At 70.5% G+C, this 55,399-nt stretch carries 56 protein-coding genes and 1 pseudogene; 35 read left to right on the top strand and 22 right to left on the bottom strand.

Translation table 11 applies throughout. The features are described 5' to 3' along the window. Positions 1–5: 5 nt before the first annotated feature. The 3 genes from F0L68_RS27545 to F0L68_RS27535 all read right to left on the bottom strand — a co-directional run bounded on the left by F0L68_RS27545 (position 6) and on the right by F0L68_RS27535 (position 2,501). On the bottom strand, positions 6–671 hold the full coding sequence (locus tag F0L68_RS27545) for a YcnI family copper-binding membrane protein (RefSeq protein ID WP_223199169.1): 666 nt from the start codon (positions 669–671) through the stop codon (positions 6–8). A gap of 132 nt (positions 672–803) precedes the next feature. Next, positions 804–1,337 (bottom strand): hypothetical protein, encoded by a 534-nt coding sequence (locus F0L68_RS27540; RefSeq protein ID WP_149852732.1) that lies wholly within the window; start codon positions 1,335–1,337, stop codon positions 804–806. A gap of 99 nt (positions 1,338–1,436) precedes the next feature. Further along, positions 1,437–2,501 carry an FAD-dependent monooxygenase gene (locus tag F0L68_RS27535; RefSeq protein ID WP_149852731.1) on the bottom strand — a complete coding sequence of 355 codons (1,065 nt, stop codon included), beginning with the start codon at positions 2,499–2,501 and terminating at the stop codon, positions 1,437–1,439. A gap of 63 nt (positions 2,502–2,564) precedes the next feature. Between F0L68_RS27535 and F0L68_RS27530 the strand changes: the two genes are divergently transcribed. Next, the gene (locus F0L68_RS27530) at positions 2,565–3,122 is read left to right on the top strand and encodes a TetR/AcrR family transcriptional regulator (RefSeq protein ID WP_149852730.1); all 558 of its coding nucleotides are present in this window, start codon (positions 2,565–2,567) and stop codon (positions 3,120–3,122) included. A 74-nt stretch (positions 3,123–3,196) separates the two neighbouring features. On the opposite strand, the gene F0L68_RS27525 is transcribed toward F0L68_RS27530, so the two are convergent. Then, on the bottom strand, positions 3,197–3,958 hold the full coding sequence (locus F0L68_RS27525) for a globin domain-containing protein (RefSeq protein ID WP_149852729.1): 762 nt from the start codon (positions 3,956–3,958) through the stop codon (positions 3,197–3,199). Between the two features lie 149 nt (positions 3,959–4,107). On the opposite strand from F0L68_RS27525, the gene F0L68_RS27520 reads away from it, so the two are divergent. Then, positions 4,108–4,716: a TetR/AcrR family transcriptional regulator gene (locus tag F0L68_RS27520; RefSeq protein ID WP_149852728.1), complete on the top strand. Its 609-nt coding sequence runs from the start codon at positions 4,108–4,110 to the stop codon at positions 4,714–4,716. A 23-nt stretch (positions 4,717–4,739) separates the two neighbouring features. On the opposite strand, the gene F0L68_RS27515 is transcribed toward F0L68_RS27520, so the two are convergent. Together F0L68_RS27515 and F0L68_RS27510 are read right to left on the bottom strand one after the other, a co-directional pair. Beyond that, positions 4,740–5,411, bottom strand: a complete 672-nt coding sequence (locus tag F0L68_RS27515; RefSeq protein WP_149852727.1) for an alpha/beta fold hydrolase — start codon at positions 5,409–5,411, stop codon at positions 4,740–4,742. A gap of 36 nt (positions 5,412–5,447) precedes the next feature. Further along, positions 5,448–6,848 (bottom strand): FAD-binding oxidoreductase, encoded by a 1,401-nt coding sequence (locus F0L68_RS27510; protein WP_149852726.1) that lies wholly within the window; start codon positions 6,846–6,848, stop codon positions 5,448–5,450. Positions 6,849–6,911: 63 nt separating this feature from the next. Between F0L68_RS27510 and F0L68_RS27505 the strand changes: the two genes are divergently transcribed. The 6 genes from F0L68_RS27505 to F0L68_RS27480 all read left to right on the top strand — a co-directional run bounded on the left by F0L68_RS27505 (position 6,912) and on the right by F0L68_RS27480 (position 13,085). After that, entirely contained in the window at positions 6,912–7,877 is a 966-nt protein-coding gene (locus tag F0L68_RS27505) for a helix-turn-helix transcriptional regulator (RefSeq protein WP_149852725.1), read from the top strand. A 105-nt stretch (positions 7,878–7,982) separates the two neighbouring features. Continuing rightward, positions 7,983–9,179 (top strand): serine hydrolase domain-containing protein, encoded by a 1,197-nt coding sequence (locus F0L68_RS27500; protein ID WP_149852724.1) that lies wholly within the window; start codon positions 7,983–7,985, stop codon positions 9,177–9,179. A 125-nt stretch (positions 9,180–9,304) separates the two neighbouring features. After that, on the top strand, positions 9,305–9,733 hold the full coding sequence (locus F0L68_RS27495; RefSeq protein WP_149852723.1) for a YciI family protein: 429 nt from the start codon (positions 9,305–9,307) through the stop codon (positions 9,731–9,733). Between the two features lie 38 nt (positions 9,734–9,771). Further along, a complete protein-coding gene (locus tag F0L68_RS27490) occupies positions 9,772–11,040 on the top strand; it encodes an RNA polymerase sigma factor (protein WP_149852722.1) in 1,269 nt (422 codons plus the stop codon). 275 nt (positions 11,041–11,315) lie between these two features. Beyond that, positions 11,316–12,647, top strand: a complete 1,332-nt coding sequence (locus F0L68_RS27485) for an MFS transporter (protein WP_149852721.1) — start codon at positions 11,316–11,318, stop codon at positions 12,645–12,647. Between the two features lie 99 nt (positions 12,648–12,746). Then, complete coding sequence (locus F0L68_RS27480; RefSeq protein ID WP_149852720.1) at positions 12,747–13,085, top strand: hypothetical protein; 339 nt, start codon at positions 12,747–12,749, stop codon at positions 13,083–13,085. Between the two features lie 44 nt (positions 13,086–13,129). Here F0L68_RS27480 and F0L68_RS27475 read toward each other — a convergent pair whose 3' ends face one another. Next, a complete protein-coding gene (locus tag F0L68_RS27475; protein ID WP_188316863.1) occupies positions 13,130–14,383 on the bottom strand; it encodes an alpha/beta hydrolase family protein in 1,254 nt (417 codons plus the stop codon). A gap of 71 nt (positions 14,384–14,454) precedes the next feature. Between F0L68_RS27475 and F0L68_RS27470 the strand changes: the two genes are divergently transcribed. Together F0L68_RS27470 and F0L68_RS27465 are read left to right on the top strand one after the other, a co-directional pair. Beyond that, positions 14,455–14,754 carry a PadR family transcriptional regulator gene (locus F0L68_RS27470; protein ID WP_149852718.1) on the top strand — a complete coding sequence of 100 codons (300 nt, stop codon included), beginning with the start codon at positions 14,455–14,457 and terminating at the stop codon, positions 14,752–14,754. Then, positions 14,751–15,530 (top strand): hypothetical protein, encoded by a 780-nt coding sequence (locus tag F0L68_RS27465; RefSeq protein WP_149852717.1) that lies wholly within the window; start codon positions 14,751–14,753, stop codon positions 15,528–15,530. The genes F0L68_RS27470 and F0L68_RS27465 overlap by 4 nt, the downstream gene beginning before the upstream one ends. A 133-nt stretch (positions 15,531–15,663) precedes the next feature. On the opposite strand, the gene F0L68_RS27460 is transcribed toward F0L68_RS27465, so the two are convergent. Together F0L68_RS27460 and F0L68_RS27455 are read right to left on the bottom strand one after the other, a co-directional pair. After that, a complete protein-coding gene (locus tag F0L68_RS27460; protein WP_149852716.1) occupies positions 15,664–16,080 on the bottom strand; it encodes a roadblock/LC7 domain-containing protein in 417 nt (138 codons plus the stop codon). A gap of 37 nt (positions 16,081–16,117) precedes the next feature. After that, on the bottom strand, positions 16,118–19,012 hold the full coding sequence (locus tag F0L68_RS27455) for a sensor histidine kinase (RefSeq protein ID WP_188316862.1): 2,895 nt from the start codon (positions 19,010–19,012) through the stop codon (positions 16,118–16,120). Between the two features lie 635 nt (positions 19,013–19,647). Between F0L68_RS27455 and F0L68_RS27450 the strand changes: the two genes are divergently transcribed. From F0L68_RS27450 to F0L68_RS27440, 3 genes are read left to right on the top strand one after another with little or no spacing between them, the layout of a single operon-like run. After that, positions 19,648–20,685: an ABC transporter substrate-binding protein gene (locus tag F0L68_RS27450; protein ID WP_188316861.1), complete on the top strand. Its 1,038-nt coding sequence runs from the start codon at positions 19,648–19,650 to the stop codon at positions 20,683–20,685. A 3-nt stretch (positions 20,686–20,688) separates the two neighbouring features. Further along, complete coding sequence (locus tag F0L68_RS27445) at positions 20,689–21,459, top strand: ABC transporter permease (protein WP_149852713.1); 771 nt, start codon at positions 20,689–20,691, stop codon at positions 21,457–21,459. Continuing rightward, positions 21,456–22,274 carry an ABC transporter permease gene (locus F0L68_RS27440; RefSeq protein WP_149852712.1) on the top strand — a complete coding sequence of 273 codons (819 nt, stop codon included), beginning with the start codon at positions 21,456–21,458 and terminating at the stop codon, positions 22,272–22,274. Before F0L68_RS27445 ends, F0L68_RS27440 begins: the two co-directional genes overlap by 4 nt. On the opposite strand, the gene F0L68_RS27435 is transcribed toward F0L68_RS27440, so the two are convergent. Then, positions 22,264–23,694 (bottom strand): amidase, encoded by a 1,431-nt coding sequence (locus tag F0L68_RS27435; protein WP_149852711.1) that lies wholly within the window; start codon positions 23,692–23,694, stop codon positions 22,264–22,266. The two genes, F0L68_RS27440 and F0L68_RS27435, sit on opposite strands and share 11 nt — an antisense overlap. Before the next feature lie 457 nt (positions 23,695–24,151). Further along, positions 24,152–24,454, bottom strand: a pseudogene (locus F0L68_RS27430) (response regulator transcription factor); the annotation flags it as partial. Here F0L68_RS27430 and F0L68_RS27425 point away from each other — a divergent pair. The 3 genes from F0L68_RS27425 (at position 24,360) to F0L68_RS27415 (ending at position 25,890) form a co-directional block, all read left to right on the top strand. After that, positions 24,360–24,743 (top strand): CPBP family intramembrane glutamic endopeptidase, encoded by a 384-nt coding sequence (locus tag F0L68_RS27425; protein WP_223199187.1) that lies wholly within the window; start codon positions 24,360–24,362, stop codon positions 24,741–24,743. The pseudogene F0L68_RS27430 and the gene F0L68_RS27425 overlap by 95 nt on opposite strands. A 5-nt stretch (positions 24,744–24,748) precedes the next feature. Next, complete coding sequence (locus F0L68_RS27420) at positions 24,749–25,351, top strand: DUF7711 family protein (RefSeq protein WP_149852710.1); 603 nt, start codon at positions 24,749–24,751, stop codon at positions 25,349–25,351. 155 nt (positions 25,352–25,506) lie between these two features. Then, complete coding sequence (locus F0L68_RS27415) at positions 25,507–25,890, top strand: DUF5313 family protein (protein ID WP_188316872.1); 384 nt, start codon at positions 25,507–25,509, stop codon at positions 25,888–25,890. Between the two features lie 189 nt (positions 25,891–26,079). Here F0L68_RS27415 and F0L68_RS27410 read toward each other — a convergent pair whose 3' ends face one another. From F0L68_RS27410 to F0L68_RS42690, 4 genes are read right to left on the bottom strand one after another with little or no spacing between them, the layout of a single operon-like run. Then, positions 26,080–26,844 carry an ABC transporter permease gene (locus tag F0L68_RS27410; RefSeq protein ID WP_149852708.1) on the bottom strand — a complete coding sequence of 255 codons (765 nt, stop codon included), beginning with the start codon at positions 26,842–26,844 and terminating at the stop codon, positions 26,080–26,082. A 2-nt stretch (positions 26,845–26,846) separates the two neighbouring features. After that, on the bottom strand, positions 26,847–27,791 hold the full coding sequence (locus F0L68_RS27405; RefSeq protein ID WP_149852707.1) for an ATP-binding cassette domain-containing protein: 945 nt from the start codon (positions 27,789–27,791) through the stop codon (positions 26,847–26,849). Continuing rightward, positions 27,788–28,978: a glycosyltransferase gene (locus F0L68_RS27400; RefSeq protein WP_149852706.1), complete on the bottom strand. Its 1,191-nt coding sequence runs from the start codon at positions 28,976–28,978 to the stop codon at positions 27,788–27,790. The genes F0L68_RS27405 and F0L68_RS27400 overlap by 4 nt, the downstream gene beginning before the upstream one ends. Then, a complete protein-coding gene (locus tag F0L68_RS42690; RefSeq protein ID WP_188316860.1) occupies positions 28,975–29,136 on the bottom strand; it encodes a hypothetical protein in 162 nt (53 codons plus the stop codon). Before F0L68_RS42690 ends, F0L68_RS27400 begins: the two co-directional genes overlap by 4 nt. A gap of 531 nt (positions 29,137–29,667) precedes the next feature. Between F0L68_RS42690 and F0L68_RS27395 the strand changes: the two genes are divergently transcribed. The 9 genes from F0L68_RS27395 to F0L68_RS27355 are packed head-to-tail and all read left to right on the top strand — an operon-like array spanning position 29,668 to position 38,170. Further along, a complete protein-coding gene (locus F0L68_RS27395) occupies positions 29,668–31,032 on the top strand; it encodes a condensation domain-containing protein (protein ID WP_188316859.1) in 1,365 nt (454 codons plus the stop codon). A 39-nt stretch (positions 31,033–31,071) separates the two neighbouring features. After that, positions 31,072–32,004: a 3-oxoacyl-[acyl-carrier-protein] synthase III C-terminal domain-containing protein gene (locus F0L68_RS27390; RefSeq protein WP_149852704.1), complete on the top strand. Its 933-nt coding sequence runs from the start codon at positions 31,072–31,074 to the stop codon at positions 32,002–32,004. Between the two features lie 25 nt (positions 32,005–32,029). Then, on the top strand, positions 32,030–32,308 hold the full coding sequence (locus F0L68_RS27385) for a phosphopantetheine-binding protein (RefSeq protein ID WP_149852703.1): 279 nt from the start codon (positions 32,030–32,032) through the stop codon (positions 32,306–32,308). Between the two features lie 4 nt (positions 32,309–32,312). Then, on the top strand, positions 32,313–33,194 hold the full coding sequence (locus F0L68_RS27380; RefSeq protein ID WP_149852702.1) for a 2-hydroxy-acid oxidase: 882 nt from the start codon (positions 32,313–32,315) through the stop codon (positions 33,192–33,194). Continuing rightward, positions 33,191–33,952, top strand: coding sequence for a 4'-phosphopantetheinyl transferase family protein (locus F0L68_RS27375; RefSeq protein WP_149852701.1), 762 nt, complete (start codon positions 33,191–33,193; stop codon positions 33,950–33,952). The genes F0L68_RS27380 and F0L68_RS27375 overlap by 4 nt, the downstream gene beginning before the upstream one ends. Continuing rightward, the gene (locus F0L68_RS27370; RefSeq protein ID WP_149852700.1) at positions 33,928–34,827 is read left to right on the top strand and encodes a class-II aminoacyl-tRNA synthetase family protein; all 900 of its coding nucleotides are present in this window, start codon (positions 33,928–33,930) and stop codon (positions 34,825–34,827) included. Before F0L68_RS27375 ends, F0L68_RS27370 begins: the two co-directional genes overlap by 25 nt. Beyond that, positions 34,820–35,806 carry a thiamine pyrophosphate-dependent dehydrogenase E1 component subunit alpha gene (locus F0L68_RS27365; protein WP_223199168.1) on the top strand — a complete coding sequence of 329 codons (987 nt, stop codon included), beginning with the start codon at positions 34,820–34,822 and terminating at the stop codon, positions 35,804–35,806. The genes F0L68_RS27370 and F0L68_RS27365 overlap by 8 nt, the downstream gene beginning before the upstream one ends. Beyond that, positions 35,799–36,782 (top strand): alpha-ketoacid dehydrogenase subunit beta, encoded by a 984-nt coding sequence (locus tag F0L68_RS27360; protein ID WP_149852699.1) that lies wholly within the window; start codon positions 35,799–35,801, stop codon positions 36,780–36,782. The genes F0L68_RS27365 and F0L68_RS27360 overlap by 8 nt, the downstream gene beginning before the upstream one ends. Beyond that, positions 36,779–38,170 (top strand): condensation domain-containing protein, encoded by a 1,392-nt coding sequence (locus F0L68_RS27355; RefSeq protein ID WP_149852698.1) that lies wholly within the window; start codon positions 36,779–36,781, stop codon positions 38,168–38,170. Before F0L68_RS27360 ends, F0L68_RS27355 begins: the two co-directional genes overlap by 4 nt. A 219-nt stretch (positions 38,171–38,389) precedes the next feature. Here F0L68_RS27355 and F0L68_RS27350 read toward each other — a convergent pair whose 3' ends face one another. Further along, a complete protein-coding gene (locus F0L68_RS27350; protein ID WP_149852697.1) occupies positions 38,390–38,677 on the bottom strand; it encodes a DUF397 domain-containing protein in 288 nt (95 codons plus the stop codon). Positions 38,678–38,693: 16 nt separating this feature from the next. Further along, positions 38,694–39,533 (bottom strand): helix-turn-helix domain-containing protein, encoded by an 840-nt coding sequence (locus F0L68_RS27345; RefSeq protein ID WP_149852696.1) that lies wholly within the window; start codon positions 39,531–39,533, stop codon positions 38,694–38,696. Positions 39,534–39,659: 126 nt separating this feature from the next. On the opposite strand from F0L68_RS27345, the gene F0L68_RS27340 reads away from it, so the two are divergent. The 10 genes from F0L68_RS27340 to F0L68_RS27295 all read left to right on the top strand — a co-directional run bounded on the left by F0L68_RS27340 (position 39,660) and on the right by F0L68_RS27295 (position 49,544). After that, entirely contained in the window at positions 39,660–40,658 is a 999-nt protein-coding gene (locus F0L68_RS27340) for a sigma-70 family RNA polymerase sigma factor (RefSeq protein ID WP_149852695.1), read from the top strand. An 86-nt stretch (positions 40,659–40,744) separates the two neighbouring features. Next, a complete protein-coding gene (locus F0L68_RS27335; RefSeq protein WP_149852793.1) occupies positions 40,745–41,266 on the top strand; it encodes a pyridoxamine 5'-phosphate oxidase family protein in 522 nt (173 codons plus the stop codon). A 52-nt stretch (positions 41,267–41,318) separates the two neighbouring features. Beyond that, positions 41,319–42,011, top strand: coding sequence for an alpha/beta hydrolase (locus F0L68_RS27330; RefSeq protein ID WP_149852694.1), 693 nt, complete (start codon positions 41,319–41,321; stop codon positions 42,009–42,011). Positions 42,012–42,169: 158 nt separating this feature from the next. Further along, positions 42,170–42,694 (top strand): PadR family transcriptional regulator, encoded by a 525-nt coding sequence (locus F0L68_RS27325; protein WP_149852693.1) that lies wholly within the window; start codon positions 42,170–42,172, stop codon positions 42,692–42,694. After that, positions 42,691–43,407 (top strand): ABC transporter ATP-binding protein, encoded by a 717-nt coding sequence (locus F0L68_RS27320; protein WP_149852692.1) that lies wholly within the window; start codon positions 42,691–42,693, stop codon positions 43,405–43,407. The genes F0L68_RS27325 and F0L68_RS27320 overlap by 4 nt, the downstream gene beginning before the upstream one ends. A 131-nt stretch (positions 43,408–43,538) precedes the next feature. Then, entirely contained in the window at positions 43,539–45,827 is a 2,289-nt protein-coding gene (locus tag F0L68_RS27315; protein ID WP_149852691.1) for an FtsX-like permease family protein, read from the top strand. 51 nt (positions 45,828–45,878) lie between these two features. After that, entirely contained in the window at positions 45,879–46,364 is a 486-nt protein-coding gene (locus F0L68_RS27310) for a hypothetical protein (RefSeq protein WP_149852690.1), read from the top strand. A 130-nt stretch (positions 46,365–46,494) separates the two neighbouring features. Continuing rightward, positions 46,495–46,983, top strand: a complete 489-nt coding sequence (locus F0L68_RS27305; RefSeq protein WP_149852689.1) for a hypothetical protein — start codon at positions 46,495–46,497, stop codon at positions 46,981–46,983. A 117-nt stretch (positions 46,984–47,100) separates the two neighbouring features. Then, positions 47,101–47,466: a hypothetical protein gene (locus F0L68_RS27300; RefSeq protein WP_149852688.1), complete on the top strand. Its 366-nt coding sequence runs from the start codon at positions 47,101–47,103 to the stop codon at positions 47,464–47,466. Beyond that, a complete protein-coding gene (locus tag F0L68_RS27295) occupies positions 47,466–49,544 on the top strand; it encodes an ATP-binding protein (RefSeq protein ID WP_149852687.1) in 2,079 nt (692 codons plus the stop codon). The genes F0L68_RS27300 and F0L68_RS27295 overlap by 1 nt, the downstream gene beginning before the upstream one ends. A gap of 18 nt (positions 49,545–49,562) precedes the next feature. On the opposite strand, the gene F0L68_RS27290 is transcribed toward F0L68_RS27295, so the two are convergent. Genes F0L68_RS27290 through F0L68_RS27270 form a run of 5 tightly spaced genes read right to left on the bottom strand, consistent with a single transcriptional unit; the run spans position 49,563 to position 55,328 of the window. Continuing rightward, the gene (locus tag F0L68_RS27290; RefSeq protein ID WP_149852686.1) at positions 49,563–51,281 is read right to left on the bottom strand and encodes a condensation domain-containing protein; all 1,719 of its coding nucleotides are present in this window, start codon (positions 51,279–51,281) and stop codon (positions 49,563–49,565) included. Further along, the gene (locus tag F0L68_RS27285) at positions 51,274–52,053 is read right to left on the bottom strand and encodes a class I SAM-dependent methyltransferase (RefSeq protein ID WP_149852685.1); all 780 of its coding nucleotides are present in this window, start codon (positions 52,051–52,053) and stop codon (positions 51,274–51,276) included. Before F0L68_RS27285 ends, F0L68_RS27290 begins: the two co-directional genes overlap by 8 nt. Next, positions 52,053–52,970 (bottom strand): phytanoyl-CoA dioxygenase family protein, encoded by a 918-nt coding sequence (locus F0L68_RS27280; RefSeq protein WP_149852684.1) that lies wholly within the window; start codon positions 52,968–52,970, stop codon positions 52,053–52,055. The genes F0L68_RS27285 and F0L68_RS27280 overlap by 1 nt, the downstream gene beginning before the upstream one ends. A gap of 26 nt (positions 52,971–52,996) precedes the next feature. Beyond that, positions 52,997–54,031, bottom strand: a complete 1,035-nt coding sequence (gene hppD / locus F0L68_RS27275; protein ID WP_149852683.1) for a 4-hydroxyphenylpyruvate dioxygenase — start codon at positions 54,029–54,031, stop codon at positions 52,997–52,999. Between the two features lies 1 nt (position 54,032). After that, complete coding sequence (locus tag F0L68_RS27270) at positions 54,033–55,328, bottom strand: beta-ketoacyl-[acyl-carrier-protein] synthase family protein (protein WP_149852682.1); 1,296 nt, start codon at positions 55,326–55,328, stop codon at positions 54,033–54,035. Positions 55,329–55,399: the final 71 nt, after the last annotated feature.

The following is a 55,399-nucleotide window of genomic DNA, read 5'->3' as shown; positions in this document are numbered from 1 at the left end:
CGAGGTCACTCGCTGGCAGTGCCCGTTGGCTTGGACCGCTTGCGCAGCGCGGCGCCGAGCGCTATGCCGAGCGCGAGAACGCCGGCCGCGAGCCCGATGCCGCCCAGCCAGCGGGCGGTGGCGTCCGTGCTCGACGACGGGGCGGCTGACGGTGCGGCGGGCTTCGCGGCGCCCGCGTCGTCCTTGGCGGTCAGCTTGAGCAGCGGCGCGGGGTGCTCCGGGTCGGGCGCACCGGCCGCGGCCGGCGGAGCGTCCCACGTGACGACGTCGTCGTTGGAGTATGTCTGCTTTGCCGGCAGCAGCAGCTGGTCGGTGGTGTCGGGCATGGGACCGGCCAGCATCGAGAACCGTAGGAACTCGCCGGGTGCGATCTGCGTGCCGGGGTTCGCGGTCCAGGTGATGGTCGTGACCGCCTCGGTGACGTCGGAGTTGTTCTGGTGCACCGGTTTCGGCAACGGTGCGGTGGCGACCTTGGCGGTCCAGCCGGGGATGGGCGTGGTGCGTGCCTCGGCCACCGGGTGGTCGGCGGGGAACGTGACCTCCAGCTTCACCACTCCGGCCGTGGTTTCCTCGTTGGGCACCCGGAAGGTGATGGTGGCGTCGTCGCCCTTGGCTGCCTGGCCGGGATCGGTCTCCACGTGCGCGGAGGCGACGACGGGAACGGCCAGCATGGCTGCCGCCGCGATGCTGGCGGCAATGCCGCCGCGGACCAACGGTCGTGAACGTGTTATCGACATGGCTCCTGAATTTTCTGCTCGACGATGGTCCGGCCACGGGGTGGGGCCGGATCAGGGGACGGGCGGTCAGGAGCGGTACGGCGGTCCTCGGCGGGACTGGGTCCTGCGCAGCAGGACGGACATCTCGGTGCCACCAGCACACACCGGCACCGCGAGGGTAGGCATCGGGCGCGAGGCGGGCAGTACGGGCAGCGGGCGGGGCACTATCCGGTGCAGTGTCGCCGACACGGCGAGCAGCATCGCGTCCGCGCGATCCAGCATCGCGGCCATCGCCACGGCGGCCAGCCCATGCGCGGCCGTCATCACCACCGGCCCGGCGACCAGCGGCGCCGCGGGGTGCGACGCGCCGAGGCTTAACAGGGCGTGCGCACCGAGTTGGGTGGCACCCATTACCGCCATCGTGACGGCGGGACGCCGGCCACGCCCGGCCAACACCGTACCCACAGCAGCCACCAGCGCGGTGAACACCAACAGCGGGCCGACGTCGGGCAGGCTCCCACAGGCCACGCCGTGCGCGGTGACGGTCAACGCGGTAGACGCAGCGGCCAGCAAACACCCACGCACGACGCGGAACGCTCGCGTGGTCACTGCCGCCGACACGCCGTGAGCCTAGACGGCCGAGAAGACGTCCTATGATCAGCTGCTTTGGGAGCGTCCCGAAACCATCCCTGTAGGTTCCGGATTCCCCGTCAACAGCCCTTAGTCCGGCGGGCCGCCGACGGCCAGCGCGAGCCGCAGCGCCGCGTCGCGCAGCCGGTTGAAGCGGCGCGCGTTCGCCATCCGGTTCACCACTCGGGCCGTGCGCGCCAGTCGCTGCGTCGGCCTGCGGCGGAGCGCGTCGTAGGCGGCGAGGCCGTCGGTCACGTTCGGGTGTTCGGCCAGGCAGCGCGCAACGGTCACGCCGTCGACGAGCGCCTCGCACGCTCCTCGCCCGAGGTCGGGGGTCATCGCGTGCGCCGCGTCGCCGATGAGCGCGACCCTGCCGCGCACGTAGGACGGCAGCGGCGGGTCGAGGTAGTGCAGGTCGTGCCGCAGCACCTCGTCCTCGCCCATCCGGTCGATGACCTTGCGCACCTCGCGGTGCCAGTGCCCGAAGTGCTTGCGCAGCAAGGGGATCTCGGCGCCGGGGGAGCGTTGTCCTTCCGGGGCCAACGCGCACGCGAACCAGTTGGTCCTGCCGTCCTCCCTCGGCGTGATGCCGAACCGCGCGCCCTCGCCCCAGGTCTCGGTGACCGGTCCGGCCTCGCCGTCGACCGTGCCGCGCCACGTGGTCGCCCCGACGTAGCGTGGCCGGTACGCCGGGCCGAACAGCGCGGCGCGCGCCCGGCTGCGCAGGCCGTCCGCGGCGATCACCGCGTCGTAGCCGGCCAGTTCGCCGATGTCGGCCACCTCGCTGTCGAAGCGCACGACGGACTCGTCCAGCGCCCCGCCGAGCAGGCCGAGCAGGGCGGGACGGGACAGCAGGCGCACGGCGTCGCCGGTCCGCCGCTCGATCGCGCTGACGTCGATCGGCGCGATGCGGCTGCCGTCGGGACGCAGGAACGCGCCCCCAGTCTGCGCTCGGCCGAGGTCCCGCACTGCCGCGCCGACGCCGATGGTGTCCAACGCCCGTAACGCGCCGGGCCATAGGCCGAGGGCGGTGCCGGTGGCCGGCAGGGCCGTCGAGCGCTCGAACACCTCCACGTGCCAGCCGCGGTCGCGCAGATGGATGGCGGCGGCGAGGCCACCGATGCCGCCGCCGACGATGGCCGCTTTCCTGGTCATGGCCGGACCATACTATGAACGTAGTATTCGGTACTATGCCTGTAGTGAAATCGAGGGAGTGAGATGTCGCGCAGGCGCGAACAGGTGCTCAACGCCGCCATCGAGGTGCTCGGCACGGGAGGGGCGCGTCGGCTGACCTACCAGGCGGTCGACGCGGCGGCGGAGGTGCCGGCCGGCACGACGTCCAACTACTTCCGCAATCGGGCCGCGCTGCTCGACGGCGTGGTGCGGCAGATCGAGGCGCTGGACCGGCTCGACTGGGAGGCCTTCAGTGCGGCGGTGCGGCCCGCCAGCCTGGACGAGCTGGTCGAGGCGATGGCGACGTTCGTCCGGCAGGCGACCGGGCCCGGCCGCGCCAGGACCACCGCCAGATACCTGCTTTTCCTTGAGGCGTCGGCCAATCCCGAGCTGCGCGAGCCGCTGGCGCGCAGCCGCGCGGCGATCGTCGACTGGGGCGCGCCGTGGCTGCGCCTGCTCGGCTCCCCGACGCCGGAGCGGCACTGCGTCGTGCTGCTGGACTACCTCGACGGCCTTGTCCTGCACTACATCGCGATGCCCGGCCCGGCCATCGACCCCGAGGGCATCCGAGGAGTCGTGGCCGGGCTGGTCGGCATGGCTTAGGTGGGTGTCCGGGAACGTCGTCGGAGGAGGGGCCCGGCGAACGTTTCCGGACACCGCACCAGCTCAAGCCGCTCTCAGCCGAGGTACGGCGGGGCGACGCCCCAGCCCCAGTGCGGCACGGGGGCCTGAAGGAACGGCTTCGCGTCGGGCTGGGAGTTGGCGTGGGCGAGCCGGGTGCCCCACTCGATGTAGGACACGAATGCGGCGCGGAACTCGGGGTCGGCCGGCAGGCCCACCTCGTCGGCCGTGTCCAGCAGGAGGCTCACCCAGCGGCGGCGCTGCGGTTCGCTGATGTGCTTGCCGAGGTGCTGGGTGACCATGTGGTGGTAGCCGCCCCGCTCCTTGGTGTAGCGGTCGGGGCCGCCGAAGACCTCCGTCAGCCACATCGCCACGAAGTGCGGGTGGTCGGGGTTCATGCCCGCGAACAGCGGGCCGATCAGGTCGTCCGCGAGCACCTTCCGGTAGAACGCCTCGGTGAGGCGCTCGAACGCCTCGTCGCCGCCCGCCCAGTCGTACAGGCTCGGCACCGATGCGCCCCTGCCGTGCACGGCCGTGTGCTCGTAGTGCCGCATCTCCTCGATGTTGGGCACATAGGGCTTGATCGCGGCGAGGAACTCGGGGAACTGCTCGCCCTCCCGGAACCCCTTGAGGTGGTCCTCGGCCGAGGTCCAGACGATGCGCAGGACGTAGCACTCCGGCTCGTCGGTGCTGCGCGTCAGCTCGAAGTCGACGCACTGCGGCGCCGCGCCAAGCGGCCCGGCGGCGCGGGCGTAGGCGGTCTCGAACTCGGCGCGCTGCTCCGCCGGGATCCGGTAGCGGATGTACTCGACGATCATGGGCCTGCCTTCTGATCGCTCCAGCGAGGCGGCGCCGCGCCGCGAACGCGCGACGACCACGGGTGCGCCGCGCTCGATAAGGTGACTGTCGCTCTGGATTCCAATACAATACAGAGGTGGATTGAATTGGCAAGAGGGAAGGTCGACCGGTGACGAGAAGGGCAGGTCGAACGCGGGACGCCTCCATCGACGCGAGAATCCTCGCCGTCGCCCGACGTCACCTGTCCGTGCAAGGCTACGAGGGCATGTCGATCGCCGCCGTCGCCGAGGAGGCCGGCACTACCCGCCAGGCCCTCTACCGCCGCTGGCCGGACAAGGCCGCGCTGGCCGCCGCCGTCGTCGCCGCCATCGAGGACGGCGGCCCGAGGCCCGCCAGGGACGACGAGCCCTACGCCGCGCTGGTCGCCGAACTCGCCGACTTCCAACGCGGCGTGTCGGGGCCTGGCCGGCTGTCCCTGGTCGGCACCATGCTCCAGGACACCACCGCGCCCGACGTGCTGGCCAGGTACCGGGCCAGGGTGATCGCGCCGAGGCGGGCCCGCCTGCTCGACATCCTGTCCAGCGCCCGCGAGCTCGGCCTCATCGACGCCGACGCGGACCTCGAGGTCGCCGTGACGATGTGCACCGGAAGTTGGTACGGCCGCGCCCTCGCCGAATCGCGCCCGCCCCGGCACTGGCCGGAACGGTCCGCCGCGCTCGTCTGGCGGGCCGTCGGCGGCCGGGTGCCGGCCGGCGGGCGCGACCAGCATCTCGGCTAGACCCTCCGGCTAGGCCTTTCCGGTTAGGGCGCGACCGCCAACAGGATCTTCAGCAGCTCGTCCGGCGCGTCGCGCACCACGTCGTGCCCGGACGCCACGGTGTGCACCGTCCACTCGGGATCCTCGCGCAGGCGGTCGTGGAACGGGGTGAACGGCGTCCCCTCGAACTCCGTCAGGTACAGATAGTCCTTGCGGCTCACCAGGTCCTTCGCCCCGGTGAGCCGGATGCGCTGGACCAGTGACGCCAACGGGTGCGGTCTCGTCCTCGGGTCGAGCGCGGGGTTCATCGGCTCGACGGCGAGGCCGGTGGCGCCCGAGCCCGCGATGTAGCGCTGCCGCCAGAGGTCGTTGGCCAGGGTCCACACGGAGTCCCCGTCCTCCGGCACGAACGCGTCGACGTAGACCAGTCCGGCGACGCGCGCCGGCACGCGGTCCGCGGCGCCGGTGATCGGCATCCCGCCGTAGCTGTGCCCGACCAGCACGACATCGGTCAACTGCTCGGACTCCAGCACGTCGACCACGTCCTGGATGTGGGTGTCCAGGTTCGCCGAGGCGCCGGCCGGGTCGGCGTGGTCGCCGAGACCCGTCAGCGTCACCGGGTACGCGTCGTGGCCGTGCTCCCGCAGTTGGTCGGCCAGCGGCTCGAACCACCAGCCGCCGTGCAGCATGCCAGGGACAAGGACAAAGGTCGTCATGGTGCCGTCTCTCCGTGTCTTGAGTGTCTTGACGAGTCAGTCGGCGATGGCCGGCGGGATGTTGTGGTTGAGGCGGAAGGTGTTCGCCGCGTCGTACTCGGCCTTCAGCTCGGCAAGCCGTTGGTAGTCGGCAGGGTCGTAGGCCGCGCGGACCTGGTCGGCGTCCTTCGCGCCGAACAGGAAGTTCAGCGACCGACCGACCGTCCACGGCGCCAAGGCGTCCAACACTCCTTGCTGCGTCGAGAGAAGCGTGTCCTCGTCCGCCGTGCCGAGGATCGAGATGAGGCGGACCAGGTACGTGGCGTCGCGGTGGCCCACCGCGCTGGCGACCTCGGGCTCCCGCGACAGCGCGCCGCCGAGGTGGTTGACCTGCACGATGCAGCCGACCGGCGCGGTCGGGCCGACCAGGTCGAGCACGGTCGGCATGGCCGTCGCGTCCAGCTCGCGCAGCAGCGCGTTCGTGCCGAGGTAGGGATGCGGGAACGTCGGGTCGTTGTAGATCGACCAGGACTCCGTGTACGGCATCTCCGCCAGTGTGTCCATCAGCCGGGGACCGACCGCGCGCAGCGGCTCGACCAGTCGCTCGCCGGTGGCCTCGTCGCCGGTGTAGGCGATCCGGACGTGCGCGACGTAGCGACCCCGCAGCAGCTCGGGCACCCTCGGCAGGTCGGGGAACCGGATCAGCGCCACCGACGAGGACAGCTCCTCTGGCACCGTCGCGGTCCACTCCCGCCACGCCTGGAGTACGTCGGTCACCTGGTCGGTGCCGAAGTACAGGCCGCCGCCGTAGACCCTGGCCACCGGCACGAGGTCGATCCGCAGGCCGGTCACCACGCCGAAGTTGTTCTGGCCGCCGCGCAGCGCCCAGAACAGATCGGCGTCGCTGTCCGGCGTGACGTGCCGAAGCACGCCGTCGGCGGTGACCACGTCGATGGCGCGCACGTGGTCCGAGGCGTAGCCGAACTCGCGAGCCAGCAGGCTGATGCCGCCGCCGAGCGTGTAGGCGACGGCCCCGACGTGCGGCGCCGAGCCGTTCAGCGGCGCCAATCCGTGCGGCGCGGCCTCGGCGATCACCTGGTCCCAGCGCACGCCGGCCTCGACCCACGCGGTGCGGGTCTCGGGGTCGATGCTGACGCCGGTCATCCGGCGGGTGCTGATCAGCACGCCGCCCTCGGCGGTCACCGACAGTCCGTGCCCGGTTGCCTGCACGGCGACCGGCAGCCCGTGGTCGCGGGCGAACTCCACCGCCGCGCGCACGTCGGCCGCGTCCGCCGCGCCGACGAGGATCGACGGCCGGTGCGTCGCGGCGGTCTGGAAGCCCGCCCGCTCGGTGTCGAACTCCTCGTCGCCAGGGCGGAGCACGGATCCCCGCACCCGGCCGGCCAACGCGTCGATCGCGTCCTGCGGGGCGGTCAGGGTCGCTGGTGTGGTGTTCATGGAACCGACTCTAGGTCGGCTTTAGGACACAGACTGTCCTAAAGGTGTGGCAATCTGGTCGATGTGACGACGACCATGCCGGCCAGGATGTTGCGCCTGTTGTCGCTGCTCCAGGGCAGGCGGGAGTGGTCGGGCGCCGAGCTGGCCGAGCGGCTCGGCGTTACCGACCGCACCGTGCGCCGCGACATCGACCGGCTGCGCGAGCTGGGCTACCCGGTCGACGGCACCACGGGCACCTCGGGCGGCTACCGGCTGGTGTCCGGAAGGGACCTGCCGCCGCTGCTGCTGGACGACGACGAGGCGGTCGCCGTGGTCGTCGGCCTGCGGACCGCGGCCGGCAGCGTCGCCGGCATCGAGGAGACCTCGGTGCGGGCCATGGCCAAGCTGGAACAGGTGCTGCCGGCGCGCCTGCGCCAGCAGGTCGCGGCCCTCACCGACAGCACGTCCTCGGTGGTGTCGTGGCCGCTCGGGCCGCAGGTCGACGCCGGGACGCTCGCCGTCCTCGCCACCGCCTGCCGCGACCACGAGCTGGTGACCTTCGACCATCTCGGTCGCGACGGCTCCACGACCGCGCGCCGCGTCGAGCCGCACGGCCTGGTCACCATGCACAACCACTGGTACCTCGTCGCCTACGACACCGCCCGCGCCGACTGGCGCACGTTCCGGCTCGACCGCCTCGCCGCGCCGACCCCGACGCGCCTGCGCTTCACCCCGCGCGAACTGCCGGCGGCCGACGCGGCGCAGTACCTGGCCGCGACCATCCGCGCCGCGCCCTACCGGCACACCGCCATGGTGCTGGTGCGGGCCGCCGCCGGGGAGGTGCTGGCCGGCCTGCGCGGACCACTGCCGGGCGCCGTGACCCCGGTGGACGCGGACACCTGCTCGGTCGGCCTCGGCAGCGACTCGCTCGACCTGGTCGCGCAGAGCGTCGCGCGCCTCGCCGCGCTGGGCTTCGGCCTCACCGTCGAGGCGTCCGAGGAGGTCTTGGACCGCCTGCGGTCGGCGGGACGGCGCCTCGCCGACCTGTGACCCGGCGCGCGTCCCGTGGGTCCCTTTCCTGTCGTGCGAAGGGAAAGATCCACCGGTGCGGGCGGTGAGTACGTTGAAACCCATGTGGATCATCAGGAGCACGCGATGAGCGCGGGAGGACTGTCGGCCGCGCGGCTGGGCAGGATGCACGACGTGCTGGCCGGCTACGTCGAGCGCGGCGAGCTGCCCGGCCTGGTCGCGGTGGTCGGCCGGCACGGCGAGACGAACGTCGATGCGATCGGCCGCATGTCGTTCGACGGCGACCCGATGCGGAGCGACACGCTGTTCCGGCTCGCGTCCCTGACCAAGCCGATCACGGCCGTCGCGGCCATGATCCTGGTCGAGGAATGCGTGCTGCGCCTTGACGAACCGGTCGACCGCCTGCTGCCGGAGCTGGCCGACCGGAGGGTGCTGCGCAGCCTGGACGGCCCGATCGACGACACGGTGCCGGCCGAGCGCCCGATCACGGTGCGGGACCTGCTGACCTTCCGGATGGGCTTCGGCCTGCTCGCCGCGCCGCCGGGCAGCTACCCGATCCAGGAGGCCGCGGCGGAGGTCATCCTCGGGCTCGGCGGGCTGGAACGGACGGCGGACGAGTGGCTGCGTCGGCTCGGCGAGCTGCCGCTGATGCACCAGCCCGGCGAGAAGTGGCTGTACGCCACGCCGGCCGACGTGCTCGGCGTCCTGATCGCGCGGGCCAGCGGCCGGTCGCTCGAGGACTTCATGCGGGAACGGATCTTCGACCCGCTCGGCATGCGGGACACCGGGTTCAGCGTGCCGGACCACGCGATCGGGCGGCTGTCCACCGCATACGCGGGTAGCACCGAGAACGGCGCGCTCAGGGCGTTCGACGAGCCGGCGAACAGCGTGTTCCGCCGCCCGCCCGTGTTCGCCGCGGGCGGCGGGGGACTGGTGTCGACCGCGGACGACTACCTGGCCTTCGGTCAGATGATGCTGAACAACGGGCGGCACGGCGGCGAGCGCATCCTGTCGCGGCCCTCGGTGCGGGCCATGACCACCGACCAGCTGACCCCGGCCCAGAAAGCGGTGTCCAGCCTGGTCCCCGGCTACTTCGACACGCACGGCTGGGGGCTGGGCCTCGCGGTCGTGACCGGGCGGGACGGTGTCGCCGCGGTGCCAGGTCGCTTCGGCTGGGACGGCGGCTCCGGCACCTCGTGGGCCGCCGACCCCGAGGAGGACATGGTCATCATCCTGCTGACCCAGCGCGCCTGGACCTCGGCGGCGGCACCGGAGATCCTGCTCGACTTCCGGACCCTCGCCTACCAGGCGATCGACGACTGAGCGGGCCGCCGCCGACCTCGTCGAAAAGAATCCACTGCGGACGTGTCGATTCCGGTGTCGGCCGTTCGACGTGTAGACAGGGGCCGGGACGGACCCGGCGCCGACGAGAACGAGGAGACAGCACGATGCGGTTCATGGTGATCGTCAAGGCCAGCGAGTCCAGCGAGGCTGGCAAACTGCCGAGCGAGGCGCTGCTCACCGCGATGGGCAAGTACAACGAGGAACTGGTCAAGGCCGGCGTGATGCTGGCAGGCGAGGGCCTGCACCCGAGTTCGAAGGGCGCGCGGGTCAGGTTCTCCGGCGGGACGACGACCGTGATCGACGGCCCGTTCGCCGAGGCCAAGGAGCTGGTCGGCGGGTTCTGGATCCTCGACGTGTCGTCGCGGGACGAGGCGATCGAGTGGGTCCGGCGGGTGCCGAGCATCCCCGAGCTGGAGCAGGAGATCGAAATCCGGCAGATCCTGGAGGCCGAGGACTTCGGTCCTGCCTTCACCCCCGAGCTGCGCGAGGCCGAGGAGCGCATGCGTGCGGAGACCGCCGCCAAACAACAGTGAGTTGCCACGCCGGTGTCCCGGTGATCTGATCGGGGGCTGTGACCGCCACCAACGCCCATAGTGCGATCGCCGCCGTGTGGCGGATCGAGTCGGCGAGGCTCATCGCCGGCCTGACCCGAATCGTGCGCGATGTCGGCGTCGCGGAGGACCTCGCGCAGGACGCGCTGGTGGCCGCCCTGGAGCGCTGGCCGGAGTCGGGCGTGCCGGAGAACCCGGGCGCCTGGCTCATGGCCACCGCGAAGAACCGCGGGATCGACCGGCTGCGGCGCGGCAAGGTCCTCGAACGCAAGCAGGAGGAGATCGGGCACGACCTGTCGACGCGGCCGGACCTGTCGGCGGCGGACTTCGAGGCCGTGCTCGACGAGCAGGAGGTCGGCGACGACCTGCTGCGGCTGGTGTTCGTCTCCTGCCATCCCGTGCTGTCCAGGGAGGCGCGGGTCGCCCTCACCCTGCGGCTGCTCGGCGGCCTGGCCACCGATGAGATCGCGCGCGCGTTCCTGGTGCCCGAGGCGACCGTGGCCCAGCGGATCGTCCGCGCCAAGCGGACCCTCGGCAAGGCGAACGTGCCCTTCGAGGTGCCGCAGGGCGACGAGCTGGCCGCCAGGCTGTCCTCGGTGCTGGAGGTCGTGTACCTGGTGTTCAACGAGGGCTACTCGGCGACCGGCGGCGACGACTGGATGCGGCCGGCGCTGTGCGCCGAGGCCCTCCGGCTCGGCCGGATCATCGCCGAGCTGATGCCCAAGGAGCCCGAGGTGCACGGCCTGGTGGCGCTGCTGGAGATCCAACACTCGCGCACCCGCGCCAGGACCGGCCCCACCGGCGAGCCGGTGCTGCTGCTCGACCAGAACCGCGCGCGCTGGGACCACCTGCTCATCGGGCGCGGGCTGGCGGCGCTCCGGCGCGCGGAGGAGCTCGGCGGCACGGCTGGGCCCTACGCGCTCCAGGCCGCGATCGCCGCCTGCCACGCGCGGGCCCGCGTCGCGGAGGACACGGACTGGGTGCGGATCGCGGTCCTCTACGCGCAGCTCGCCGAGCTGGCGCCGTCCCCGGTGATCGAGCTCAACCGCGCGGTCGCGCTCGGCATGGCGTTCGGCCCAGCCGTCGGCCTCGCGCACGCGAACACGTTGCTGGAGGAGCCGACGCTGCGCGGCTACCACCTGCTGCCCGGCGTGCGCGGCGACTTCCTGGCCAAGCTCGGCAGGCCGGCCGAGGCGCGCGAGGAGTTCGAGCGCGCCGCCGGACTGACCCGCAACGAGCGCGAGCGGGCGCTGCTGCTGGGCAGGGCCGAGGCCTGCGGTCAGGGTTGACCGGTGATCCGCCTTGCTGAGCCGGCGATTCGTCGAGGATGCCCGCAACGGCGCGCGGCGACTGGGCCGAAAGCGCGTTGACCATTGACATTGCGCCGTGTCCTGCGACTCTGCTGGTGAGCGTTCGCCGAGTGTTGGACAAGGGCAAAGGTCGTCTATACGATGAGTGATCTCTCGAATTAGTCGTGTAAGGGCGGATTGACCTGACGAGGCGGGGGAACACCATTGGGGTCGCGTGCGTCCGACGAAATCGCGCTGAACGCATTGGCTGACCGATGACAACCGCGCCGACTCGCACAGCCGCGGCCGGCGTCGGAGTGTGGCAGACCTTTCGCGAGACGCCGGCGTCCGTGCGCGCGTTGCTGCTGGGTTCATTGATCAACAGGCTTGGCGCGTATCTCCAGATCTTTCTGGTGCTCTACCTCGTGCACGTGGGCTATTCGGCCGGACAGGCGGGCTGGGCGCTCGGCATGTTCGGCGCTGGCGGCATCCTCGGCGGCTTCCTCGGCGGTTGGCTGGTCGACCGGATCGGCCCGCGAGACACCATCGCCGTGTCCAGCGCGGCGGCCGGCGTGCTCACCGTCGGCGTGCTCTACGCGCCGAACTACCCGAGCGTCCTCGTGCTGGTGGTCCTGATCGGCGCGGGCAACCAGGCGTTCCGGCCGGCGTCGGCGGCGTCGTTCGCCGAGCACACGCCGCGCGGCCGGTACGTGATGGTCTTCGCCATGCAGCGGCTGGCCATCAACGCGGGGGCCACCTTCGGGCCGCTGCTCGGCGCCCTGATCGTGAAGGTCAGCTACGGCGGGCTGTTCTGGGTGGAGGGTGGCGTCACGGCGGGGCTCGCGGTGCTCGCCCTGGTGGTGCTGCCCGCGGACCGGGCACCCGCGCGGGACAAGGACACAGCCACCGACACAGCTACAGCCACAGTCACCGCCACCGCTGCGGCTTCGGTCTCGGCCGAGGGCACGGTCGCCGACGGGACGCGGGCGGCGCGCGGCCGGATGCTCGCCGACTGGCGGTTCCTGCTGTTCCTGCTCGGCGCCTTCCTCTCCTCCGCCGTGTACATCCAGTGCGTGTCGACGCTGCCGTTGCAGGTGAGCGCGCTCGGCATGTCGACGGCCGTGTACGGCGTGCTGGCCACGGTGAACGGCATTGTCGTCGCGCTGTTCGAGCTGCCTCTGACCAAGATCACGCAGCACTGGTCGGCCCGGCCGCCGGTGATCGGCGGGTTCGCGCTCATCGGCATCGGCATGAGCCTGTACTCGGTCTCCTCCGGCATGGTCGGCCTCGTCCTGGTGACGATCGTCTGGTCGGCTGGGGAAATTCTCAGCACACCGACGATGTTCGCCTATCCGGCGAAGATTGCGCCGGACCGGGAACGCGGTCGATATCTCGGCGCGTGCGGCGCGGTAATCGGGGCCTCGTTCGCGATCGGTCCGATTCTCGGCACATTCGGCTGGAATCGGTTTGGCCACACCATCTGGCAGTTCTGCCTGATCGTGAGCGCGGCGGCGATTCTCGCCGGATTCTTCGGAATTCAGCGCGGCACCGAGGACGGCCCAACACGGCGGCGAGTTCCGCGCCAGCGAACCAGCGAACTGTCGTGACCCACCTGGCCACGGCGCCGCCGTTGCGGGATCCGTGCGACACGAGATCTTCACGGATTTCGTCGCGGGTCTTCGCGATGATCCAATAGGGTCGCCGACATGCAGATGGAGCCCGCACCCCAGCCCGAGGACGCGCCGCCCGTGACGGGGGAGAGCGAGCAGCCGCCGAGACCGGCGTCGCGGCGCACGGTCGTGCTGCTCTCGGCGCTGGCCGCCGTGCTGTTCGTCGCGGCCGCGACCTTCTGCACGCTGTGGCTCACGCAGCGCCAGGACACGAAGACCGCAGAGTGCGCGCGGGCCGCGAGGCAGTTCGCAGGCCTGCTCGACGAGTCGGACTCCAACGTCGAGAGCGGGGACGTGGCCGGCGCCGAGTTCGTGCGCGCCTGCGGTTCCCCGTCGCCGACGAGCACGACGAGCGCGACGAGCACGACGGGCTAGCGCGGCGTTCCTGGCGGCCGACCCCGCGGGCTTGGCTCGGTCGTTCATGGGGACTCCTGGCGGACTTCGGGGTAGGTCGAGGACTCGCCGGTCAGCGGCGGCGCGGGCCGGCCGCGCAGGTAGGCGTCGAAGAACGCGCGGGTGTAGGCGTTCGTGATGGCCGAGGCGCGCGCCCCGTCGATCGGCCCGAGGTGCGCGACCTGGCTGCGCAGCAGGTTGAAGTACACGCCCCGGTCGGTGAAGTTGTAGTGGCTGGCGCCCGCGACGGTCCATACGTGGCCCTGCCCGGCCGCAACGCCGCGCAGCGTCTGCCGCAGCATCCCGCGCTGCGGGGCGTCCTTGGCCATGGAGTCCTGGTTGCCGAGGAACCCGAACGGCTTGCCGAGTCCGTCGTTCAGCACGTCGCCGAACAGGTAGCCGTCGATGTCCACGGCGCCGACGCAGGCCGATTCGTGGTGGCAGGCCAGGGTTGCGGCCGCGCCGCCGAGCGAGTGGCCGAACAGCCCGACGCTCTTGGTGTCCAGGCGGCCATGGAACGGACTGTCGGCGGTGTCGTTGACGGCCGCCAGCTGCGTGACTGTGAAGCGCAGGTCGTCGGCCCACAGCTGGACGTTGGCTGCCACGTCGCCGCCGTCGCCCGCGCGGTCGACCCTGCGCGCGACGCGGCCGTCGGCGAGGACGACATCGGTGCTGTAGGTGGGGGTCACGCCGGCGACCACGTAGCCGTGGCTGGCCAGGTCCTCGGCGATCACCGTGTAGTCGGTGGCCCGCAGCCCCATGCCCGGCGCGAACACCAGCACCGGGTGCGGCGCCGCGCCGTCGACCGGCGCGTCGGCCACCGCGTGCGGATGAATGAGCGACGGCGGGGTGCGGCTCAGCGCATTGAGCCAGCCGCCGTCGCCGAGCGCCTCCTGCCAACCCGGTGGCAGATAAGAGGTTTGGGTCGCGCGCGGCGCCGGGGCCGCCGGGTACCAGACGACGACCGACAGCTCCCGTGGCGTGGACCCTTGCGGCGCATAGGGATCGACCCGCGAGTGGTCGGTCCAGTCGAACACCGCGCGGCCGACAGGCGAGGGGCCGGTCGGCGCCGGCAGCGTGACCGCCTCGCCGCTGCGGATCTTCGCGTCGCCGAGCAGGCCGACGACGCCGAGCAGGAGCAGAACCACCGCGACGACAAGGGTTCGCACGGCGATGCGGAGGATTTTCCTGACCACGGTTCGCGGGGGACAGGCCTCGGGCTCAGGCGATGGTGGCGTGGCGTCTGCCAGGTCGTTCGCGGGGGTCTCGTCCGGGATCATGATCGGCATAGTACACGGCACGTACTACGGAGCACGTAGTAAAGTAGTGCCTCGACCTCAGGAGGACTCTGGTGCAAGCCAACGACGCCCAGACGCTGGTGCTGTGTGCGCTGGCCAACGGGCCACTGCACGGCTACGCCATCAACACGGCGATCGAGGAGCTCACCGGGGAGCGTCTCGGCGTCGGCAGCCTCTACGGGGCCCTGGCGCGCCTCGAGGCCAAGCAGCTGATCGAGTCGCTGGACGAGAACGGCAGGCAACGCCCGGTCCGACTCACCGCGAAGGGGCGCGAGGTGCTCGAACGCGAGCTGCGGTCCATGGCCAAGGTTGCCGCCGTCGGCCTGCGCCACCTCGGCGTGAATCCCGCATGACCATCGCCGGCAGGCTCGTCCGGCTCTATCCGGCCTCGTTCCGCGACCGATGGGGCCACGCCGTGGCGACCGAGTCGGCGGCGACAGGGTGGCGCTCGTGGCCGAACCTCGCCGCGAGCATCGTCGACCTGTGGCTGCACCCCGCGATCTGGCCGGCCGAGTCCCGGGCGCAGCGCCGGGGCAGGGCGGCCGTGCTGGCGGCGGCCGTCGCGGCCGCCGTCTGGTATCTCGCGCACCTGGCGCAGGAACTGGACACCCCGCTGCACGCCGGTGCCGCTCGCTCCGCCGCCCTGAGCGGGTGCGGCGGCCTGACTCTCGTCGGCCTGCTGCTGGTCGCGCCGCGTCCGCGCCTGACCATCACCGCCGCGCGGACCGCGCTGCACCGCCTGGCTGGCAAGCTCGCGGTCCCGGTCGTCCTCGGCGCAGCGGTGGTGGCTGCGGCGCATCGTGACCCGGGCCTGATCGCGGCGCCGCTGCGGCTCGTCCTGCTCGGGTGCTGGTGGCTCGCGTTGGCGCTCGCCGCGATCCAGGGCTGCCGGGCCGTGGCCGGACTCGGCGCGGACGTGCTCGCGCCGCCGAGGGCTGGCCGCCTGCGCCTGGGCATCTGGGCACTCGCCGCGGCCGCCGTGATCGCCGGCTCGGTCATCCTCGGGTTCGCGGTCAGCGGCGCGGAACTCGACCCGCTGGCCGCGGCCGTCGGAGCCGGTCTGCTCCTGCTGACGTGGGCGTTCGTCGGCACCCTGCGCGACCTGCGTGACGTCGCCGCGACCGACTGATCGGTCCGCCGACTCGGCGCGGCGAACTCGGCGCGGCAAATTCGGCGGCGCACACGCCAACGCCCCGACCCGGTCGAAGCCGGGACGAGGCGTTGGCGCACCCACGAGGCGACCGGTGGGGCGGTGCCGTGGGTCAGTTGCGGGAGATGCTGGCCAGCTGCGCGCGCAGTTCCGGGGTGAGCCGGTCGCCGACCCGCTCCACCAGCATCGTCATCTCGTAGGCGACCAGTTCCATCTGGCAGTTCGGCGATGTCAGGACGGCGAGACAGGAGCCGTCGCTGATGGACATCAGGAACAGGTAGCCGTTCTGCATCTCCACGATCGTCTGGAGAACCTCGCCGGCCTCGAAGCAGCGCGCGCCGCTCTGGGTCAGGCTGAGCAGACCCGAGGTCACCGCCGCGAGCTGCTCGGCGCGGGCCGGCGGCAGGCGGAGCGAGTTGACCAGCAGCAGCCCGTCGGTGGAGACCACGACGGCGTGAGCCACCTCGGGCACGCGCAGCACGAAATCGTTGATGAACCAGCCGAGGTCGCCGGGTTTCGGACTGGACATGGTCAGGGACTCTCCTCGTTGTCGCGTCACCGGGACGTCAGCCGTGCGTTTCGGTGGATGAGGCGTGCTCGGCCCGCGCGGCCAACTCCCGTCGACGGCCCCGGCCGAGACCCTGTTGGAAGCTGGACAGCCTGCCGCGGATCACGTCGGGGGAGCGTGGCGGCAGCACCGGGGCGTTCGCCTCCTGCGCCGCGATCTCCGCGGCGGGCGCGATCGCGGAGCCGGGCACCAGCTGCGCCTTGGGCACCCGCTTGGGCAGGCCGGCCTGGGTGACCGGAGCGGCTGCCGGCCGCGCGGAAAGCTTGGCCTGCACGGCCTGCCAGCCCTCGTCGGCCGGCGAGTGCCACTGCTCGCCCGGCTCCTCGCGCGGCCGCGGCGCGGGCCGCTGAACCTCGATCAGCGCCGTCTCGGCCGCCGCGGACGGCTGGGGCCGCGGGTCGCGCTCGGCCTCGACCTCGACCTCCTCGGGCTCCTCCTCAGTGCGGAACCACTGCGACAGCACCTCCTCGTAGATCGGGAGACGGGTCGTGGTCGGCGCCTCGACGTCGGCCTGCCGGGCGCGCGGCTCGTGCTCGGGCGGTGCCGGGTGTTCCGCCGCGTCGTGCTCGCCGGACCAGGACTGGAACAGGTCGACCCCGGAGATCGCCGACGGCTCCTCCCGGCTCGGCGGCTCCGGCTCCGGCTCGGGCTGGCGCGCCTGCGCGTCGTGCTGCTGGAGCAGTTGCCTGCCGCGCAGCACCGTCCTGCGCTGCTCGGTGTCCGGGCGGAACTCGGGGCCGCTTGGCAGGCTCTGCTCCGCGGGCTGTTCCCCGTCCAGCCACAGCTTCACGGTCCGCCCGCTGGTCTGCGCGCGCAGATCCGTCCGCGACGGCGTGTGGTCGTCGAAGCGCCGGTCCTGCTCGCGCAGCGGCACCAGCAGGTCCGACGGCACGACGATGATCGCCTTCGTGCCGTCCTCGATGAACTCGCTGCTCTGGAGGTGCACCCGGATGTTGTGCCGCTGCGCCAGGCGCGCGACCACGTACAGACCCATCCGGCGAGACACCGCGACGTCGAGGTCCGGCGGGTCGGCCAACCGCAGGTTGGCGGTCCGGATCTCCTCCTCGGTCATCCCGATGCCCTGGTCGGTGATCTGGATCGCCAACTCGCGGGCCCGCATCATCCTGGCGACCACCTCGACGGTGGTCTCCGGCGCGGAGAAGGTGGTCGCGTTGTCCAACAGCTCGGCGATCAGGTGGATGAGGTCCTTCACCGCGCGGCCGTGCACCAGGACCTCGGGCAGCGGGGTCAGCTTCACCCTGGCGTAGTGCTCGACCTCCGACACCGCCGCGCCGACCAGTTCGCCGATCGGCACCGGCCGGGACAGGTGCTTGGCCAGCCCGGTGCCGGACAGAATGATCAGGTTCTCGCTGTTGCGCCGCATCCGGGTGGCCAGGTGGTCGAGCACGAAGAACCGGCTGAGCTGGTCGGGGTCCTGCTCGTCCTGCTCCAGCTTGTCCAGTTCGGACAGTTGCCGCTCGACGAGCAGCTGGCTGCGCCGCGACAGGTTCACGAAGATCGCGTTGACGTTGTCGCGCAGCACGGCCTGGTTGGTCGCCATGCGGACGGCCTGCTCGTGCACCGCGTCGAAGGAGCGGGCCAGCTGGCCGATCTCCTCCCTGCTGAACACCGACACCGGTTCGACCGCGTGTTGGGCGGCCTCGACCGGGTCGGGGTCGGCGAGGATCCGCTGCACCGCCTCGGGCAGTCGGGTGCTGGCGATCTCCAGCGCCTCAAGGCGAAGCCGGCGCAGCGGCCGCAGCAGCGACCAGGCCACCACGAGCATCAGGCCGAGCGCGGCGAGCAGCGCGACGGCCACGATCGCCGAGTCCCGGCCGGCCGCGGCGATCGCGTTGTCGGCCAACGTGTTCGCCTGGTCGCGCAGGGTCGAGATCAGGTCGGTCTCGACCTTGCGGAGCCGGTCGTTGGCGATGCTGCTGCTGGTGGTCAGCGAGGCGACGTCGATGTCGAGCGAGGCGGCGGGGTCCGGGCTGCTCAGCGCCGTCTGGGCGATGCGCTGCCTGCGGTCGACCTCGGGCCCGCTGTAGCCGTCGCTGTAGGACTGTCGCTCGTCGATGGTGGCCAGCGCGAGGAAGTCGGAGATCGAGCCGTCGGCGGCGGCCTGCGCCGAGCGCGCCAGGCCCTGCGTTCGTTCGGAGCGGAAGGCGTTGTGCGCCGCGGCGATCTGGAGGATCGCGTTGAGCTGCTCGATGTGTTCCTTGGCCTGGTCCAGCGTTTCCGCCGCGGTGGCCGTCCTGGACAGGCCCTGGTCGGCGGCGGCCGCCGCGACCTCGCGACCGAGCTTGACCAGGTTGTCGATGACGGAGTTGTAGCCGGTGAACACGGCGGTGTCCGGATAGACGCCGCCCTCGGCGAGCGTGCGCAGCGCGCCGAGCTGGTTGAGCGCCTCGATCGCGTGGTCGTAGCGGGCGCGGCTGCCCGTGTCGGGGATGTCCAGTCCGGACACCGCGGCGCGCAGCGAGGTGATGGCCGCGGTGGTCTTCTGGATCTGGTCCTGCATGGGCACGTTGCTCGGCACGTTGTTGGCCGCGACGCGCGCGACGACCAGCGACCGTTCCTTCTGGAGCTGGTGCACGACCTCGGTGACCTCGCGCGCCGCGTCGACCTGGCTGACCGTGCGCCGGTAGTTGTCCGCGTTGCCGAGCTCGGTCTGCACGCGCAGCCCGCCGAGGACGATGGCGGTGACGGTGGGGACCAGCAGCACGGCCGCGACCTTGGTGCGTAGTCGCCAGTTGCTCAGCCGCCAGCGGCTGCCGCCCGTGAGTTCGCGTCGCGTCCCGGCTTTGGGCCGGCGGCCTGCGGGACGGTGCGAGGGGAGCGGGGGCTGGTCGACCGGCTCGCCGAGGATGCCCCCGTCTGGTTGATCGGGCACTACTTGCACACTCCCCCAAAATCGGGCGAACTGGGATTTGTCACGCGAACCAGGACTCCAATTGGGTGGCGGCTGGCAGACACACGTGCGGGCACACGGCTAAACACTCCGTACGGTATTGCCCTATCGGGTGATGACGGAAGTAACCATTTGGACCTACAGTTATGCACTCGTTATCCCTGGGTGATGGCCCGCCGGACGCTTTCGGTAACCCGAACGGACCAGTTCGGCCGTGTGCAACGCGGCGATACGCCGTGTTGGCGTAGTGCCGCTAGGCCGACCAGTTGACTGTCGTTGAAATTTTGTCATTGCCTTTCCCGCATCCCCAGCGCGAGCCGCGCACCTGGTGAATCCATTGACGCGCACGCGTCGCGGCATGGGTGAGCCTCCCGCACCTGTCAACATCTGTCGCGGGTCCACGGCGGGCGGGGTGCCGGCTATCGGCAGCTTCACCTGCGCGGTTCGGGTGATTGACAGCTATCGTTACCCGTGTAAAGGAGACTTTCTCGAGGCAACATCTTGTCACCGTTCTGTCACCTATCGAAGCTGCGCATGTCGCTAAAGTCTCGCGGGACGCCGACGGGCATTGCGATCCGTCGAGGCGGTAGGTCATGCCCCACCTGGTGAGGAGCGAAATGATGGTTCGACACGGCGGCTCCGCGGTGAGCGGGCGCCGGTTACGGCGGCTGTTCCTGGCGGTCACCTCCACGGTCACGGTGCTGACGCTGACCAGCGGGTGCGGATTGCTCGGCGGCTCCGACAGCAGCAACCAGGGCTCGGCCGACAGCAAGGTGGAGAAGTCGAAGATCAAGATCGCGATCATCCCCTCCACCGACGTCGGCCCCCTGTGGGTGGCGAAGAAGAACGGCTACTTCACTGCCGAGGGCCTCGATGTCGAGATCGTGAACAAGCCGAGCGGCCCTGACGTGGTCAGCGCGGTGATCGGCGGGGACGCCGACTTCGGCTTCGCGACCTACCCCGTGATGGTGCAGGCGCAGCTCAAGGGCAAGGGCCAGACGAACCTCAAGATCGTGGCGGACGCCTCCGCGGCCAAGCCCGACACCACGGCCGTGGTGGTTCGCAAGGACTCGCCGCTCAAGAGCGCCGCGGACCTCCAGGGCAAGAAGATCGCGGTCACCGCGCGTGGCACCATGGCCGACATGGGCGTCATGGCGGGCATGCGCGCGGCCAAGGCCGACTACTCCACGATCGACTGGAAGCAGATCGGCTTCGCTGACATGCTACCGAAGCTTCAGAGCGGCGAGATCGACGCGGCGTTCTTCGCGGAGCCGTTCGTCACCATCGCGCAGGCCCAGGCCGGTGTCTCGACGGTGTTCCAGCCGATGACCGGGCCGCTGGACGGCATCGCGCTCGGTGGGTACATGGCCTCGGAGGAGAAGACCACCAAGGTCCACCCCAAGACGGTCGCCGCCTTCCAGCGGGCGATCAAGAAGGCGCAGGAGGAGGCCGCGACCCCGGCCGGTGAGAACGCGGTCAAGCAGGCGCTGGTGGACAACGCCAACGTCAAGCCGGACATCGCTCCCGTACTGCACCTCCCGTCCTACCCGGTGACCACGGACCCGACCCGGTTGCAGCGGGTGCCGGACCTTCTGCTGGAGTTCAACGTCATCCCGCAGAGGTTCGACATCAAGCCGATGATCCTGACCAACTGACCTATGCGTTCTGTGTTGCGCGGACTGTCCGGAGTGGCCGTTCTCCTGGTGGTGTGGGAGGCGTTCGGCCGCTCCGGGCTGTTCCCAGACGGCTACCTGCCACCGCCCTCGGTGGTGTTCCCGCAACTGCTCACGATGCTCGCCTCCCGCGAATACCTGCTCGGCATCGTGGCGACCGCGCTGTCGTGGGCGATCGCGCTCGGCATCGCCACGGTGATCGCGGTGCCGGCCGGGCTGCTGTTGGCCAGTGTGCCGATGGTGCGGACGGCGAGCAGGGCCGTCGTGGAGTTCCTGCGGCCGATCCCGTCGGTCGCGCTGGTGCCGCTGGCGATCGTCGCCGTCGGCGGTGGCCCCGCGACCAAGATCGGCCTGGCCGCCTTCGCCTCGCTGTGGCCGATCCTGTTCAACACCATCTACGCCTTCGGCGAGGTCGAGCCGCTGTACGTGGAGACAGCACGCGCCTTCGGCACGGGCAGGGCCACGGTGCTCGGCAGGGTGGTGCTGCCGACGGTGGCGCCGTTCGTCCTCACCGGCGTGCGGCTGTCCTCGGCGATCGGGTTGGCGGTGGTGATCAGCGCCGAGATCCTCACTGGAGCCAGCGGCGGCATCGGCAGCTTCATCCTCGCGGCGGCCAGCGGCGCGACCAGGATGGACCGCGTGCTCGCCGGCGTGGTCGTGGCCGGTGTCCTCGGATACCTGATCAACGCCGGCCTCGAATGGCTGCAACGACGGCTCTTCGGCTGGCACGCCGCGAGCGGAAAGCCGGCATCATGACGCGACTACGGCACTTCCTGCTGAGCTGGTCGGTGTTCCTCGGGCTGGTGGTCGTCTGGCAGTTCGCGGCCGCCTACGGCCAGAACGTGTACTTCCCGACCCCGCTGGACATCGTCTCCGCAGCCCACCAGCTGTGGTTCTCCGGCCCGGTGTCCAGCCTGTTCCTCACCAAGGGCGCGATCGACAACCTGCTGCCCAGTCTCGGCAGGGTGACCGGCGGTTGGGCCATCGCGGCCGTGCTCGGGATCGCCATCGGCACCGCGCTTGGTCTGTCCAGGACGGCGGTGCAGTACGCGGGGCCGGTGTTCGCGTTCTTCCGCTCGCTGCCGCTGCCCGCCCTCGTCCCGGTGTTCATCCTGCTGTGCCGCCTCGGCACGCAGATGGTGCTCACCGTGATCGTGTTCGGCGCGGTGTGGGCGGTGCTGCTCAACACCGTGGACGGCGTGCGGTCGGTCGACCGGGTCATGACCGACACCGCGCTCGCCTTCCAGGTGCCCAAACCCCAGTGGCTGCTGGGCATCGTGCTGCCGGCCGCGCTGCCCAAGATCTTCGCCGGACTGCGCGTGAGCCTGTCCCAGTCGGTGATCCTGATGGTTGTCGCCGAACTGTTCGCCGCCAACGGCGGGCTTGGCGGCGAACTGCGCGACGCGCAGACCCAGTTCGAGTTTCCCTCCATGTGGGCCGTGATCGTGATGCTCGGCGTCCTCGGGTACACGCTGAACACCGTGTTGGTGGCGGTGGAGCGGCGCATGCTCGCCTGGCACTTCGCCGCGGCCGGCCGACTGTCCGACGACCGCGAGCTGGTCAGGGCGTGAGCGACCGTGTCCCCACGAAGTTGGTGGGGACACGGTCCTTCCACGGCGCCGCGAGTTCCAGCTGAGCGGCGAGGCGGAACAACAGATCCTCGCGTCCGTACGGCGCGACGAACTGCACCCCGATCGGCAACCCGCTCGCGCTCTGCCCGAGCGGGAGACTGATCGCCGGCTCGCTCGACACGTTGAACAGCGCTGTGAACGGCCCGTACTCGAACAGGCCTTGCAGCCAACTCGTCACGGTGTGCCCAGGGTCGTTGTACTGAAGCGTGCCGTGCGGCGCGGGCAACTGGCCGAGCGTCGGCGTCACCAAAAGGTCGTACTCGGTGAAGAACGCGCCGACCGACCGGCTCACCCGGTTCTGCGCGTCCAGCCCGGCCATCAGCTTCAGCGCGCCGAGCTCCCGAGCCTCGGCGAGCACCAACCGCGACACCGCCTCCAGCTTGTTCGGATCCGGCGGCCTCGGCGCGGTCAGATACGGCACGGCCAAGGCCGCGAGCTGCGCCCGCAGACCCCGCATCGCCTCGTCCCAGTCCACGGCCGGGCTCGCCTCGGTCACATCATGCCCGAGCTCGTCGAGCAGTCGGCCCACCCGAACAGTCGCCTCGACCACTTCGGCATCGACCGCCACCCCCGACCAGGCCGAGGTGGTCACCGCCACCCGCAACCGCCCGGTGTCGCGGCCAAGCTCGTCCGCGTAACGCCTCCGGGGCGGCGGCGCGGTGTACTTGTCGCCGGCGTGGTGACCCTGGAACGCGTCGAGCAGGTGGGCCGCGTCGCGGACCGTCCTGGTCAGCGCAAACTCGTAGGACATGCCGAACCCGGCCTCGCCAGTGTTGGGCCCGGCCGGCGTGCGTCCCCGACTCGGCTTGAGCCCGACCAACCCACAGCAGGCCGCCGGAATCCGCACCGACCCGGCGCCGTCGGTGGCATGCGCGACGGGAACCGCCCCCGCCGCGACCAATGCCGCCGCACCGCCGCTCGACCCGCCGACACCCCGTTCGAGGTCCCACGGATTGCGCGTGATGCCGTACTTCAGCGACTCCGTCGCGAAGCTGATCGCCATCTCGGGCGCGGTGGTGAGCCCCAGGGTGGCAAGCCCCGCTGCCCGCGCCCGCGCCATGAGATGAGTGTCGTTCTGCGCGAGCGGCCCGGGAATGCTCCGGCTGCCGCAGAAGAACGGCACGCCCTTAGCCACCGGCCCGATGTCCTTGATCAGGAACGGAACCCCGGCAAGCGGCCCGTCCGCCGAATAGTCAAGGGCCTGCTCGAACAGCGGCAGCGCGAGACCGTTCACAGTCTCGTTGGCCAACTCAAGCGCCTGCCGCGCAACAGCTTCGACCTCGGCCGCAGTGACCTCGCCCGCCACGATCAGCTCACGCAACCCGACCGCGTCGCACCGCGCGTACTCGTGTAACTCCATCGCTCGCCCCCTCCCGTAATTCGTGGCAGGCGCGGTCCATCGCCGTTACCTGTCCATCACTCCAACTGGCCCGCCGGCCGCTGCCGTCCCCCAGCCGCCGACGCCCCCACCTCGCGTGTCGTCCGTCAACGGCCGCAGGAAGCCAGCCGAGAACAAGTCGGCACCGACGCCGCGGCTCTTCTCCGCCGAACCCCCACAGGCGCTATCGGTAGCCAGCCGCCGCACGGCTGCGGTGCCCTCGCTGGGCCAACCCCGGCAAAGCCCTGCTCACACTCCGGCGAGACCCTGACTCGATCCCGACAAGGCCCCGCTCGACCTCCGGCCCGATTCCATGCTCGCTCCCGACAGACGACTGTCCTCAACTCGGCCAAGCTTGCACCCGACCTGCACACCTCGCCATTCCTTTTTCGTTGGCACCCCGCTCTCCGCTGCTCCCTTCTCCTCGACGGCCGCTTCCTCAGCCCCCACTACCTGCTGCGCCGGCCCGCAGGTAGGTCAACACGGCGAGCACCCTGCGGTTGGTGTCGTCGGTGACCGGCAGGTCGAGTTTGGCCAGGATGTTGCCCACGTGCTTGCCGCTGGCCGCCTCGGACACCACCAGACTGGTCGCGATGGCCGAGTTGGAATGCCCTTCTGCAATCAGTGCGAGCACCTCACGTTCCCGAGTGGACAGTTGCTCCAATGGATTGTTGTTGCGAATCAGGAGTTGGCGCACCACCTCTGGATCGACCACCGTTCCACCGTTGGCGACCGGACTGATCTGGGCGGCATGGCACTACCCGCCTGCGTTCCTGGGTTACGTGCAGTTCCCTCACCTGCTGGTCGGGCTGGCTGTGTGGACGGTGTCGTTCCAGCTCCAGGAGATCATCCTGGCGTGGCTGAGGCTGCACAGCGGCAGCATCTGGCCCGCGAGCCTGGCGCACGTTGGAAACAACATGGTTGTCCCGCTCGGAGTGGTCAGCGGGGTAATTCTGCTCCGCAGGCAGTTCGCCGTGCGTGCACCGACACCGAGTCGAGCGCGCCGCGGCGCGCCGGCCACGGCAGGATGAGGGCTGTGAAGTGGACTCGTGCCGTGCACCACCTGGAAACCCTCGCGCAGACCTGCGGCGAGATGGCCACCCGACCAAGTTCGATCTTCCCGCTGCGTGTCGTGCAGCTGTGGGCACACGGAGACGTCCTGGGTGTCCCACGTGATCTCGACACCGTCGCGGTCGCGCTGGTCGTGGATCTACCTGTGGAGGAGGTTCCGTGGCTCTGCGAACCGCAGGGCGCGCAACACTGGGCCAGTGCCACCAGGCTGGAGAAGAGCCCGATCGAGCGGGTGTGGCGTTCGGCGCATGCTCCGGTGTGGAACCACCGCGTGGAGCGGCCCGCTCTGCTGTGGGACGGGACCGACGGCGTGGCTGAGCCTGTGCTCGAGGCTCTGCGTGAGGGGCGAGGAGAGGAGGTCAGGGCGGGCGCTCCGACGGCGGCGGAGCTGCGGGCGCGCGTGGACGACGAATACGGGGTCAGCCTGCGTGCGTTGCGCGACCGGACCCGTACCTATGAGGAACGGAGGTGGAGCCCCGGCAAGCTCGAACCCGTCGCGGATGCGCTGTGGCGGGCCAGCGGTGGGTATCTCGACGTGTTGGAGGCGCGTGGTCACTGGGGTTGCTGAGGCATAGGGCTCCTGTGCTGTCTCGGGAGGCTTGTGGTGCGGGTGCGTCGGGTCGGCTGTGGTCTGTGGCTTTGGCCTGGGGCGTCCGCCATCCGATTGTGGCTCTGCGGCCTGCGGCGTCGTGCGCAGGTGGACGTATGCTCGAATACGTGCGAATGAAGCGACCCAACCCAGTCCTGTGGCTCTGGTACGCCTTCGGCGGCCGGCTGCCGGATCGCTACCGGGAATGGGTCCTGCACGACATCACCTGCCGGACCTGGGTGGTGCGACACGTGCTGCGGGGCCTCGTGCAGACCTCGCCTGTGTACCTACTGCTCCTGCTGCCCGGTCCGCTGGACATCCGCCTCCTCGCGTGCCTGCTCGGCCTGCTCGTCGGCCTCATGTACTACGTCTCCTTCATCATGGACACCACCGAGCAGCGGTTGGTCCGCCACGGCTATTCGCGGGGCACGGGCATCGCCACCCGGAAGGCGGCGCACGCCGAGGAGGATGCCGCGCGGCAGGCGCTGTACAACGCGCGGTACCGGCACAGCGGCTGAGCCGGGCTGGCGGACGTCGCGGCCGTGCACCGCAGGGCCGATGTCGGCCGGACCCCGGGCAAGATCGTGTCGGCGTCGTGACGGAGGGTGCTGCGTCGCGACGGACCCCCAGGACCGCCGCGACGCGACACCAACGCGGCTATGCGCCGGAACGCAGGCTAGTGCCGGGGTACGACAGTGTCGGTGGCGTCACCGCACACGCTGGGCGAACAGCCGGGTCGACCACAGCACGGCTAGGACGGTCAGCACGATGATCACCAGCATGCCCTGCCAGACGGACGGGTCGTCGACGTGCCCGGCGAACAGGGCGCGCGTGCCATTGGTGGCCCAGTAGAACGGGTTCCAGCGGGCGATCGACACCAGCCAGTGCGGTGCCAGCGCCAGCGGCAGCAGCACGCCGGACAGCAGCGCGAGCGGCTGCGACACCGTGTTCATCAGCGGGCCTAACGCGGCTGGGCTGCGGATCACCAGCGCCACCGCGTAGGACAGCGCGGAGGCCATCAGGCCCATCAGCGCCAGCATGAGGTACGCCAGCAGCAGCGGGCCGATGGAGACGGTCAGGCCGAACGGGATCGCCAGCAGCGTGATGAGCACGGCCTGGCCCATCAGGGTGGCGACCTCGCTGAGGGCACGGCCGAGCAGCAGCGCGAACCGGCTCATCGGGGTGACCCTGGAGCGTTCGATGATGCCGGCGCGCAGCTCGGCCAGCAGGCCGAAGCCGGTGAACAGGCCGCTGAGCAACACCAGCACCACCAGCAGCCCCGGCACGTAGATCCGGTACGCGTCGGCGTAGCTGGTGGCGCCCATCGGCGCGAGCGCCGGCTTGAGCAGCGGCGCGAACAGCAGCAGGTACGCGATGGGCTGGGTGATGCCGATGACGAGTCGGATCGGCGTGCGCCGCACCAGCAGCATCTGCCGCTGGAAGACGAGCCACGTGTCCCGGAACGGTTTCATGGTCAGGACTCCCGCATCTGCCGGCCGGTCTTGGTCAGGAACACGTCGTCGAGGCTCGGTCGGTGCAGCTCCAGCTTGCCGAACTCGATGCCGGCGCCGTCCAGCGCGCGCAGGATCTGCGGGATCGCCGTCGAGCTGTCGTCGACGTAGAGGCGGAGGCCGCCATCGATGGTCTCCAGGCGCTGCACGTCGTCCTTGTCGCGCAACAGGTCCGCCGCGTGCTGCGTGGATCCCTCGATGCCGACGGTGACCACGTCGCCGGAGATCTCGCGCTTGAGGTCGTCCGGCGTGCCCTCGGCGACGATGGTGCCGTGGTCGATGATCGCGATCCGATCGCACAGGGCGTCGGCCTCTTCGAGGTAGTGCGTGGTGATGAACACCGTCATGCCGTCGGCCCGCAGCCTGCGCACCTCGTCCCACATGTGCGCGCGGCTCTGCGGGTCGAGGCCGACGGTCGGCTCGTCCAGGAACAGCACCCTGGGGTGGTGGATCACGCCGAGCGCGATGTCCAGCCGTCGACGTTGGCCGCCGGAGTAGGTCGCGCACGGGCGGTCGGCGTACTCGGTGAGCTGGAACGCGTCCAGCGCCGTGTTGGCCCGCTCGCGCGCCTCTGTCTTGCCGATGCCGTACATCCTGGCCTGGAGCACCAGTTCCTCGCGCGCGGTGACCTCGTCGGTGGTGCCGCCGCCCTGGGCGACGTAGCCGATCCGCATGCGCACCTGCCCCGGGTCGCCGCGCAGGTCCGCGCCCGCGATGGTGGCCTCGCCGCCGTCGGGGACGAGCAGCGTGGACAGCATCCGCAGTGTGGTGGTCTTGCCGGCGCCGTTCGGGCCGAGGAAGCCGAAGATCTCCCCCTCGGTGACGTCGAGGTCGACGCCGCGCACCGCGTCGACGGTGGCGCCCTTCTTGACGGTGAAGGACTTCCGCAGCCCGCTTGTCTTGATCATCCGTTACCCCGCTGTCGGACGGCGGCCGACACGCGGTCGGATCCGTTGCGTGCCAGTCGTTCCAGGTGTCGCGCGGCGACGGTTGCCCCGCCGGCCGCGGTGATCGAGTCGCGCAGCCGAGCGGCGGCGGCCCGGTAGGAGGGATCGTCGAGGACGGTGCTGATCGCGTCGCGCAGCGCGTCGGGGCCGACCCGCGCGAAGCTGACGCGGACGCCCGCGCCCGCCGAGGCGACCCTGGCGGCGTTGATGGGCTGGTCGTGCCGGATCGGGGCGACGACGAGCGGCACGCCGTGCGCGAGCGCCTCGTTGACGGTGCCGAGCCCGCCGTGCGACACCACCGCGTCCAGGTGCGGCAGCAGCCGCAGCATGGGCACGCTTGGCACGACCAGCACGTTCGGTGGGGGAGCCGGCACCGCCTCGGGCGGGGCGACCAGGATCGCCTGCACGCGGTCCGCCAGCGGTTCCAGCGCCCGCAACACCCGCGCGTGGAAGCCGTCCGCGACGTCGTCGGCGAGCGTGCCCGTGCTGACCAGCACGCGCCGGCGGTTCAGGTCGAGCAGGCCGAGGTCGAAGTCGCGGCCTGGCCGGTCGGCCAGCGGCGGTCCGATCAGCTTGACGTGGTCGGGGAAGGTGTTGTCCCCCAACAGCTCTCTGATGGCGCAGGCGAGCACGAGGTGGGGGGAGAAGCGCTGGTCGTGCCAGTCGGCCTCGGGCAGTCCCGCGTCGGTCCAGAGCGTCAGCAGCAGGTCGCGCATCCACGCCTCGACCTTCGGCAGCCCTCGGTACGGGCGGGCCAGCTCGATCGTGGAGCACGCGAGCGTCGCCCACGGCAGCCCGTGCCGGTGCGCCACAGCCGCGCCGGTCGGCGTGTGTTGGTCCACCACAACGACATCCGGCTCGTACGCGACGACGGCCTTGTCCACGGCGGGGAGCGTGAAACGCGCGAACGGGACGACGAACCTCGTCCACAGCGACTTGAGCGCGGCGAGTCCGCAGTCCGCCTGCGGGCGGTGCAGCCTGGTTCCGGTGGGAAAGACAGTGGCGTCCGCGCCGAGCAGCGGGCGGAGCGAGAGCTCCGAGCCGGTCCACGCGACCTCGTGGCCGTTGCGCGCCAAGGCCTGCGCGATCCCGAGGGCCGGGTTGACGTGTCCGACCAGCGGCGGCACCACGAACAGGAATCGGCTCATGCGGCGGTCTGCCGCGCCACGTAGGAGACGAGGTCGCCGACGGTCAGCCCGATGAGCCCGTCGAGGTCCAGCCCGGCGACGAACGCGGGCAGGTCGACGCGGTCGCCGTAGCGGTCGCGCAGCGACTCGCCGAGCGCGACCAGCTCAACGCTCTCCATCCGCAGGTCGCCTTCCAGTCTGGCGTTCGGACTAATACCGGACGCCCATTCGGCGCTTTCGCCGGTAGTGTCCAGGAGCATTCCGGCGATATCGGTGAATAGCCGCGGATCGGTGCTTTCACCGGGGCATGAATCCGCCATCGTTGCGGGAACCTCCCTGCCGCAGGTTGCCTGGACAGTACCCGAACTCGCGCTGACGGTGTCGTGGGATTTTCGGGCAAGAATGCGGGCCCATCGGGCACCCCAACGGTCGGTGAACGCGCTGTAGTAGTCGGACACCGGGAGTCACTATTTCGATTCGGACGGTTTTCGATGTCCGGTCGGGCAGCGTTCAGGGTGCATCGTAAGCGCAGCGTTGCCGCTGGTCACGCAGGGTTGATCAAGCCTGAATCCCGCGTACAGGCGCGCACGGACAATGGACTCCGCAGCCTATTGACAGCTATCCCCGACGCTGCAAAGAATGCGTCCGAGCGCAAATGGCCCGCCGTCCATGTGTGGCGGCGTACCGTGCATGGCTGCGGGGGTACATCTATGGCGGATCAGATCCTTGTCCCGTTTCACGGCGAGGGTTCCGGCACCGGCGGACTGGCCTGGGGTCAGAAGGGCATCTGGCAGACGATCGTGTTATCCGGACGCTCGAAAACGATGGGCGGCCTGGTGCGCGTCCCCGTCGGGCTGACCGTGGCGGACGTCGCGGCCACGCTGCACTTCGTGATGAGCCGCCATCAGGCGCTGCGCACCCGCCTGCGCTTCGCCGAGGACGGTGCCGTGCGCCAGGAGGTTGCGGCGGAGGGCGAGGCGGCGCTGGAGGTCGTGGACGTTGGGGACGGCGACGCCGACGCGGCGGCCGACGAGGTGCGCGAGCGCTACCAGTCCACCAACTTCGACTACACCGACGAGTGGCCGGTGCGGATGGCCGCGGTCCGCAGGGACGGGGTCGTCACCCACGTCGTCGCCGTGTACCTGCACCTCTACATCGACGCGGGCGGCCTGAACGCCCTGATCGCGGATCTCGCCGCAAGGGACAGGGAGACCGGCGAGGCCGCCGGCCCGGTCACCGCGATGCAGCCGCTGGAACAGGCGCGACGACAGGCGACGCCGGCCGCGCAGCGACAGTGCGACGCGTCCCTTCGGCACCTGGAGCGCGTGCTGCGTTCCGTTGCCCCGCAACGTCTTCCCGAGCCAATCGACCCGGGCGAGCCCGAGTACCGGATGATCGGCTTCCGCTCGCCTGCCACGCTGCTGGCCGCGCGCGTGATCGCCGCCCGGCACGGCGTCGACACCTCTCCCGTGCTGCTCGGCCTGTTCGCGATCGCGCTGGCGCGGATGACCCGGATCAGCCCGGTAGTCGTCACCCTCGCGGTGAACAACCGTTTCCGCCCCCGTTTCCGTGACTCCGTCAGCCCGGTCGCGCAGATCAGCCCCTGCGTGATCGACGTCGCCGACGTCACCGTGGACGAGGCGATCACCAGGGCGTGGCGCGCGGCGATGGGCGCCTACAAGTACGCCTACTACGACCCGACTCAGCGCAAGGCGCTCGTGGAGCGGATGACCGAGGAACGCGGCGTGAAGGTCGACCTCTCCTGCTTCTTCAACGACCGCAGGGAGAACCGGGCCTCGCCGACCGGACCACTGCCGACCGAGCAGGAGATCCGGCGCGCGGTGGCGCTCGGCGAGCACCGCTGGGTGACCGACGACGAGCCGACCGCGCAGTCGCTCTACCTCGACGTCAACGACGCGGTCGACGCCGTCGACTTCACCATGTCGGCGAACGTGCGCAGCCTGCCGCCCCAGGACATGGAGGCGCTGGTGCAGGGGATCGAGGATGTCGCCGTCGAGGCCGCGTTGGCACCGGCCACACCGACCGGCATCGGGCCCGTCCCGGTGTCCGCCTGAGCGGGCCGCCATGATCACCGGAAACACCTGGGGCGCCACGTGACCGCGCTGACGGCCGTCGCGTCGTACCTGCCGGCCGGCCGCGTGCCGATCGAGGAACTGGCCGGGCGGCTCGGCCTGAGCGACCGGCAGGTGCGGGTGTTCCGCCGCTTCCACGGGCTGTCCGAGGTGTGCCGGGACCACGACGGGACGTTGTTCGACCTGCTCGCCGCCGCCGTCGGCGAACTGGACGAACTGCGCGGGCGCGAACACCTGGTGAAATACGTCCTGTACGCGCGCGGCATGCCGGTCGCGGTCCCCTACCCGGCGAACCCGCTGCACGAGCTGTGCCGCAAGCTGGGACTGGCGCACGCGGTGGCGTTCACCGTCACCCACCACGCCTGCGCGACGGGCCTGCTCGCGGTGGACATCGCCGGCAGGCTGCTCGCCTCGGACGGCGTGCCCGGCGCGCTGGCGCTGGTGATCGCGGGGGAGAAGACCTTCACCAGGGACGCCGAGCTGGTTCCGGACACCTCGATCTTCGGCGAGGGCGCGGCGGCCTGCCTGGTGTCCGCCGACGGCGCGAGCGACCGGCTGCTGTCCTATGTCACGCGGCTGCGCGGCGACTTCGACGGCAGGCTGGTCGAGGATCCCGGCCTCGCGGTGCGGTTCGCCAAGGAGTACCCGGGTTCGCTGGCCGAGGTGATCCTCGCGGCCGTGCAGCGGGCCGGGCTCGCGCTGGACGAGATCAGCCTGATCGTGCCGCACAACGTGAACGCCGTGTCATGGCGGCGGTTGTGCCGCATGATCGGCTACCCGGTCGACCGCGTGCTGCTGGACAACGTCGCCGTCACCGGGCACTGCTTCGCGGCGGACGCGTTCCTGAACTACCGACTCGCCGCGGACCGTGGCCTGCTCAACCCCGGCGACCGTTACCTGATGGTGGCGGCGGGGCTCGGCGCCACGTTCTCCGCGATGGTCTTCGAGCACTGACGTGGCACAGGAGAGGGAGACGCCAATGGGGCAGACAACGGAAGTCGATCTGCGGCAACAGATCGTGGACAGCATCGGGGAGCTGCTGCCGCGCGTGCTCAAGCGCGAGGTGCCGGAGCTGCCCGAGAGCACCAGGCTGTTCGACGAGCTCGGCCTGAGCTCCGCGAGCACCCTGGAACTGTTGCTGGAGCTGGAAGAGGCCCTCGACCTACAGATCGACGTCGAGGAGATCGACCAGGGCGACCTGGAGTCCGTCGGCACGCTCGCCGACTTCGTCGCGGCGCACTCCCTGACGCAGGACTGAGCCTATGTTCAACGCCGGCCCCGCCGATCTCACCGCGCCGGAGCGCCCGCTGCGGGTCACGCGCGCCGTGCGCCGGGTGTTCGACGGCCGCTCGGACACCGCGCTCGACCCGGAGTTGCGGATCTTCCTGTCCGACATGGTGCGGCCGTACGGGCTCGCGCTGCGCGAGGACCTGCTCACCGCCGGGGTCGGCCACTCCTACGGCGAGATGGCCGCGCCGCTGATCGCCGAGGCGACGTCGGCGGACGAGCCGGTGGACGTGCTCGTGCTGGCGTTCGCCATGCACGACCTCCGGTTGGGCCGGGCGACCTCGGTGTACCTGAGCAACCTGTGCCCCGGCGGTCCGATGGCGTTCGCGGTGTGCGACCAGGGTTCCGCCGCCGCGTTCACCGCGCTGCGGCTGATCCGCGAGTACTCCCGGTCGGGTGCGTGCCGGCGGGCGCTGCTGCTGGTCCTGGAACAGTCGGTGCTGCACTACGAACCCGCGGGGCCTGCGGAGATTCCGGCCAGGCACGCGGGTGTCGCGCTGCTGTGCGACGACGCGGGCGGCGCGGCGCTCAGCGGCGCGCGGCAGCACGCGGACGTGGCGGTCGGGCAGGTCGCGACGCTGCTCGCCGAAGACCTGGGCGCGCTGACGGCCGGACGGACCGACGTGACGCTGATCCTCGGCGGCGGGCTCGCCGCGCTGGCGGACGCGGGCCTCGCCGAGCGCGTGCGGATCGCGCCCGAGGGGCAGCCCTACACGGGCGTCTGGTGGGAGCTGGCCGGCGCGCTGGACCACGACGACCCCGGCCTGACGGTGTTCGCCGACCACGACCCGAACCTGCGCTACCTGTGCGTCTCCGCGCTGGACACCGTTGCCGCACGGCAGGAGCAGCCGGCATGAGCGACTACCTCGTCGACGTCTGGCTGATCCGCACGGACCTGCCGGAGCCCGCCCTCGCCGAGCTGGCCGAGGTGCTCGACCAGGACGAGCGGACGCGGGCCGCCGCGCTGGCCCCGACGGGCCGCCGCGCCGCGTTCGTCGCCTCGCACGCCGTGGCGCGGCTGGTGCTCGGCGCCAGGCTCGACGTGCCGCCGGAGCGGCTGCGCTGGCGGCGCGGCCGGCACGGCAAGCCCGAGATCGCCTGGCCAGCAACGGAATCGCGGGTCAACCTGTCGCACTCCGGCGACCTCGCCGCGCTCGCCGTCGCCGACGGCCGCGCGGTCGGCGTCGACATCCAACGGCACGGCACCGACCTGGACGCGGTCCGCCTCGCGGCCCGCTACTACCCGGCCGTCGAGGCATGCCACGTCGCCAAGGCGACCGAGCCGGGGGAGCGGGCCCGCCGCTTCGCGCGGCTGTGGGCGCGCAAGGAGGCGTGCGTGAAGGCGATCGGCGGCCGGCTCGCCGAAGGCCTGCGGCTGCCGGTGTGCGAACCCGTTGTGCCCGGCCCCCAAGGACCACACCTGGTGGCGGACCTGCCGGCGCCGCAGGGGTTCGAGGCCGCCGTGGCGCTCGCCGGCACGGCGCCGTACCGGGTCGTGACGCGGTGGTGGCCGGCCGGAATCCCAGTGCAACCCGAGGCGCGGCAGCACGCAGGATGCCGCGCCCAACCAGAGACGATGGTGGTGCAGACATGTTCGACAGTCGCGTCGGCGTGATCGAAGACGCCCGACCCCTGGCCACCGAGGTCCCCGGGGTCTACCTGTCGCCAGAGCCGTTCGAGGCGATCGTGAACCTGCTGCGGCGCGGCATCGCGGCGCTGTCCTCGGACGAGCCGTTCCGTAGGTTGACCATCCCGCCGGTGATTGCCCGCCGCACCATCGAGCGCGCCGGCTACGTGAAGACGTTCCCGCAGCTGCTCGGCACCGTGCACAGCTATCCCGGCGACAGCAAGGAGTGGGGGCGGCTCGCGCCGTTGGTCGACACGGGCGGCGCCTGGCACGCCGACCAGCAGATCAGCGACCTGGTGCTGCTGCCGGCCGCCTGCTACCCGGTGTACGCGACGCTGGTGGGTCAGGACCTGACCGAGCCCGCGCGGTTCGCCGTCGAGGCCACCTGCTTCCGACAGGAGGCCACCAGCGAGGCCGGCAGGCTGCGCTCGTTCCGGATGGCCGAGCTGGTCACCGCGGGCTCGGAGGAGCACTGCGTGCAGTGGCGCGGCCACTGGCAGGACCGGATCGCCGAGTGGCTGACCGGGCTGGGCCTCGACGTCTCCGTCGACGTCGCCGACGACCCGTTCTTCGGGCCGGGCCGCAAGCTTTACCAGGCGGCGCAGCGCGCCCAGGAACTCAAGCTGGAGCTGCGCGTGCCCGTCGAGGACGGCCTGGTGCAGGCCGTCGCCTCGGCGAACTGCCACAAGGACCACTTCGGCGAGGCGTTCGAGTTCACCTGCGACGGCGCGGTCGGGCACACCTCGTGCATGGCGTTCGGCCTCGAACGCATCGCGCTGGCGCTCATCAACGCGCACGGCGCCAGGGTCGACACCTGGCCGGCCGACGTGCTGTCCACTGTGGAGGGAGGACACCGTGACTGAACCCGCGCAAACCCTGCGGGACAGCCTGTACCGGACGATTCGGCTGATCCGCCGGTTCGAGGAGCGCTCCATCGACCTGGTCAAGGCCGGCGAGATCGGCAGCGGCATCCATCCGTGCATCGGCCAGGAGGCGGTGGCCACCGGGGTCTGCGCGGCGCTCGACCCCGACGACATCATCCTGAGCAGCCATCGCGGACACGGCCACCTGCTGGCCAAGGGCAGCGACCCCGGCCGCGTGCTCGCCGAGATGGCGGGCCGGGTCACCGGCATCGACAAGGCGCGCGGCGGCTCCTTCCACCCCTCGGACCTGTCGGCCGGTGTGTACAACGCGACTGGCACCGTGGGGCACGGCGCGGCCATCGCCGCCGGCATCGCCTGGGCGTCGGCCAAGGCCGGTGACGGCAAGGTGATCGTGAGCTTCTTCGGCGACGGCGCGGTCAGCCAGGGCGCGCTGCTGGAGGGCTTCAACCTCGCCGCGCTGTGGCAGCTGCCGGTGGTGTACGTGTGCGAGAACAACGGCTACGCGACGACGCTGCCCGTGGAGACGGCCGTGGCCGGCACGATCACCGGGCGCGGCGAGGCGTTCGGCATTCCGTCGCGGTCCGTCGACGGCCAGGACCCCGAGGTGGTGCTGGCCGCCGCCGCCGAAGCGGTCGCGCGCGCCAGGAGCGGCGGCGGTCCTTCGTTGATCGAGTGCCGCACCTATCGCTACCACGGCCACCACACCTTCGAACTCAAGGCGCGGCTGAAATACCGCGACGAGACCGAGATCGCGGCGTGGCGGGAGCGCGATCCCATGGACATCCAGGCCGCGCGGGTCGACGCCGGCACGCGCGAGCGGATCGACGCGGAGATCGAGGAACTGCTCGACGACGTGGTGCGGTTCGCGGTGGACAGCCCTCGGCCGGACGCCGTCGACGCGCAGGACTACCAGTACGCGACCGGACTGCGGACCCGAGCGGGGGTGGCCGATGCCTAAGCTGTCGTACCTCAAGGCACTGAACCGGGCGCTCGGCGACGAGATGAACCGCGACCCGTCGGTGTTCGTGCTCGGCGAGGACATGAACCTCGCGCTGACCAACGTCACCGCGGGCTTCCTCGACCGGTTCGGTCCGGACCGGGTGATCGAGACACCGTTGTCGGAGCAGGGTTTCACCAACTTCGCCACCGGGGCCGCGATGGCCGGCCGGCGCCCGGTGATCGAGTTCCAGATCCCGTTCCTGTTGTTGCTGGTGTTCGAGCAGATCGCGAACCAGGCCAACAAGTTCTCGCTGATGAGCGGCGGCCAGCACGCCGTGCCGGTCACGTACCTGATGCCGGCGGCCGGCTGGCGGACCGGTTGGGGCGCGCAGCACTCCGACCAGCCCTACAGCATCTTCGCGCACATGGGCGTCAAGACCGTGATGCCGGCGACGCCCGCGGACGCCTACGGCCTGCTCACCACGGCGATCCGCGACGACGATCCCGTGGTGTTCTTCGGCCCGCTCGCCTCGCTTGGCGTGCGCGAGGACGTCGACTTCGCCGAGCTGGCGCCGATTCCGCTCGGGGTTGGCTGCGTGCACCGGAAGGGCACGGACGTGACGGTGGTCGCGATCGGGCACCTGGTGCACGACGCGATCGCCGTCGCGGACGAACTGGCCGACGAGGTGTCCGTCGAGGTTTTCGACCCGAGGACGCTGCACCCGTTCGACTGGACGGGTCTGGCCGCGTCGCTGGAGAAGACCGGGCGGCTCGTCGTGATCGACGACGCCAACCGATCCTGCGGACTCGGCGGCGAAATCCTGGCCACGGCGGCGGAGGAGATGCGGTTGATCGCGCCACCGCGCCGCGTCACCCGGCCCGACGGCGCGATCGTCGGCGCGTCGCCCGAGCTGGACGTGGCACTGCAACCGACCCGCGAACAGCTGGTGACGGCGATCCAGCGGGTGCTCAAGTACGGGGGAGATGCGGCATGACGGAGCGGATTCTCGTTGCGTTCCAAGGAGAGGGCGAGGGCGTCGAGGAGCTGACCTGGGGGCAGGTCGGCTTCTGGCAGGGCATGGCCATCACCGGACAGTCCGAGACCATGGGCGGCATCGTGCCGGTGCCCGACGGCACCACCGTCGAGGACGCCGCGGAGACGCTGCGGTTCGTGATGAGTCGGCATCAGGCGTTGCGCACCAGGCTGAGGTTCGCCGGAGGGAAGAATCCGCAGCAGGTGTGCTCCTCGTCCGGTGAGGTGCCGCTGGAGATCGTGGACGTCGGGGACGCCGATCCGGCCGAGGTCGCGGAGGCGGTGCAGAAGGACTACAAGGAGCGCAACTTCGAGTACGAGACCGAGTGGCCGGTGCGGATGGCGGTGATCCGCAAGGACGGCGTCGTGACGCACGCCGTCGCGGTGTACCTGCACATCGCGCTGGACGCCGGCGGGCTGGCCGCGTTGACGGAGGAGCTGTTCACCCGGGACCCGAACACGGGTGAGACCCCCGGGCCGGTGACCGCGGTGCAGCCACTGGAGCAGGCGAGACGGCAGCGCACGCCGGCCGTGCTTCGGCAGAGCGAGGCGTCGTTGCAGTACCAGGACCGAGTGCTGCGGTCCGCGACGCCCAGTCGCTTCGGCGAACCGAAGTACGACGTGCCGCGGGACTTCCGGCAGATCCGGTACCGCTCGCCTGCCACGCTGCTGGCGATCAGGGCGATCGCCAGGCGGGACGGCGTGAACACCTCGTCGGCGTTGCTCGGGTGTTTCGCGGTCGGGCTGGCGAGGTTCACCGGCAACAACCCGGTGCTCGCGATGCTGCTGGTCGGGAACCGGTTCCGGCCGGGCTTCGCCGACTCGGTGAGCCCGTTGGTGCAGCTGAGCCCGTACGCGATCGACGTCGCGGACGTGACGGTTGGCGAGGCGATTCTGCGGGCGCGCAACAACGTGCTCAGGGCGTACAAGAACGCCTACTACGACCCGGATCGCCAGGACGAGATGGTGGACCAGATCAACGCCGATCGCGGCGAGGAGATCGACTTCTCCTGCTTCTACAACGACCGGCGGCAGCTTGATCGGGAGCAGCTGGACGGGACGATCGCCTCGGCCGAGGAGATTCGGGCCGCGGTGCCGCTCGGTGGGTACGAGTGGGAGTTCGAGCCGGACATGCCGACCAGAAAGCTGTTCCTGAATATCGACGAGACGGCCGATGCTATTGATTTCGTCATGTCGAACGATCTGCGGTACTTCTCCATGGACGATATGGTGACCGTTGCCCGTGGCATGGAAGCCGCTGCCGTCGATGCGGCCGTCGAGCCGCTCACACCGACCGGGGTTCATGCCGCCAGCGCGCAGAAAATGCTGGTGGATCTACCCGGAGCATGATCTAATTAGCTATTCGCCGCGAATCGATGACAACATCGTGGAGCGGCGGCCTTCTCTGGGGAGGGAGGTGCGCCATCATGATCGAGATCAAGCGAGTTGCCGTCAAGCGCGTTGCTGTCAAGAACTGAATTGTGCCGTGATCCGCGGACCTAGCTAACAGAATATTCGTGGGTGTTGGGCCGCGTGCGCACGCGGCCCAACGCCCACGGAATCGCGGAGTCAGGCGAAGGTGTCGTGCTTGACGGCACCCAGAAATGCCGTCCACTGGGTGGCCGGCAGGATGAGGGTTGGGCCGTCGGGGTTCTTGGAGTCGCGCAGGGCCGTGGCCGGGCCGCTGAACGCGACTTCGACGCAGCTCCCGTCGCCTGTGCTGGTGCTGTGGCTGCTTTTGCGCCACTGGGTGCCGTCTGAGTCCAGGAGCGCGACTTCTACGCAGCCTGAGGCGTTGTCGTGACCGCTGTGGCTGCTCTTGCGCCACCGGGCGTTGCTGAGATCCACAGTGGACATATCTGTCGCCTTCCGATCATGTGTCGGCGATCAGCTGCTCGATCCAGCGAATCGAGTCCTCCGGGCTGAGCGCCAGCTTGGTGAGATCCTTGAAGCACACCCTAGCGGCCTGGACAACCTCTGGATCGCTTATTTGTGCCGAACCACCCATGTACTCGGTGTGCAGCACGTCTCCTTCTTCAGGGTCGGGCAAGCTCATCAGGTGGAAGCTGCTGATGTCACCGTCGTGGTGTCCGGCGGTGTCGAGCAATACCTGCACGGTGACGTGCGGCAGGCCGGCTAGGTGAATGATGTGCTGAAGCTGCTCGCGCATGTTCTCTGGGCTGCCCCACTTCTTGGTCAGTACGCCCTCGTCGATGATGGAGTGGTATCGCAGAGGGTTCGCTCCGGTCAGCCGCTGCTGTCGGCGAAGCCTTATCGCCACCTGATTATCGTTCCACTTTCTTGAGTGCCGAGCGCTGGAGCTGTCGAAAACTGACAGCATGTAAGGTTTGGTCTGAAAGAGTCCAGGGATGTTGCTCTTTTGGAAGGCACAGATCTGGTCGGCTTCTGCTTCGAGGCTCGTGAAAGCCTGCTTCGTCACGCTGTATGCTCGCCACCAGCCTTTGGCTCTTGCGTCCTCCAGCTTGATGGCGTAGACCTTCGCCTCTTCGGGTGACACTCCGTAGAGGTCCAGCATGGCAATCAGCTCGTGATACCTCGGAAGCTGACCCAACTCGAACCGGCCGATCTTGCTCCTGCCGATATCGACCCGCTGGCTCACCTCTTCCATGCTGAGACATGCTTGCTTCCGCAATTTGCACAGTTCACGACCGAACTGGCGTTCCCGGTATGTGTGGTCGAGCTTCCTTGGCATGAGCACCTCCTTGTGTGTGTATGAATACCGGAGTTATGCCGCACGCACAATTGGAGGGATTCCCTCCCGAATTCGGGGCTAACCCATGGGGCACCATCAATCCCCAATGGGGTTAGTGTGTCGAGCATGTCGATCGCTGAGGACGGCGAGGTCGTCGCTGCCGCGCGGGCGGGCGATGAGTCGGCGTTCGGCGGCCTTGTCGAGCGTTACCGGCGGGAGCTTCAGGTTCACTGCTACCGGATGCTCGGCTCGTTCGAGGAGTCGGAAGACCTGGTGCAGGAGACGTTCCTTCGAGCATGGCGCAAACGCGAGAGTTTCCAGGGCCGCGCCACGTTCCGCGCATGGCTCTACCGGATCGCGACCAACGCGTGTCTCGACTTCCTCGACCAGCACCCGCGCCACCCGGTCCGACATGACGCGGTGACGGAGATTCCCTGGCTACAGCCCTACCCGGACCGGCTGCTGGAGCCGATCGTGTCCGGCGAGGCCGAGCCGGACAACGCTGTGGTCGCCAGGGAAACCATCGAGTTGGCGTTCCTCATCGCCGTCCAGCACCTGCCACCAGGGCAACGGGCCGTGCTGATCCTGCGTGACGTGCTCGGCTGGTCGGCGAAGGACACTGCCGCGTTGCTCGAGGTGAGCGTCGCCTCCGTGAAGAGCGCGCTGCAACGGGCGCGGCCGACACTGAAACAGCATCTGCCGCAGCGACGGCTGGACTGGGCACCGTCGACGGCTCCCACCCAGGAGGAGCGGGCACTGCTGCAACGCTTCATGGACGCCCATGAGCGGGCCGACACCGCTGCGTTCGCGGCGTTGTTGAGCGAGGGCGTCCGGCTCACCATGCCCCCGTATCCGTTCTGGTTCGTCGGCCGGCAGGCCGTCGTCAACTTCAGCGAGCATGCTTTCGGACCCGACTCGCCGCTATACCAAGGACACTGGCGCAGCGTGCTCACCCGCGCGAACCGGCGGCCGGCGATCGCCGGATACGTGCGGCTGCCGGGCGACTCCGGGTATCGGGCGCAGGCGCTGACCGTCCTGCGGATCGAGGACGGGATGATCAGCGAGATCACCGCGTTCGAGCCTCGTCTGTTCCCCGCGTTCGGCCTGCCGCTGGAGCTGTCCTAGCCCGCGGCGATTCCTTTTCGACCGTCCCACCGTCTCACCACTGACGACCTCGACAGGCGTGGTCGACGACGCTGAGGAATGTGCTGATGACGATCGAGGGTCGCGACGATGTGATGGCGCTGCCGCAAGGTGACGTCCGGTTGCTGGACAGTGACGTGGCGCAGCGTTTGCTCGTCTCGAAAGAGCTGGCGCGCATGGCATATGTGGCGGCGGACGGCACGCCACGGGTATTCCCGATGTTGTTCCACTGGACCGGTGCCGAACTCGTCATGGCCACGTTCGCTGGGGCGCGCAAGATCGCCGCCCTGCGGGCGAAACCCGACGTCGCGATCATCATCGACGTCGCCTCCACACCGCCGGAGACGCTCCTCATTCGCGGCAGGGCCTCGGTCACCGACGTCGACGGGATCGTTCCGGAGTACGCGCTGGCCCACCGCCGCTACGGCGGCGAGGAACAGGCCGCTGCCACGCTCGCCGCGATCGATCACCCCGGCACGAGAATGGCCCGCATCGCCGTGGTCCCGACCTGGGTCGGGGTTCTCGACTTCCAGACCCGGCTGCCGGGAGGCACCAGCGTGGCGGAGTTCGAGCGTCGGGGTCGATCGTGACGACCGAAGCCGTGAGTCCGCCCCACCGTCCGCATCAAGAGGATCGTTCGTCATGACCACCTACGTCCTGATCCCCGGCGCCGGATCCGACTCGTGGTACTGGCATCTGCTGGACGCCGAGCTGACGGCGCGCGGCCATGACGTCGTGGCGCCCGACCTGCCCTACGACGACGATTCGGCCGGGCTGGTGGAGTACGCCGACGTGGTGGTCGACGCGATCGGCGGCCGTTCTGACCTCGTCGTGGTGGCCCAGTCCTTCGGCGGTTTCACCGCGCCACTGGTGTGCGAGCGGGTGCCGGTCGAGCTGCTGGTGCTGGTGACGGCGATGATCCCGTCGCCGGGCGAGCCGCCCGGCGCCTGGTGGGCCAACACCGGCTGGGAGCGGGCCAGGCGCGAGCAGGACGAGCGTGACGGCAGGGCACCTGACGATGACATCGCCCTGTTCCTCCACGATGTGCCGCCCGAGCTGGCGGCAGAGGCGATGAGGAGGGGACGCGGTCAGTCCGGCACACCGTTCGGCAAGCCGTGGTCGCTCGACGCCTGGCCTGCGGTGCCGACGAGATTCCTGCTGTGCCGCGATGATCGTTTCTTCCCGGCCGAGTTCATGCGCCGGGTCGTGCGGGAACGCCTCGGCATCGTTCCCGACGAGATCGGCGGCGGTCACGGCATCGCCCTGAGCCGCCCCACTGAACTGGCCGACCGACTGGAGGCCTATCACGCAACCGAGCACAGTTCGCGCGCGTGACCGTGCGACCGGGCGGGCCATCGGCGACGGCGGCCCGCCCGGTCACCTGACGTCATCGACTGGCCCCGCTTCGGCGACGAGTGTCGAGAAGGTGCAGGTCAACGCCTATAAACGGAGGGTATAGACGGCGCGTATACACTCGTTGTACAGTCTCCGGCATGTCCATGGGGCTCACCCTGCTGGGGTTACTTGAGAACGGCCCTCGTCACGGCTACGACCTGAAGAAGGCGTACGACGAGCGGTTCGGCCACGATCGGCCGGTGCACTACGGGCAGGTCTATTCGACGCTGTCCAGGCTGCTGCGCGACGGTCTCGTCGAGGTCAACGGCGTCGAGGCGGGCGGGGGTCCGGACCGCAAGCGGTACGCGATCACTTCGTCCGGCGTCACCGATGTGCACGGCTGGCTCACCACGCCGGAAAAGCCGGAGCTCTACCTCCAGAACACGCTGTACACGAAGGTCGTGCTGGCCTTGCTGTCCGGTCGCGTCGCGGCCGAGGTGCTCGACATCCAGCGTGCCGCGCACCTGCGCGCCATGCGGGAGTTGACCCAACGCAAGACCAACGGCGATCTCGCCGACCAACTCATCTGCGATCACGCGCTGTTCCACCTCGAAGCCGACCTGCGCTGGCTGCAACTCACCGCGGCCCGGCTGGACCAGCTCGCCAAGGAGATTTCTTCATGACTGCACGGGAACACCCGACGGAGCAGGCGGCCGACGGCCCGCCGCTGCTGGAGGCGCAGGAGCTGCGCAAGTCCTTCGGGGCGACACCCGCGCTGGACGGCGCCAGCCTGCGCGTTCGCGCGGGCGAGGTGCTGGCCGTGATGGGACCGTCGGGCTCGGGCAAGTCGACGCTGCTGCACTGCCTCGCCGGCATCATGCCGCCCGACTCGGGACGAGTGCTGTACCAGGGCGCCGAGCTGAGTGCGCTCCCGGACGGCCCGCGCAGCGAGCTGCGGCGCACCGAGTTCGGCTTCGTCTTCCAGTTCGGGCAGCTCGTGCCGGAACTGACCTGCCTGGAGAACGTCGCGCTGCCGCTGCGGCTCGGCGGCATGAAGCGCAAGGAGGCCGAGCGCAGCGCCACCGAATGGCTTGAACGCCTCGAGGTCGCCGACGTCGCGGGCAAGCGGCCCGGCGAGGCGTCCGGCGGCCAGGGGCAGCGGGTCGCGGTCGCGCGGGCGATGGTCACCACGCCGAAGGTGATCTTCGCCGACGAGCCGACCGGTGCGCTGGACACGCTCAACGGCGAGCGGGTCATGCAGTTGCTGGTCGGCGCGGCCAAGGACACCAACGCAGCCGTCGTGCTGGTCACCCACGAACCGAGGGTCGCGGCGTACTCCGACCGCGAGGTCGTGGTCAGGGACGGCAAGTCTCTCGAAGTGGAGCTGTCTCGGTGACTTCTCTCAACGACCGTTCTCGGGGAACGGTTGGCAGCCGGGGTCGGGGCCCCGGCGCTGCGCTCGCCCGCTGGGTGGGCGACCTCGTCCTCGGGGTCCGGCTGGCTGTCGGGGGCGGCCGGACCTCGTGGGTGAGGCTGGCGCTGACCGCGGTCGGCGTCGGACTCGGTGTGATGGTGTTGCTCGCGGCCACCTCCGTGCCGCACATGCTCGCGGGGCGCGCGGATCGGGGCAACGCGCGGGCGGTCCACTTCGCGGACGAGCCCTCGAGTCCGGTGCCCGGTGTGGATGCCGCGCTTGTGACGCAGCGCAACGACGAGTTCCTCGGCCGAGGGCTACAGGGCTACCTGGTCGAGCTGACCGGGCCGGCCGCGCCGCACGCGCCGGGGGTGAGCCGGCTGCCCGGTCCCGGCGAGGCGGTGTTGTCGCCCGCGCTGGTCGACCTGCTCAAGTCCTCGGACGGCGAGCTGCTGCGGCCCCGGTTCAGCCAACGGATCGTCGGCACCATCGGCCCGGAGGGGCTGACCGGGCCCAACGAGCTGTTCTTCTACGTTGGCGCCGACGGGATGCGGTCGCTGCCCGGTGCGGCCAGGATCTCGTCCTTCGGCTCCGGCCAACAGAGCAGCCAGATCAGCGGCCTCGAGCTGCTGCTGATCATCCTGGGGGCGGCGACCTTCCTGATCCCGGTCGTCGTGTTCGTCGCGACGAGCACCAGACTCGCCGCTTCGGCGCGGGATCGGCGGCTCGCCGCGCTGCGCCTGGTCGGTGCGGACGGCAAACAGGTGCGCAGGATCGCGGCGGGCGAGTCGTTCGTCGGCGCGATCGTCGGGCTGGTCGTCGGGGCCGTCATGTTCCTGATCGCCAAGGCACTGGTGCCGTTGATCTCCGTGTCCGCCTTGCGCGGCGGCATCTTCTCCGCCGACATCCGCCCGGAGTGGGGGCTCGTCGGGTTGATCATCGTCGGCGTTCCGCTGCTGTCGGTCGGCGTCGCCGTGCTCTCGCTGCGTCGCACGATCATCGAGCCGCTCGGCGTGGTGCGCAGGGCGAAGTCGGCCAGGCGCAAGCTGTGGTGGCGGCTGCTGCCGGTCGTCGCCGGGGTTGGACTGTTGGCGACGCAGGGGAGCAAGTTCGCCAACAGCAGTTCCGGCGCCTCGGAGACACCGGTGATCGCGGGCATCGTGCTGCTGCTCATCGCGGTCGCCGTCGTGCTGCCCTGGGTGGTCGAGCGCGTGGTCTGGTCGTTGCGCGGCGGGTCGCCCGCGTGGCAGCTCGCGGTCCGCAGGCTGCAACTGGACAGCGGGACGTCGGCCAGGGTCGTCGGCGGGGTCGCGGTGGTGCTGACCGGGGCGATCGCGCTGCAGGCGCTGTTCCTGCCGGCGCAGGCCGACGCCGACGCGCGGGACTCGGGTCCGGTGGAGATCCGGGCGACCATGAACGGCACGAGCCTGGCCGAGATGGACAAGTTCGCGGCGGCCCTGCACGGCGTGCCCGGGTTTGCCGGGGCGAAGGTGTCCGTCGCCGGGACGATCCTGGACGCCGAGCAGAAGTACGCGTCCATCGAGATCGGGAGCTGCGCAGAGCTTGCGGCGCACGCCCCGCTGCCCGGATGCGTTGACGGCGATGTCTTCTACGGGAAGGCGAAGGTGACCCGAGGCAACGGTCAAGGGCAGGATCACGGCCAGGGGGAACCGAAGAACAACCACGTGCTCGTGCCGACGGCCGGCCAGCCGGTCTGGTTCTCCGGGATCAAGGACGTCAAGGCGAGCACGCCGCCGCACTGGACGATTCCCGCCGTGAAGGGCACGGTCCAGCTGAGCGAGCAGAGGTCGGACGGCGGGCTGCTGCTGGTGACACCGGCCGCGCTGGCCGGCGTCAGGACGATATCGGTGTTCGCGGCGTCCAACGTGAAGCTCCAGACCAGCGATCCGCGTACGGTCGAGTACGCGCGAAACGCGCTGTTCCCGTTGGGGTGGAACGCCAACGTCATGGCGTTCAACCTCGTGGCGGACGGCGGCAACAGCGAGTATCTGTTGATCAAGCGAGTGCTCAACATCGGCTCGGTGATCACGCTGCTGCTGGCTGCGGCGAGCCTGATGGTCGTTGCGCTGGAACAGATCCGGGAGCGGCGACGCGCGCTGGCTGTGCTCGTGGCCAACGGAACGCAGCGGGTGGTGTTGGCGCGGTCGCTGCTGTGGCAGATGGCGATCCCGATCGTGCTGGCGGTGGCCATCGCGGTCGGGGCCGGGCTCGGGCTTGCCGCGCTGCTGCTCGCCGTCGTGTCGGACCACCCGGTGCTCTTCGACTGGCCGACGATCGGGATCTTCAGCGGGGCAGGGTTGGTGGCCGTGCTGGGGGTGACGGTGTTGACGCTGCCGTCGCTGTGGCGGGCGGCCAGTGTCGAGGGCCTGCGCGGGGAGTGAACGTCCGGGATCGTCGCGATCCAACGGGGTTGTGCCGGTTAGGATTCGGCCGTGGGGACCAGTGACAAGCCCGTGTACGTGTCCAACGGTGGTCCGGTCGGCAGGACCGTCGTCTACACCCTGCTGGCTGACCTGGTCATCGTCGGTCCGGTTGTGCTGGCCGTCGGCATCGCCAACCAGGAGCAGGGCGGGATCGTGCTGGTGGTGGGTTGCGTCCTCTCGCTGCTGGGCATTCCCTTCGGCGTCCTCATGTGGCGCGCGCTGGCTCGCTCGGCGCGCAGGCTTGGGCGGCTGCGGGAGGTCGGCGTCGCGGCGACCGCACAGGTCACCTCGGTCGACTGGGACGCGCTTGGCGAGGGGATCGTGGTGCTCGAGCTCCGCGTCAGCGGGTCCGGGTTCGAGACCTTCGAGGCGCTCGTGAAGTGCAACGGGAAGTCCGGACTGGTGGTGGGTAAGCAGTTTCGGGCGTTGGTCGATCCGTCCGGCGACGAGTTCACCGTCGAGGACAGGCTGGTCAAGGCGGCCAGCTCCCTCTGATCGCGCTTCCCGTTGGGGCAACTCCCGTTGCCCCAACGGGAAGCGGTGTTCCGTGGCCGCGAAGGCGAAGTCCGGGACGCGCCGGGGATCGGTCTGGTTCGTGCCGGTTCGCGCCGACTAGGATCCGGACGTGGGGAACAGCGACGAGCCGGTGTACGTGACGAAGATCGGGCCGGTGGGTCGCGTCGTCCTCTACACGTTGATGGCGCTGATGATTGCGATCGGACCGGTGCTGGCGGTCGTGGACATCGCCGACCGGGACCACCGCTGGGTCACGGTGCTGATCGGCATTGTGCTGTCGGCGTTCCTCATTCCCTTCGGTGTCATCATGAGCATCGGGGTGGCGCGCTCGGCGCGTCGAATGCGGCGGCTGCGGGAGGTCGGCATCGCGGCGACCGCGGAGATCATCTCGGTCAAGGACGCCAGTGTCGGCGAGGAAGTGGGCGTCGCGCTTGGCCTGCGCGTCAGCGGATCCGGGTTCGCGTCCTTCGAGACGACGGTCAAGTGCAGCTCCAACGCCGCCCTGCACGTCGGCGCCGAACTGCCGGCCGTGGTGGATCCGACCGGCACCGCGTTCACCATCAACGGCAGGCTGATCAGGGCCGCCAACTCCTTCTGAGCCGGACTTCCCGTTGGGGCAACTCGCGGTGTTCCGACGGGAAGCGGGTTCGGTGGCCGCTATGGTGGAGTTCGGGGAATGCGCGCGACGCGGTGAGGTCGGTGGCGGATGGTTCCGGTGACACTTGCTCGGGCGGCGGCCCTGCTGATCGCGCAGGAGGTCGTCGAGGGCACCAGCGCCGAGCTGGTCTCGTTGGTGCGGCGGAGGTTCGCGCTGGACGAGGACGCGGCGCAGGCGCTGGCCGTGGCCAGTGCCGATCCCCGTGATCGGGCGGCGACGGCGGAGGTGGCGCGGCGGCTCCAGGAACACGCAGGCGACGTGGAGTTCGCGGCGGCCCTGCGGGCCTGCCTCGACCGGCTCAACCGGCCGGTGTCGGACGAGCGGACCGTGATCAACGTGAACCGCGACCAGGCCGGCGGAGTCTCCATCCAGGCCGGGCGCATCGACTCGGTCGACACCAGGGGCGAGGCCGGTTCCCGCTGATGGCGTGGTGGCGGCGCAACCCAAGGCAGCAGTGGCACAACGACAAGCAGGTCGGCGGCGTGAGCGTGCAGGCCGGCGTCATCGAGTCCCTGACCATTCATCAGGGTCAGCCGGCGACGCGCGATCGGCCCCGCATGCTGCCGGCCGACGTGCCGGCCTTCACCGGCCGGCACGAGGAGGTCGCGCAGTTGCTCGGCTTCGCGGCCGAGGCGGTGTCGGCGGCCGTGGTCTGCGCGATCGACGGCACGGCCGGCGTCGGCAAGACCGCGCTAGCGCTGCACACCGCCCATCGGGTGGCCGAGGACTTCCCGGACGGGCAGCTCCACGCGGACCTGCGCGGCCACACCGAGGACCGCGTGCCGTTGGCGGCAGGCTCGGTGCTGGAGAGCTTCCTGCGGGCGCTCGGCGTGCCACCCGACGACATCCCGGCGGCGACCGACGACCGGGCGGCGCTGTACCGGTCCACGCTGGCCGGGCGGCGGATGGTGGTGGTGCTGGACAACGCGGCCTCCGAGGCCCAGGTCCGGCCGCTGCTGCCCGGTGGCGCGGGCTGTTTCGTGCTGGTCACCAGCCGCAGGGCGCTGAGCGGGCTGGACACCACCGGCCGGATGCTGTTGCCGGTCCTGCCGGACGACGACGCGACGGCCCTGCTCACCACCATCCTCGGCGGACAGCGGATCGCCTCGGCGCCCGAGGCGGCCGGCGACCTCGTGCGCCTGTGCGCGGGTTTGGCACTGGCACTGCGGATCGTGGCCGCCAAGCTGTCCACGGATCCCGGACTGGAGCTGTCCGCGCTCGCGTGGCGGTTGGCCGACGAGAACAGCAGGCTCGGCGAGCTGGCCGCCGGCGACCGCGCCGTCCGGGCCGCATTCATGCTGTCCTACCGGGATCTTCCCGAGGCTCAGGCCAGGTTCTTCCGGCGGTTGGCGCTGCATCCCGGTGTCGACTTCGACGCCGCGGCCGCGGCGGTGCTCGCCGACGTCGAGTGGGCGCAGGGCGGCGCGCTGCTCGAACAACTGGTCGACGCGCGACTGGTCGAGCACTACTACGCCACCTATCACCGGTTGCACGACCTGGTGCGGCTGTTCGCGCTGGAACTGGTGGCCCAGGATCCCGCAGCGGAACGGTCGGCGTCCCAGGTCCGAATCGTGGACCACTACCTGACGGTCGTGTCGACCGCCGACGCCATGATGCGCGGTATGGCGGGGGACGAGACCAGCCAGTCCTCGGCCCTGGTCTACCTGGACAAGGAGCGCGGCAACGTCGTCGCCGCCGTTCGGCTCGCCGCCGACATCGGCTACCACGAGGGCGCGTGGCGGTGCGCGTTCACGCTCAGCGAGTACCTGGAACGCCGGCGCTATCTCGGCGATCTGCTTGCGGTGCAGCAACTCGCGCTCGGGTCGGCGAGGGCGGCCGGCGACCTCCCGGCGCAGGGCACCGCGCTCCAGCTGCTCACGCACACCTACGAGATGCTCGGCCGCTTCGACGAGGCGACCGACGCGGGGACACAGGGCGTCGAGGTGTCCCGTCGGCTCGGCGATCTCGCCGGACAGGGCAGCACGCTGAGCAACATCGGCCTGGCACATCAGGAATCGGGCCGGTACGACGAGGCGGTGCGGCACTACCAACGGGCGCTGGAGCTGCTTGGGCGGGCCGACGACACGGCCAACATCGGGCACACGCTCAACAACCTCGGCACGACTTACCGGGCACTGGGGGAGCACGCGAAGGCCGTGGACCACCACCGGCGGGCCGTCGAGGCGCTGCGCGAGGTCGGCGACTCGCTCGGCGTGGCCAGGACGTTGAGCAACCTCGGCGGAGACCTGGTGGCCGGTGGCGAACCCGAGGCGGCGCAGGGATGTCTGGTCGAGGCGTTGCTCGCGCTGCGTGCGGCGGGCGACCGACACTGCGAGGCCGCGACCCTGTTCATGCTCGGCGAGTCCCACCGGATGCTGGACCGGGTGCCCGAAGCGCTGGCCCACTACCGGGCCGCGTACGCCGTCTTCGAGGATCTCGGCGACCAACACCGACAGGGGCTCACCCTGCTGCGGATTCGCGCGCTCGGCGGCGAGGTGTGATCGCACGCCACGCAAGGGTCAGGCTTCGGTGGTCCGGCCGGTGCCGGCGGCGATGACCGGCAGCGCTCGCCAGGACGCCTCGTCGGTCGGGTCGGTCGGCACGCCGTCGCACAGCACGTACCTGGCCGGCGCCATGGCGATGCGCCAGCCGGGTGTGCGCAGCGTGGTCATGCAGGCCGCGTGCGCCCGCTCCGGGGTGCGGAAGTCGTTGCCGGCGCTGACATATCCGGTCAGCGCGCCGCCCTCGGGGACGACCAGCGCGGCGCGAGCGGACAGGGCCTCGATGAGCAGTCGGCGCGACGCGGAAAGGCTGATCCAGCACGCGTCGACCAGCGCCCAGTCCGGGCCGCGCGACACCGACTCAACGCCCGTGAGCAGCCTCGTGCCGGCGAGCGGGACGTTGCGCACGGCCGCCGCGACGAGCAGCCGTTCGACGCCGCGCAACAGCAGCTCGATCTCGGACCTGGTGACCTGGGTGGTGTCCGCGGTCAGGGCCACCAGCAGTTCCGGCGCCAGCCGCACCGGATTGCACATCAGCACCACCGGGTACTGCGCCGACTCCGCCCAGCGGACCGTCGTCCTGGGCAGCGCGTCGATCACCTGATTCGGGTCGCCCGGCCCATCGCCCGACGGTTCGCCGTCGAGGTGCGCGCTGATGTTGTTCACGGTGAAGTCGCGGGTGAACCTCGTGCCGCGCCGGTAGCCGATCTCGTCGATGACCCGCCACAACTCGTTGGCGTCGAACAGGCTGTGCGTGTTGGCCGCGAGCGTGGCGCGGTTCGCCCGCTGCACCAGTTCGTCGAACGTCGGCGTGTCGAGGTCCAGCGCGGTCAGGCCGTCCTGCGCCAGCGAACCGACATAGTCGCGCAGCCGCACCCGGAACCTGTTGCTGGACACCGAGGTGAACACACACCTGTTCGTGCCGGTGCGCTGCGCCAGCACCGCGCACAACGCGGCGAGCAGCACCGCCTGGCGGCCCGCGCCGACCCGCGCCGCGATGTGGCCCATCGCGAGGCCGCCGGCCGGCGAGTGCAGGAACCCCGACAGGAAACCCTCGACGGGCCGGTCCGGCGGCGGCATCGGATAGGCGCTCTGCGGCGCGGTGCTGAGGTGGTTCTCCCAGTACCGCACCGCGGACTCCGCCTGTCGCAGGCCGTGCGCGGTCCGTTCGGCCACCGCCTGGTCGAGGGGTTGGTGCCCTGGTGGTTCGTCGCGCGCGCAGTCCGGGTTGCTCAGCAGCTCGGTGAACTGGCGGGCGATCAGCGCCATGCTGGCGAAGTCGACCGCCATGTGCGAGTACAGCACCACGGCGGCGGCCGGCATGCCGCGCCGGGTGCCGACCGCGACCCGCAGCGGCAGCTCCCTGGTGAAGTCGACTCCCTTGCCGCGCAACCGATCCGCGAGCAGGTCGATGACCTCGTCGTCGTCGAGGCCCGCGGCGAGTTCGTGCACCTCGATGGTCAGCTGGCCGCCGGTCGCGACGCACTGCGCGGGCTCGCCGTCGGTGGAGTAGCTGGTGCGCAACGCCTCGTGCCGCGACAGGAGCACCGCGAACGCCGCCTCGATGTCCGCGAGCGTCGCGCCGTCCGGCAGGTCGAGGCCCCAGTGCAGCACCGCTGACGACCGGTCGGCCTCGTTGCCGACCCAGTTCCAGGTGTTGCGCTGGCCGAAGGTCAGCGGTCCCGTTCCGCCGCGCGCGCCGCGGAACGGGACCAGCAGGAGCCTTGACTCAGCCATCGGAGACCTCGACGTAGATCGTCTCGTCGTTGCGGATGGTCTGGTCGAGATCGGCCACGTCCTGCCGCGCGCCGTCCCGGTAGGCGCGGACGCGGACGGCGTCGTCGTCGAAACCGGCCCGCGCGAGGACGTGCCGCAGCTCGGTCTCGTCGTAGATCCAGCGATGCCCGTACAGGTAGAAGATCTGGTTGAACATGAACGCCGGCCGCGCCGGCATCGGCGGCGCGATGCCGATCGCGAGCTGCACGCGCCGCCGGTGCTTGGCGAAGAACTTGTCCTGGCTGAGATATCCCTCGACGTAGCGGCGCAGGTCCGGCGTGGTTATGCGAAGCAGGCCGCCGGGCGCGAGGACGCGCCGGACCTCGGTGAGCCAGTCCACGGCGACCGGCAGCGGGATGTGCTCGATGAGATGCTCGGCGTACACCCACTCCACCGAGCCGTCCTCGAACGGCAGGGGCTCGGCGACGTCGAGCTGCGTGTACAGGCTGCTGCCGTCCACCCGGTAGATCGAACCGGGTTCCGTTGCCGCGTGAGGGCTTTGCAGACCGACCAGGTCGGTGCCGAGGCCCGATGGGTGGGCGGTGCGGAAGGCCGCGAACTCGATGCCGGTGACGCCGAGATCCGCGAGCTGCCGCCTGGTGAACTTCGGGCCGGTGGCCACCGTCTCCAGGGAGTCGCAGCGCGCGAGGTCGACCGTGAACTCGTCCATCCTGCGGCCGAGCCCGGCAGGATCCTCCCAGTTCCAGGACCGGTCGACGCGTTCCTCGGCCACTAGGACCTCCACAGCGGCGGGCAGAACTCCGGGTCGGCGTAGTTCGGCCGGCCGTCCTCGGTCCGGCTCACCAACACGTCGTGGTTGTACACCACGGCATCGCCGTTGGACTTGCGGTACGGGCGGTACTGGTTGTCCCCGTCCTGGAGGTGCAGCGAGATCGCCCTGCGCGGCCGGCCGCTGCGGTTCGCGCCGCTGCCGTGGTAGGTCTTGCAGTGATGGAAGCTCATGTGCCCCTTGGGGATCACCATCGGGATCCGCCGGACGTCGGTGTTGTTGAAGGCGGCGTTGGCCTCCAGCAGCGCGTCCAGCTCGGCGCGGTCGCGTTCGGCGAAGTGCCTGGTCGAATCGTCGCCGCTGAGCTCCTGCCACCGGTGGCTGCCGTCCACCATCGTGATGGTGCCCATCTCCTCGTCGCAGTCGTGCAGCGGGATGAACGCCGTCAGCATCTTCTCGGACGTGCAGGTCTGCCAGTAGTGCCGGTCCATGTGCCAGGGCACCTGATTGGTCGGTTCCTCGGCGCGCGGCGGCTTGTAGATCAGGGTCGACTGGAACACCCGGATCTCCTCGGCCTGCGCGAGCCGCGCGGCGACCGCGCCGATCAGCGGCTTGCGCAGGATCGCGCCGATCACGTCGCTCTCGTAGTGGACGTAGTCGTTGTGCCGCTGCACCGGGCCCTTGTCCTGCGTCCAGTACGCGAGCTTCGGCGGACGCACCGGCAGGTCCCGGTCCTTGACGCCGAGATAGAACCGCTCCGACTCGGCGACGATGGTGTCGACCTCGTCGTCGGTGAGCAGCTTCTTGCTCAGGAACCAGCCCTGCTCGGCGTAGGCGGCGACGTCCTCGTCGGACGGCAGCAGCTCCCGTTCCCGCTCGGTGAGCGCGAACGTGGCGTTCGTTGCGGTGTCGCTGGACACGGTCTTCCCTCCAGATGGCGGCGCGGTCAGTGGGAGAGCTCGGCGCTGGGGCTTGCGCCGAGGCGCTCGCGCTCGACGGCCTGGTACAGGGCCTTGATGTTGGCGCTGCCGAAGGTGAGCGCGCCAAGCCGCTCGATGATCTCCATGAAGAAGGTGTTCCTGGGGTGCGTGGTGTGCGTGAAGATCTGGAACAGCTCGCCGACCTCGTCGCGATCCACTAGGATGTTCAGCTCCCGCAACACCTCCACCGGCAGGCCGACGTGCCCGAGCCTGCGCTCCAGCTCGTCGTAGTAGCTGACCGGCGTGCCGAGGAAGCCGACGCCCCGGTCGGACAGCGTGCGCACGACCGTGGCGATGTCGTCGGTGCGCAACGCGAGGTGCTGGACACCAGCACCCGCGTGCCGTTCGAGGAAGTCGTCGATCTGGCCGGGCATCCCGGTCGGGTCCGGTTCGAGCAGGGTGACGGTGACCAGGCCGTCGGGGCTCTGCACCACGCGCGAGTTCATCGCCTGCGTGCCGACGACGATGTGTTCCTCGAAGATCTCGTCGAAGCCGAGCACCTCGCGGTAGAAGGCGGTGGTCGGGCCGAGATCGCCGACGGGGACGCAGGCCGCGATGTGGTCGATGACGTCCAGCAGCTCCAACGATTCGTGCCGGTCGCGCGGCGCGCCCTTGGCGCTGTAGCCGGTCAGCAATTCGCCCGCCTCGACGAAGGTGTGCGCGACATCGCCGAACGCGGTGAACCGGCGTTGCTCCGCCGACACCGGGACCGCGCCGCGCGCCACGGCGTCGGCGAACGCGGCGGCCGGGTCGTCGGACACCAGCGCCACGGTGGCCAGGCCGTCGCCGTGCCGCAGAACGTAGTCGGCGGCCGGGTGGTCTGGCGCGGTGGCGGTGGTGAACAGGATCTGGATCCCGCCCTGTCGCACCAGAACGGAACGCTGACCGGGTCGGTCGAGCTCCCCATGGATCCGGAAGCCGAACGTCGCGCACAGCTCCGCCGCCGCCTGGTCGGCGTCCGCGACGTAGAACTCGACGTGGTCGATCCCTTGTGCCTGCATCTCAACCTCTTGATGTGCCGGGATTGGACATGGAACTGGGGTGGTGACGCACCGCGCGACTGCTCGGCGGGCCGAACAACAGGCTGAGGTTGTGCCCGCCGAAGGCGAACGTGTTGGACAGCGCGGCGCGGACCTCGCCGAGCCTGGCCGAGCCGCGCACGTGGTCGAGCTGACAGGCCGGGTCGGGATCGTCCAGGTTGTGCGTCGGTGGCAGCACGCCCCGGCCGACCGCGAGACCGGTCATCGCGGCCTCGACGACGCCGGACGCGCCCAACAGGTGGCCCGTCAACGCCTTGACCGAGCTCACCGCCGGGTCGGTGTCGCCGAACACCGCGCGGATCGCGACCGTCTCGGCGACGTCACCGAGCGGTGTGCCGGTGCCGTGCGCGTTGACATAGTCCACATCGGACGGTGCAAGGCCCGCGTCGTCGATGGCCCTGCGCATGGCCGCCGCCGCGCCGTCGCCGTCCGCCCTCGGTGTCGTCGGGTGGTGCGCGTCGGTGGTCGCGCCCCAGCCGAGCACGTCGGCGTAGCCGCGCGCGCCCCGCGCGTCGGCGAAGTCGGTGCGCTCCACCACGAACACGCCGGCGCCCTCGCCGAGCACGAAACCGTTGCGGGCCCGGTCGAACGGGCGGCTCGCGGCGGTCGGGTCGGCCCAGCCGCGCGCCAGCGCCCTGGCGTTGCCGAACGCGGCGGCGATCGTCGGGTGCAGCGGCGCGTCCGTGCCGCCGCAGATCACCACGTCGGCCTCGCCGCCCCGCACCAGCCGCACCGCCTCGGCCACTGACTGCGCGCCGGCCGCGCAGGCCGTGGAGATCGACGAGCTGTAGCCGCGAATGCCGTACTTGATGGCGATCCGCGCCGCCGCCATGTTCGACAGCATCCCCGGCAGGAGGTAGGGCGTGACGCCGGGGCGACCGCGTCGCTGCCGTGCGCCCGCATACTGTTCGTAGGTCTCCAGGCCGCCGCCGCCGGTGGACACGACCACCGCGATCCGCAGCGGGTCGACGTCCCTGCCCACCTCGATGCCGGCGTCGGTGACCGCGTCGGCGGCCGCGGCGAGCGCCAGCAGGGCGAAGCGGTCCACGGCGCGCGCCTCGGTGGCCGCCAGGACCTCGGTCGGGTCGATCGCAGGGGCGATGCCGGCCGCTTCCAGCCAGCCCGCGGCGGAGTGACCCTCGGGCGGGGTGCGCAGCCCGGACCGCCCGGCGCACACCGCGTCGAAGACGTCGTCCAGCTTGCGGCCGACCGGCGTGACCAGCCCGATACCGGTGATCGTCGCAGTAGGTCTGCTCATCGACGTCCTCGCCTCGCTGCGGGCCCCGATGAAGCACGGGGCGCACTGTGTTGGATGATTCGCTCGCTGCG

This window comes from Solihabitans fulvus (genome assembly GCF_008386585.1).
GTDB classification, from domain to species: Bacteria; Actinomycetota; Actinomycetes; order Mycobacteriales; family Pseudonocardiaceae; genus Solihabitans; species Solihabitans fulvus.
This window is presented reverse-complemented; position numbering and strand designations above follow the sequence as displayed.

Excerpts from the sequence above, each read along its gene's own strand:
- F0L68_RS27545 (WP_223199169.1), bottom strand. The coding sequence starts at position 671 with ATGCTGGCCGTTCCCGTCGTCGCCTCCGCGCACGTGGAGACCGATCCC.
- F0L68_RS27535 (WP_149852731.1), bottom strand. The coding sequence starts at position 2,501 with ATGACCAGGAAAGCGGCCATCGTCGGCGGCGGCATCGGTGGCCTCGCC.
- F0L68_RS27530 (WP_149852730.1), top strand. The coding sequence starts at position 2,565 with ATGTCGCGCAGGCGCGAACAGGTGCTCAACGCCGCCATCGAGGTGCTC.
- F0L68_RS27525 (WP_149852729.1), bottom strand. The coding sequence starts at position 3,958 with ATGATCGTCGAGTACATCCGCTACCGGATCCCGGCGGAGCAGCGCGCC.
- F0L68_RS27515 (WP_149852727.1), bottom strand. The coding sequence starts at position 5,411 with ATGACGACCTTTGTCCTTGTCCCTGGCATGCTGCACGGCGGCTGGTGG.
- F0L68_RS27510 (WP_149852726.1), bottom strand. The coding sequence starts at position 6,848 with ATGAACACCACACCAGCGACCCTGACCGCCCCGCAGGACGCGATCGAC.
- F0L68_RS27500 (WP_149852724.1), top strand. The coding sequence starts at position 7,983 with ATGAGCGCGGGAGGACTGTCGGCCGCGCGGCTGGGCAGGATGCACGAC.
- F0L68_RS27495 (WP_149852723.1), top strand. The coding sequence starts at position 9,305 with ATGCGGTTCATGGTGATCGTCAAGGCCAGCGAGTCCAGCGAGGCTGGC.
- F0L68_RS27485 (WP_149852721.1), top strand. The coding sequence starts at position 11,316 with ATGACAACCGCGCCGACTCGCACAGCCGCGGCCGGCGTCGGAGTGTGG.
- F0L68_RS27480 (WP_149852720.1), top strand. The coding sequence starts at position 12,747 with ATGCAGATGGAGCCCGCACCCCAGCCCGAGGACGCGCCGCCCGTGACG.
- F0L68_RS27475 (WP_188316863.1), bottom strand. The coding sequence starts at position 14,383 with ATGATCCCGGACGAGACCCCCGCGAACGACCTGGCAGACGCCACGCCA.
- F0L68_RS27465 (WP_149852717.1), top strand. The coding sequence starts at position 14,751 with ATGACCATCGCCGGCAGGCTCGTCCGGCTCTATCCGGCCTCGTTCCGC.
- F0L68_RS27460 (WP_149852716.1), bottom strand. The coding sequence starts at position 16,080 with ATGTCCAGTCCGAAACCCGGCGACCTCGGCTGGTTCATCAACGATTTC.
- F0L68_RS27450 (WP_188316861.1), top strand. The coding sequence starts at position 19,648 with ATGATGGTTCGACACGGCGGCTCCGCGGTGAGCGGGCGCCGGTTACGG.
- F0L68_RS27445 (WP_149852713.1), top strand. The coding sequence starts at position 20,689 with ATGCGTTCTGTGTTGCGCGGACTGTCCGGAGTGGCCGTTCTCCTGGTG.
- F0L68_RS27440 (WP_149852712.1), top strand. The coding sequence starts at position 21,456 with ATGACGCGACTACGGCACTTCCTGCTGAGCTGGTCGGTGTTCCTCGGG.
- F0L68_RS27435 (WP_149852711.1), bottom strand. The coding sequence starts at position 23,694 with ATGGAGTTACACGAGTACGCGCGGTGCGACGCGGTCGGGTTGCGTGAG.
- F0L68_RS27415 (WP_188316872.1), top strand. The coding sequence starts at position 25,507 with ATGAAGCGACCCAACCCAGTCCTGTGGCTCTGGTACGCCTTCGGCGGC.
- F0L68_RS27410 (WP_149852708.1), bottom strand. The coding sequence starts at position 26,844 with ATGAAACCGTTCCGGGACACGTGGCTCGTCTTCCAGCGGCAGATGCTG.
- F0L68_RS27405 (WP_149852707.1), bottom strand. The coding sequence starts at position 27,791 with ATGATCAAGACAAGCGGGCTGCGGAAGTCCTTCACCGTCAAGAAGGGC.
- F0L68_RS27400 (WP_149852706.1), bottom strand. The coding sequence starts at position 28,978 with ATGAGCCGATTCCTGTTCGTGGTGCCGCCGCTGGTCGGACACGTCAAC.
- F0L68_RS42690 (WP_188316860.1), bottom strand. The coding sequence starts at position 29,136 with ATGGAGAGCGTTGAGCTGGTCGCGCTCGGCGAGTCGCTGCGCGACCGC.
- F0L68_RS27395 (WP_188316859.1), top strand. The coding sequence starts at position 29,668 with ATGGCGGATCAGATCCTTGTCCCGTTTCACGGCGAGGGTTCCGGCACC.
- F0L68_RS27385 (WP_149852703.1), top strand. The coding sequence starts at position 32,030 with ATGGGGCAGACAACGGAAGTCGATCTGCGGCAACAGATCGTGGACAGC.
- F0L68_RS27380 (WP_149852702.1), top strand. The coding sequence starts at position 32,313 with ATGTTCAACGCCGGCCCCGCCGATCTCACCGCGCCGGAGCGCCCGCTG.
- F0L68_RS27375 (WP_149852701.1), top strand. The coding sequence starts at position 33,191 with ATGAGCGACTACCTCGTCGACGTCTGGCTGATCCGCACGGACCTGCCG.
- F0L68_RS27370 (WP_149852700.1), top strand. The coding sequence starts at position 33,928 with ATGTTCGACAGTCGCGTCGGCGTGATCGAAGACGCCCGACCCCTGGCC.
- F0L68_RS27360 (WP_149852699.1), top strand. The coding sequence starts at position 35,799 with ATGCCTAAGCTGTCGTACCTCAAGGCACTGAACCGGGCGCTCGGCGAC.
- F0L68_RS27355 (WP_149852698.1), top strand. The coding sequence starts at position 36,779 with ATGACGGAGCGGATTCTCGTTGCGTTCCAAGGAGAGGGCGAGGGCGTC.
- F0L68_RS27350 (WP_149852697.1), bottom strand. The coding sequence starts at position 38,677 with ATGTCCACTGTGGATCTCAGCAACGCCCGGTGGCGCAAGAGCAGCCAC.
- F0L68_RS27345 (WP_149852696.1), bottom strand. The coding sequence starts at position 39,533 with ATGCCAAGGAAGCTCGACCACACATACCGGGAACGCCAGTTCGGTCGT.
- F0L68_RS27340 (WP_149852695.1), top strand. The coding sequence starts at position 39,660 with ATGTCGATCGCTGAGGACGGCGAGGTCGTCGCTGCCGCGCGGGCGGGC.
- F0L68_RS27335 (WP_149852793.1), top strand. The coding sequence starts at position 40,745 with ATGACGATCGAGGGTCGCGACGATGTGATGGCGCTGCCGCAAGGTGAC.
- F0L68_RS27330 (WP_149852694.1), top strand. The coding sequence starts at position 41,319 with ATGACCACCTACGTCCTGATCCCCGGCGCCGGATCCGACTCGTGGTAC.
- F0L68_RS27325 (WP_149852693.1), top strand. The coding sequence starts at position 42,170 with ATGTCCATGGGGCTCACCCTGCTGGGGTTACTTGAGAACGGCCCTCGT.
- F0L68_RS27320 (WP_149852692.1), top strand. The coding sequence starts at position 42,691 with ATGACTGCACGGGAACACCCGACGGAGCAGGCGGCCGACGGCCCGCCG.
- F0L68_RS27295 (WP_149852687.1), top strand. The coding sequence starts at position 47,466 with ATGGCGTGGTGGCGGCGCAACCCAAGGCAGCAGTGGCACAACGACAAG.
- F0L68_RS27290 (WP_149852686.1), bottom strand. The coding sequence starts at position 51,281 with ATGGCTGAGTCAAGGCTCCTGCTGGTCCCGTTCCGCGGCGCGCGCGGC.
- hppD (WP_149852683.1), bottom strand. The coding sequence starts at position 54,031 with ATGCAGGCACAAGGGATCGACCACGTCGAGTTCTACGTCGCGGACGCC.
- F0L68_RS27270 (WP_149852682.1), bottom strand. The coding sequence starts at position 55,328 with ATGAGCAGACCTACTGCGACGATCACCGGTATCGGGCTGGTCACGCCG.